The sequence below is a fragment of the Cryobacterium sp. TMT1-66-1 genome (assembly GCF_004403435.1).
In the GTDB taxonomy this organism is placed as follows: domain Bacteria; phylum Actinomycetota; class Actinomycetes; order Actinomycetales; family Microbacteriaceae; genus Cryobacterium; species Cryobacterium flavum.
On record NZ_SOGP01000021.1, the window covers coordinates 1 to 57,278 of the forward strand.

47 protein-coding genes and 1 riboswitch (1 of these 48 running past the window's edge) are annotated in these 57,278 nt (G+C 64.6%); of the genes, 20 read left to right on the forward strand and 27 right to left on the reverse strand.

Features of this window, described 5'->3' with window-relative positions:
• Nucleotides 1-577: 577 nt before the first annotated feature.
• Complete coding sequence (locus E3T29_RS14185) at nucleotides 578-2,017, reverse strand: MFS transporter (protein ID WP_134346268.1); 1,440 nt, start codon at nucleotides 2,015-2,017, stop codon at nucleotides 578-580.
• A gap of 155 nt (nucleotides 2,018-2,172) precedes the next feature.
• On the opposite strand from E3T29_RS14185, the gene E3T29_RS14190 reads away from it, so the two are divergent.
• From E3T29_RS14190 to E3T29_RS14215, 6 genes are all read left to right on the forward strand, one after another.
• Nucleotides 2,173-2,385, forward strand: coding sequence for a heavy-metal-associated domain-containing protein (locus E3T29_RS14190; protein ID WP_134346269.1), 213 nt, complete (start codon nucleotides 2,173-2,175; stop codon nucleotides 2,383-2,385).
• Nucleotides 2,386-2,516: 131 nt separating this feature from the next.
• A complete protein-coding gene (locus E3T29_RS14195; protein WP_241987831.1) occupies nucleotides 2,517-3,311 on the forward strand; it encodes a hypothetical protein in 795 nt (264 codons plus the stop codon).
• A 64-nt stretch (nucleotides 3,312-3,375) separates the two neighbouring features.
• Nucleotides 3,376-5,694: a cation-translocating P-type ATPase gene (locus E3T29_RS14200; protein ID WP_134346271.1), complete on the forward strand. Its 2,319-nt coding sequence runs from the start codon at nucleotides 3,376-3,378 to the stop codon at nucleotides 5,692-5,694.
• A 53-nt stretch (nucleotides 5,695-5,747) separates the two neighbouring features.
• Nucleotides 5,748-5,951, forward strand: coding sequence for a YHS domain-containing protein (locus E3T29_RS14205; RefSeq protein ID WP_134346272.1), 204 nt, complete (start codon nucleotides 5,748-5,750; stop codon nucleotides 5,949-5,951).
• 238 nt (nucleotides 5,952-6,189) lie between these two features.
• Nucleotides 6,190-6,519, forward strand: coding sequence for a metal-sensitive transcriptional regulator (locus E3T29_RS14210; protein WP_134346273.1), 330 nt, complete (start codon nucleotides 6,190-6,192; stop codon nucleotides 6,517-6,519).
• A 122-nt stretch (nucleotides 6,520-6,641) separates the two neighbouring features.
• Nucleotides 6,642-6,965, forward strand: a complete 324-nt coding sequence (locus tag E3T29_RS14215) for a PKD domain-containing protein (RefSeq protein ID WP_134346274.1) — start codon at nucleotides 6,642-6,644, stop codon at nucleotides 6,963-6,965.
• A 9-nt stretch (nucleotides 6,966-6,974) separates the two neighbouring features.
• Here the strand turns inward: E3T29_RS14215 and E3T29_RS14220 are convergent, their stop codons facing one another.
• From E3T29_RS14220 to E3T29_RS14235, 4 genes are all read right to left on the reverse strand, one after another.
• Nucleotides 6,975-8,261: a citrate synthase gene (locus E3T29_RS14220; protein WP_092340800.1), complete on the reverse strand. Its 1,287-nt coding sequence runs from the start codon at nucleotides 8,259-8,261 to the stop codon at nucleotides 6,975-6,977.
• 232 nt (nucleotides 8,262-8,493) lie between these two features.
• Nucleotides 8,494-9,594 (reverse strand): succinyldiaminopimelate transaminase, encoded by a 1,101-nt coding sequence (gene dapC / locus E3T29_RS14225; protein WP_304997037.1) that lies wholly within the window; start codon nucleotides 9,592-9,594, stop codon nucleotides 8,494-8,496.
• A 9-nt stretch (nucleotides 9,595-9,603) separates the two neighbouring features.
• Complete coding sequence (gene fdxA / locus E3T29_RS14230) at nucleotides 9,604-9,915, reverse strand: ferredoxin (protein WP_134346275.1); 312 nt, start codon at nucleotides 9,913-9,915, stop codon at nucleotides 9,604-9,606.
• An 82-nt stretch (nucleotides 9,916-9,997) separates the two neighbouring features.
• On the reverse strand, nucleotides 9,998-11,011 hold the full coding sequence (locus tag E3T29_RS14235; RefSeq protein ID WP_134346276.1) for a PIG-L deacetylase family protein: 1,014 nt from the start codon (nucleotides 11,009-11,011) through the stop codon (nucleotides 9,998-10,000).
• 162 nt (nucleotides 11,012-11,173) lie between these two features.
• Here E3T29_RS14235 and efeU point away from each other — a divergent pair, with 162 nt between their 5' ends.
• The 3 genes from efeU to efeB are packed head-to-tail and all read left to right on the forward strand — an operon-like array spanning nucleotide 11,174 to nucleotide 14,569.
• Nucleotides 11,174-12,043, forward strand: a complete 870-nt coding sequence (gene efeU, locus E3T29_RS14240; RefSeq protein ID WP_134346277.1) for an iron uptake transporter permease EfeU — start codon at nucleotides 11,174-11,176, stop codon at nucleotides 12,041-12,043.
• A gap of 28 nt (nucleotides 12,044-12,071) precedes the next feature.
• Nucleotides 12,072-13,241: an iron uptake system protein EfeO gene (gene efeO, locus E3T29_RS14245; protein WP_134346278.1), complete on the forward strand. Its 1,170-nt coding sequence runs from the start codon at nucleotides 12,072-12,074 to the stop codon at nucleotides 13,239-13,241.
• 20 nt (nucleotides 13,242-13,261) lie between these two features.
• Complete coding sequence (gene efeB, locus E3T29_RS14250) at nucleotides 13,262-14,569, forward strand: iron uptake transporter deferrochelatase/peroxidase subunit (RefSeq protein WP_134346279.1); 1,308 nt, start codon at nucleotides 13,262-13,264, stop codon at nucleotides 14,567-14,569.
• 7 nt (nucleotides 14,570-14,576) lie between these two features.
• Here efeB and E3T29_RS14255 read toward each other — a convergent pair whose 3' ends face one another.
• The 3 genes from E3T29_RS14255 to E3T29_RS14265 all read right to left on the reverse strand — a co-directional run bounded on the left by E3T29_RS14255 (nucleotide 14,577) and on the right by E3T29_RS14265 (nucleotide 18,891).
• Nucleotides 14,577-15,035 (reverse strand): hypothetical protein, encoded by a 459-nt coding sequence (locus tag E3T29_RS14255; protein ID WP_092340746.1) that lies wholly within the window; start codon nucleotides 15,033-15,035, stop codon nucleotides 14,577-14,579.
• A gap of 93 nt (nucleotides 15,036-15,128) precedes the next feature.
• Entirely contained in the window at nucleotides 15,129-17,039 is a 1,911-nt protein-coding gene (gene typA / locus E3T29_RS14260; protein WP_134346280.1) for a translational GTPase TypA, read from the reverse strand.
• 145 nt (nucleotides 17,040-17,184) lie between these two features.
• Entirely contained in the window at nucleotides 17,185-18,891 is a 1,707-nt protein-coding gene (locus E3T29_RS14265; RefSeq protein WP_134346281.1) for an ABC transporter ATP-binding protein, read from the reverse strand.
• A 50-nt stretch (nucleotides 18,892-18,941) separates the two neighbouring features.
• On the opposite strand from E3T29_RS14265, the gene E3T29_RS14270 reads away from it, so the two are divergent.
• Complete coding sequence (locus tag E3T29_RS14270) at nucleotides 18,942-19,550, forward strand: PH domain-containing protein (RefSeq protein WP_134346282.1); 609 nt, start codon at nucleotides 18,942-18,944, stop codon at nucleotides 19,548-19,550.
• Nucleotides 19,551-19,567: 17 nt separating this feature from the next.
• Here the strand turns inward: E3T29_RS14270 and E3T29_RS14275 are convergent, their stop codons facing one another.
• The 4 genes from E3T29_RS14275 to E3T29_RS14290 form a co-directional block, all read right to left on the reverse strand.
• On the reverse strand, nucleotides 19,568-20,632 hold the full coding sequence (locus tag E3T29_RS14275) for an ABC transporter permease (RefSeq protein WP_134346283.1): 1,065 nt from the start codon (nucleotides 20,630-20,632) through the stop codon (nucleotides 19,568-19,570).
• Entirely contained in the window at nucleotides 20,632-22,164 is a 1,533-nt protein-coding gene (locus E3T29_RS14280) for an ABC transporter permease (RefSeq protein ID WP_134346284.1), read from the reverse strand. The genes E3T29_RS14275 and E3T29_RS14280 overlap by 1 nt, the downstream gene beginning before the upstream one ends.
• Before the next feature lie 97 nt (nucleotides 22,165-22,261).
• Nucleotides 22,262-24,064 carry an ABC transporter family substrate-binding protein gene (locus E3T29_RS14285; RefSeq protein WP_134346285.1) on the reverse strand — a complete coding sequence of 601 codons (1,803 nt, stop codon included), beginning with the start codon at nucleotides 24,062-24,064 and terminating at the stop codon, nucleotides 22,262-22,264.
• 348 nt (nucleotides 24,065-24,412) lie between these two features.
• Nucleotides 24,413-26,200: an ABC transporter ATP-binding protein gene (locus E3T29_RS14290; RefSeq protein WP_134346286.1), complete on the reverse strand. Its 1,788-nt coding sequence runs from the start codon at nucleotides 26,198-26,200 to the stop codon at nucleotides 24,413-24,415.
• A 50-nt stretch (nucleotides 26,201-26,250) separates the two neighbouring features.
• Here E3T29_RS14290 and E3T29_RS14295 point away from each other — a divergent pair, with 50 nt between their 5' ends.
• On the forward strand, nucleotides 26,251-26,859 hold the full coding sequence (locus E3T29_RS14295) for a PH domain-containing protein (RefSeq protein ID WP_134346287.1): 609 nt from the start codon (nucleotides 26,251-26,253) through the stop codon (nucleotides 26,857-26,859).
• A 20-nt stretch (nucleotides 26,860-26,879) separates the two neighbouring features.
• Here the strand turns inward: E3T29_RS14295 and E3T29_RS14300 are convergent, their stop codons facing one another.
• The 7 genes from E3T29_RS14300 to E3T29_RS14330 all read right to left on the reverse strand — a co-directional run bounded on the left by E3T29_RS14300 (nucleotide 26,880) and on the right by E3T29_RS14330 (nucleotide 37,103).
• Entirely contained in the window at nucleotides 26,880-27,920 is a 1,041-nt protein-coding gene (locus tag E3T29_RS14300; RefSeq protein WP_134346288.1) for an ABC transporter permease, read from the reverse strand.
• Nucleotides 27,921-29,453, reverse strand: coding sequence for an ABC transporter permease (locus E3T29_RS14305; protein ID WP_134346289.1), 1,533 nt, complete (start codon nucleotides 29,451-29,453; stop codon nucleotides 27,921-27,923).
• Nucleotides 29,454-29,590: 137 nt separating this feature from the next.
• Nucleotides 29,591-31,378, reverse strand: a complete 1,788-nt coding sequence (locus E3T29_RS14310) for an ABC transporter family substrate-binding protein (RefSeq protein WP_134346290.1) — start codon at nucleotides 31,376-31,378, stop codon at nucleotides 29,591-29,593.
• Nucleotides 31,379-31,689: 311 nt separating this feature from the next.
• Nucleotides 31,690-33,438: an ABC transporter ATP-binding protein gene (locus E3T29_RS14315; RefSeq protein WP_092340734.1), complete on the reverse strand. Its 1,749-nt coding sequence runs from the start codon at nucleotides 33,436-33,438 to the stop codon at nucleotides 31,690-31,692.
• Nucleotides 33,435-34,382, reverse strand: coding sequence for an ABC transporter permease (locus E3T29_RS14320; RefSeq protein WP_092340733.1), 948 nt, complete (start codon nucleotides 34,380-34,382; stop codon nucleotides 33,435-33,437). The genes E3T29_RS14315 and E3T29_RS14320 overlap by 4 nt, the downstream gene beginning before the upstream one ends.
• Complete coding sequence (locus E3T29_RS14325) at nucleotides 34,372-35,301, reverse strand: ABC transporter permease (protein WP_092340732.1); 930 nt, start codon at nucleotides 35,299-35,301, stop codon at nucleotides 34,372-34,374. The genes E3T29_RS14320 and E3T29_RS14325 overlap by 11 nt, the downstream gene beginning before the upstream one ends.
• A gap of 143 nt (nucleotides 35,302-35,444) precedes the next feature.
• A complete protein-coding gene (locus tag E3T29_RS14330; protein ID WP_134346291.1) occupies nucleotides 35,445-37,103 on the reverse strand; it encodes an ABC transporter substrate-binding protein in 1,659 nt (552 codons plus the stop codon).
• A 322-nt stretch (nucleotides 37,104-37,425) separates the two neighbouring features.
• Between E3T29_RS14330 and E3T29_RS14335 the strand changes: the two genes are divergently transcribed.
• Entirely contained in the window at nucleotides 37,426-38,217 is a 792-nt protein-coding gene (locus E3T29_RS14335) for a CPBP family intramembrane glutamic endopeptidase (protein WP_134346292.1), read from the forward strand.
• Nucleotides 38,218-38,225: 8 nt separating this feature from the next.
• On the opposite strand, the gene gcvP is transcribed toward E3T29_RS14335, so the two are convergent.
• The 4 genes from gcvP to E3T29_RS14355 form a co-directional block, all read right to left on the reverse strand.
• Nucleotides 38,226-41,126: an aminomethyl-transferring glycine dehydrogenase gene (gene gcvP, locus E3T29_RS14340; protein ID WP_134346293.1), complete on the reverse strand. Its 2,901-nt coding sequence runs from the start codon at nucleotides 41,124-41,126 to the stop codon at nucleotides 38,226-38,228.
• A 6-nt stretch (nucleotides 41,127-41,132) separates the two neighbouring features.
• Nucleotides 41,133-41,504: a glycine cleavage system protein GcvH gene (gene gcvH / locus E3T29_RS14345; protein ID WP_134346294.1), complete on the reverse strand. Its 372-nt coding sequence runs from the start codon at nucleotides 41,502-41,504 to the stop codon at nucleotides 41,133-41,135.
• Nucleotides 41,505-41,558: 54 nt separating this feature from the next.
• Nucleotides 41,559-42,707 carry a glycine cleavage system aminomethyltransferase GcvT gene (gene gcvT / locus E3T29_RS14350; protein WP_134346295.1) on the reverse strand — a complete coding sequence of 383 codons (1,149 nt, stop codon included), beginning with the start codon at nucleotides 42,705-42,707 and terminating at the stop codon, nucleotides 41,559-41,561.
• Nucleotides 42,708-42,877: 170 nt separating this feature from the next.
• A riboswitch (glycine riboswitch) is annotated at nucleotides 42,878-42,973 on the reverse strand.
• A gap of 31 nt (nucleotides 42,974-43,004) precedes the next feature.
• Nucleotides 43,005-43,631, reverse strand: a complete 627-nt coding sequence (locus tag E3T29_RS14355) for a DNA-3-methyladenine glycosylase I (RefSeq protein WP_134346296.1) — start codon at nucleotides 43,629-43,631, stop codon at nucleotides 43,005-43,007.
• A 77-nt stretch (nucleotides 43,632-43,708) separates the two neighbouring features.
• On the opposite strand from E3T29_RS14355, the gene E3T29_RS14360 reads away from it, so the two are divergent.
• Together E3T29_RS14360 and E3T29_RS14365 are read left to right on the forward strand one after the other, a co-directional pair.
• Complete coding sequence (locus tag E3T29_RS14360) at nucleotides 43,709-44,680, forward strand: ABC transporter ATP-binding protein (protein ID WP_370449179.1); 972 nt, start codon at nucleotides 43,709-43,711, stop codon at nucleotides 44,678-44,680.
• On the forward strand, nucleotides 44,677-45,510 hold the full coding sequence (locus tag E3T29_RS14365; RefSeq protein WP_134346297.1) for an ABC transporter permease subunit: 834 nt from the start codon (nucleotides 44,677-44,679) through the stop codon (nucleotides 45,508-45,510). The genes E3T29_RS14360 and E3T29_RS14365 overlap by 4 nt, the downstream gene beginning before the upstream one ends.
• A 72-nt stretch (nucleotides 45,511-45,582) precedes the next feature.
• Here the strand turns inward: E3T29_RS14365 and E3T29_RS14370 are convergent, their stop codons facing one another.
• Nucleotides 45,583-46,185, reverse strand: a complete 603-nt coding sequence (locus E3T29_RS14370; protein ID WP_092340724.1) for an LON peptidase substrate-binding domain-containing protein — start codon at nucleotides 46,183-46,185, stop codon at nucleotides 45,583-45,585.
• A 191-nt stretch (nucleotides 46,186-46,376) separates the two neighbouring features.
• Here E3T29_RS14370 and E3T29_RS14375 point away from each other — a divergent pair, with 191 nt between their 5' ends.
• Nucleotides 46,377-46,739: a LysR family transcriptional regulator gene (locus tag E3T29_RS14375; RefSeq protein WP_134346298.1), complete on the forward strand. Its 363-nt coding sequence runs from the start codon at nucleotides 46,377-46,379 to the stop codon at nucleotides 46,737-46,739.
• A 98-nt stretch (nucleotides 46,740-46,837) separates the two neighbouring features.
• On the opposite strand, the gene E3T29_RS14380 is transcribed toward E3T29_RS14375, so the two are convergent.
• Nucleotides 46,838-47,656 carry a bacteriorhodopsin-like gene (locus E3T29_RS14380; RefSeq protein ID WP_241980444.1) on the reverse strand — a complete coding sequence of 273 codons (819 nt, stop codon included), beginning with the start codon at nucleotides 47,654-47,656 and terminating at the stop codon, nucleotides 46,838-46,840.
• 261 nt (nucleotides 47,657-47,917) lie between these two features.
• Here E3T29_RS14380 and E3T29_RS14385 point away from each other — a divergent pair, with 261 nt between their 5' ends.
• The gene (locus E3T29_RS14385) at nucleotides 47,918-49,099 is read left to right on the forward strand and encodes a lycopene cyclase family protein (protein WP_166792421.1); all 1,182 of its coding nucleotides are present in this window, start codon (nucleotides 47,918-47,920) and stop codon (nucleotides 49,097-49,099) included.
• On the forward strand, nucleotides 49,096-50,037 hold the full coding sequence (locus tag E3T29_RS14390; protein WP_134346301.1) for a Brp/Blh family beta-carotene 15,15'-dioxygenase: 942 nt from the start codon (nucleotides 49,096-49,098) through the stop codon (nucleotides 50,035-50,037). Before E3T29_RS14385 ends, E3T29_RS14390 begins: the two co-directional genes overlap by 4 nt.
• Before the next feature lie 18 nt (nucleotides 50,038-50,055).
• On the opposite strand, the gene E3T29_RS14395 is transcribed toward E3T29_RS14390, so the two are convergent.
• On the reverse strand, nucleotides 50,056-51,720 hold the full coding sequence (locus E3T29_RS14395) for an ABC-F family ATP-binding cassette domain-containing protein (RefSeq protein ID WP_134346302.1): 1,665 nt from the start codon (nucleotides 51,718-51,720) through the stop codon (nucleotides 50,056-50,058).
• Between the two features lie 204 nt (nucleotides 51,721-51,924).
• Here E3T29_RS14395 and E3T29_RS14400 point away from each other — a divergent pair, with 204 nt between their 5' ends.
• Complete coding sequence (locus E3T29_RS14400; protein ID WP_134346303.1) at nucleotides 51,925-53,202, forward strand: MFS transporter; 1,278 nt, start codon at nucleotides 51,925-51,927, stop codon at nucleotides 53,200-53,202.
• Here the strand turns inward: E3T29_RS14400 and E3T29_RS14405 are convergent.
• Entirely contained in the window at nucleotides 53,189-55,045 is a 1,857-nt protein-coding gene (locus tag E3T29_RS14405; RefSeq protein WP_134346304.1) for a sigma-54-dependent Fis family transcriptional regulator, read from the reverse strand. The two genes, E3T29_RS14400 and E3T29_RS14405, sit on opposite strands and share 14 nt — an antisense overlap.
• 168 nt (nucleotides 55,046-55,213) lie before the next feature.
• Between E3T29_RS14405 and E3T29_RS14410 the strand changes: the two genes are divergently transcribed.
• Entirely contained in the window at nucleotides 55,214-57,070 is a 1,857-nt protein-coding gene (locus E3T29_RS14410; protein ID WP_134346305.1) for a hydantoinase/oxoprolinase family protein, read from the forward strand.
• 28 nt (nucleotides 57,071-57,098) lie between these two features.
• Nucleotides 57,099-57,278, forward strand: partial view of an acetone carboxylase subunit gamma gene (locus tag E3T29_RS14415; RefSeq protein WP_134346306.1) — the beginning only. Its footprint extends 276 nt past the window's final position; only the first 180 of its 456 coding nucleotides appear in the window; the start codon lies at nucleotides 57,099-57,101; its stop codon lies beyond the right edge, outside the window.

Consider the following 57,278-nt stretch of genomic DNA (forward strand, 5'->3'; position numbering starts at 1 on the left):
CGCGCGCCGCCAGCACCTCCGCATCGGAGAGACCGGCGAACTCAGCACTGGACCCGCCCAGCGCTACGACAGCGGCCGCTGCCCGGGTGAGCTCCATCGCCATGCTGGTCATGATCTAAGACAACACTCGACCACCGACACGAGGAAATGTCACGCATATAAGCACTAAATCAGTAGACCCCGCTAAAGAATACCCAATAGGGATGTGTGACTCTTGGCGCACTTTGGCGGCGTTCTATGAACGATATTTGACGCAGAGGGATTGGGCTGATTGCCGCGCTGCTCCAGAGCCAGTGTCAGTTTCTTGTATACGAAGGATTGCGAGAGCCGTGCTAGCGGAAGGATTACTTTTCAGGATCTCCATGCCGCCTCTAAGTTCAATCTGCCGAAACCTTCACGGCCTCATCTTTGAACTCAGGAGTGAATTCCCGGCGTGTTTCCCGTGATAAATATTCTCTCTGTTGAGGTTTCCACCATGCGAGGTCAAGGCCACTACCTCTTCACACCACTCAATGCTAAGACAAGCTAACGGTCTATTGGGTGCGGCCACCGACGCCGTGACCGCACCCGACCGCTGTCACTGACGAGTCGCGATGGCTTCTTTTTCGACTACCGGCGCGCGGGTGGGGGCACGGAGCGTAATTGCAGCAAGCAGGGCGCCGGCCAGGGCAATTGAGGCTGCACCGATGAATGCCGAAGAGAATCCAGTGGTCAGCGCCGGAAGGTTCCCACTTTCCGTCGCACCGTTCGCGGATGCAAAGGCTGTCATCGCCGCTAGCCCGAGAGCGGATCCGACCTGGTAGCTGGTGTTGACGAGGCCGGAAGCGAGGCCGCCCTCCTGCGGCGGAGCGCTGGAGATCGCCGTGCCGAGGGTCGGGATGAACGCCAGGGACATCCCGAGTGCGGCCAGAAGCGACGCCGGGAGGACATCCACCCAGAAGTTTCCGTCCACGCGAACGAAGGACAACCACATCAGCGCGCCTGCGAGCACGACGAGACCGCTCACCGTCATCACTTTCGGACCGAATCGCGCAGCGAGTCTCGGTGCAAGCAGGATCATGGTGATCATGGTGAATGCGGTCATTGGTAGGAGCGCGGCACCGCTGGGGAACGCCGAGTAACCCAGGACTTGTTGCAGGTAGAGATTCAAGAAGAACCACATTGGGATCCACGCGGCGGCGAGCAATAACTGGGCGAGGTTGGCCGCGGCTAAATTCGGGATCCGGAAAATCGACAATCGCATTAGCGGCTGCTTCCGGCGAGCCTGAACGAGCACAAACAATCCGAGCAAGGCGACCGCTCCGGCGAGAGTTCCCCACGTTTCTAGACTGGCCCATCCAGACTCAGGTGCTCGGACGATCGCGAAGACACCGAGGGCAAGTCCAGCGGTGACCAATAGGGCGCCGGCGGTGTCGATGGAGCCGCGAATCCGCGGTCCGTCTGCCGGGAGCGCCGTGGCGACGAGGGCGATGACCACGAGGGCGAGCGGGATATTAATGAAGAAGACCCAGGGCCACGACATGTACTCGGTGATGACCCCGCCGAGGAACACGCCTGCCGTTCCCCCTGCCGGTGCGGCCGCACCATAGAGGGCCAGCGCGCCACCGAGCTCCTTCGGGCTCGACCCGAACGTCTTCATCAGCAGCGTGAGTGCCGCGGGTGCGATGAGTGCCGCACCGGCTCCCTGTACGCCGCGTCCAATCAACTCCAACACGACGTTTCCGGCAAGCCCCGCGACGGCGGAGCCGACGAGCAGTACGACCCAGCCCGTGGTGAACATTCGTCGGGCGCCGAAGACATCCCCAAGACGCCCGCCGAGCAAGAGGAGCCCCCCGAATGTGATGACGTAGGCGTTGAAAACCCAGGAGAGATTCTCCGGGCTGAAGCCCAGTTCCTCCTGCATGCGGGGCAACGCCACGCCCACGATTGAGGTATCCATGATCACGACGAACTGCGCGAGTGCGATGAGGAAAAGCGCGAGCCTCTTCTTTCCCCGTCCCGGTATTGATTGAGACATTCCAGTTTCCCTTCGTTTTCGCCGTAGCCGGCGATTCCACAATTCAGATTTATACCCTACGGGGGTATGGTAACAGGAATACCCCCAGTGGGTATATCGTTGTGCATGTTAGTACCCCCTAGGGGTATGTGTTCGATTCAGCAGAGGAGAGTTCTATGACAATGCGCGAATATCAGGTGACCGGGATGACCTGCGGTCATTGCGAGACGACGATCCGGGAAGAGGTCAGCCAGATAGTAGGCATCCAGTCGATCGACGTGAGCGCGAAGACCGGAAAGCTTGTCGTGACCAGCCAGGCCGAGCTAGACGACACAGCCGTCCTCGCAGCGGTCGCGGAAGCCGGCTACGGGGCGGTGCGCGTCCCATGAAGGTTCCCCTAAAGCTCGGACTCTTTGGAGTGGGACTCGCGGCCCTATTTACCGCTTCATTTGCTACCGCAGGCGCAGTGGTTCCCTCCCAAACCACGGCGGCCTGGACGCAGCCAACGGAAGAACATGTCATGGACAGCAACGACACACAGCTGGCCGCATCAGTGAAGGGCCTGTCGATGGAACAGGACGGGTTCCTCCTGGGGGAGATCTCGTCCCCCGGCCTGGCAGATCAGGAGGGAACACTCGCGTTCACGATCTCCAACGCCACAGGAACGCCGGTCACCGACTTCGAGGCCTCCCATGACAAGAAACTCCATCTGATCATCGTGCGCACGGACGGGACCCAGTTCCGCCACGTGCACCCAACCATGGATGCCCATGGCTTATGGTCACTGCCCTGGAAGTGGAACGCCGCCGGCAGCTACCGGGTCTACGCGGACATCGTCCCGACAGCAACGGGACAGAACATCACTCTGACCCGAACGGTCCAGGCGGCCGGAGAATTCACCCCCGCCACGCCGGCTCCACTTTCGGCCGCGGATACGGTCGATGGCTACGACGTGGACCTGGTCGGTACGCTGAGCACCAGCGAACAGGCCATGCTCACTGTCTCGGTTTCCCGTGATGGAGAACCGGTCACAACACTGCAGCCGTACCTGGGTTCTTACGGACACCTTGTCGCCCTGCGCGAAGGGGACCTGGCTTACCTCCACGTCCACCCCGAGGGCGAAGCACCCCGGCCCGGCGCCGTCTCCGGCCCGGACGTGACATTCATGACCGAGGCCCCGACCCCGGGACGCTACCTGCTCTACCTGGACTTCCAGGTCGACGAACAGGTCCACACGGCCCAATTTGTCCTAACCGCCACCGGGCCCGCCCAGTCCGCGGATCCGGGCGAACCTGCCGAACATTCCGGGCACTGACCACCATAGACACCGCGCGCCTGGCCCATCCCGTGATCAGGAAGCGCACCACCGAGGAGGACCCATGTCCGAAACATCGACCCAGCCGCAAACGCTGGGCAACACCATCGAGCTAGAGATCGGGGGGATGACCTGCGCCTCTTGCGCGATGCGAATCGAGAAGAAACTGAACAAGCTCGACGGCGTGATCGCGACCGTCAACTACGCCACCGAAAAGGCGAAGGTCACCGCCCCCGCCGGCCTGGACCCATTGGCGCTGATCGCCGAGGTCGAAAAGACCGGCTATACGGCGGCGCTCCGCACACCGACAACGGCCCACCGGGCGAGCGACGATGCGGAGCAGCCCGACCCTGAGCTGACATCGCTGCGGAACAGGCTGATCGCGTCGATAGTGCTGTCGTTGCCGGTCATCATGATGGCCATGGTTCCGGCGCTGCAGTTCAATTACTGGCAGTGGGCGTCCCTGACGCTGACCGCTCCCGTGATCGTGTGGGCGGCCTGGCCCTTTCACAAGGCAGCGTGGACCAACCTGCGCCACGGCGCGGCCACGATGGACACGCTGGTCTCGGTCGGCACGTCCGCTGCGTTGCTGTGGTCACTCTTCGCACTGTTCTTCGGAACAGCCGGACTGCCGGGCATGACCCATGGGTTCTCGTTCACGATCAACCCCTCCGACGGCGCCGGGAACATCTACCTGGAGGTCGGTGCCGGAGTGACCATGTTCATCCTGGCCGGGCGATACTTCGAGAAGAGGTCCAAGCGCCAGGCGGGGGCTGCCCTGCGCACGCTGCTCGGGCTGGGGGCCAAGGATGTCGCGGTTGTTCGGGACGGGGTCGAAACACGGATCCCCGTCGAGCAGTTGTCGGTGGGCGATGAGTTCGTCATACGACCGGGTGAAAAGATCGCCACGGACGGGGTGATAGTCGCGGGTACCTCGGCGGTGGATGCGAGCATGCTCACCGGCGAGTCGATCCCAGTCGAAGTCGGTGTGGGCGACGCCGTGACCGGCTCAACCGTCAACTTCGGCGGCCGTCTGGTCGTGAGTGCCACCAGGGTTGGCTCGGACACCCAGCTGGCACAGATGGCCAGGCTCGTCGAGGACGCCCAGTCGGGCAAAGCCGAGGTCCAACGCCTCGCTGATAAGGTCTCCGGAATCGTCGTACCGATCGTCATCGCCGTGGCCATCGGGGTGCTCGGCGCTTGGATCGGTGCCGGCTTCCCGCTCAGCGCCGCCTTCACGGCCGCCGTCGCGGTCCTGATTATCGCCTGCCCCTGTGCCCTCGGACTCGCAACCCCAACCGCGCTACTAGTCGGCACCGGACGGGGCGCCCAGCTGGGCATCCTCATCAAAGGCCCGGAAGTACTCGAGTCCACCCACAAGGTCGACACGATCGTCCTCGACAAGACAGGAACGGTCACTACGGGCAAGATGACGCTGATTGACGTGTTCACCATCGACGGAACCACCCGGGAGGACGTTCTGAGGCTGGCTGGCGCATTGGAGGACGCCTCCGAACACCCGATCGCCCAGGCCATCGCCAAAAGCGCAACCCAGCAGATCGGCTCACTTCCGGTACCGGAATCGTTTACGAACGTCGAAGGCAAGGGCGTGCAGGGCACTGTGAATGGCCATGCCGTGCTCGTCGGGCGCGAGAGCCTACTGGCGGACTGGTCCCTTCACCTTCCCACGACGCTCGCCCTCGCAAAGGCCACCGCGGAATCTCAGGGCAAGACCGCGGTCGCTGTCGCCTGGGACGGTCAGGCCCGTGCGGTTTTGGTCGTCGCCGATGCCGTCAAGGCCACCAGCGCCGAGGCGATCGCCCAGTTCAAAGCACTCGGGCTGAACCCCGTGCTCCTGACCGGAGACAATAAGGTGGTCGCCGAGCACGTCGCAGCGGAGGTCGGAATAACCGAGGTCATTGCCGAGGTGATGCCCCAAGACAAGGTCGACGTCATCACCCGCTTGCAGTCCGAAGGGAAAGTCGTGGCGATGGTCGGCGACGGCGTGAACGACGCCGCGGCCCTAGCCCAGGCCGACCTGGGCCTGGCGATGGGAACCGGGTCGGACGTCTCGATTGAAGCCGCGGACATCACACTGGTGCGCGGGGACCTCCGCTCCGCCGCCGATGCCATCCGCCTGTCCCGCAAGACCCTGGGCACCATCAAGACAAACCTGTTCTGGGCCTTCGCCTACAACGTCGCGGCCATTCCGCTGGCCGCGTTCGGACTGCTGAACCCGATGCTCGCCGGCGCCGCTATGGCGCTCTCGAGCGTATTCGTGGTCAGCAACAGCCTTCGCCTCCGGTCCTTCAAGTCCAAGGCGAACACCACGGCGTCCACCTCAGCACTGCACACTCCCGTGCGGCAACTGCAGGGCGTCTGACTGTCCCCGCCCAAAAGGAAACACTCCCCGTTCCATCGAAAGGAAACCCTTCAATGAGTAACAGCTGTTGCAGTGCCACCGCCGACAACAATGCCCTCGCCGAGTGCCCCGTCATGACCGGAAGCCAGGTCGTGAAGGCAAACGCGGAATCCACAGGTCTCTTCCGCGACTACGAGGGTATCCGCTATTGGTTTTGCTGCGCAGGCTGCGGCCCCCTGTTCGACGCCACTCCCGCAAAATACGCCACGGCGACTTGAGTATCTTGGGGTGGTGCCGGCCGGACCCGGCACCACCCCAACCATTCTTGTCAGAGATCCATACCGACCCGAACCCAGGCCACCCAGAGGGTAGAGACTATGAGCGAGTACCCGGAACACGGGGACCACGGATGACCCTGGGCCCCGCGGGTCCGGGCCCGCATACCCATCACCATGACGGTACCGTCGCGAAGAACGAAGAACGAAGAACAAAGAACAAAGAACAAAGGACAACGACATGGAAAAAATCACTCCCACCGGGGCCACCACAGAGCCGTGCCACACCACGCACGGCTACATCGGTGACAAAAGCCAATACCTCGCTCGCCTAAAACGCATCGAAGGCCAGGCCCGTGGCATCCACCGCATGGTCGACGAGGAAACATACTGCATCGACATCCTCACCCAGATCTCGGCCCTCACCAAAGCACTGGAAGGCGTTGCACTCGGACTCCTCGATGACCACCTCAAGCACTGCGTCGTCGACGCCGCCAAGCTCGGCGGCGAGCAGGCAGACATCAAGATCAAGGAAGCCTCCGACGCCATAGCCCGCCTCGTTCGCTCTTGACGGCTGCCAGCTGAATTCACGCAGGAACGCGCAGACCCGTGGACGGGCGCAGCCCCTCGTGCGGAGAGACACCCCAGGACTGATGAGTCAGCCCCAGCACGGGGTGGCCACCCTGTTGGCTGGTGGAACTACTCATCATCGACGGCAGCTCTAAATCGAGTCCCACCAGCCACATATACACATTCAAGGGCGCCTACACGGTCACCCTCACCGTCGATTGCCGAGCCGACTACAGCTTCGGCGACCAAGGCTGGCGACCCATCGAGGGAATCGTCTCCGTGCCGTCAGCTCCGTTCACCGTCGTCGCCAAAGAATCCACGGTGCTCGTCGCCCAAGACTGCAACGCCGAGCCCACGTCCCCGGCTGCTGACGTCGCTGCGCACTTCGAGGAGCCGGTTAGAGATGAGGCACCCCTACCCCTCATCTGTAATGGGTGCCGCGACTAACGAGCCTGTCTACCGGCGCGGGTAGTCGCGGGCCGCGGAGCCCACATAGAGCTGCTGCGGGCGGCCGATCTTGGTGGCCGGATCCTCGTTCATCTCACGCCAGTGAGCGACCCAGCCGGGCAGACGGCCGATCGCGAAGAGCACGGTGAACATACGCGTCGGAAAGCCCATGGCCTTATAGATGACGCCGGTGTAGAAGTCGACGTTGGGGTACAGACGACGTTCCTTGAAGTAGTCGTCGCTCAGCGCGATGTGCTCGAGTTCCTGCGCGATGTCGAGCAGGTCGTCCTTCACTCCGAGAGCGGCGAGCACCTCGTGGGCGCTCTCCTTGACCAGGGTAGCCCGCGGGTCGTAGTTCTTGTAGACCCGGTGGCCGAAGCCCATGAGCTTCACGCCCTGCTCTTTGTTCTTCACACGTTCGACGTACTTTTCGACGCCCTGACCGGATGCTTGGATCTCCCCGAGCATCGACAGCACAGCTTCGTTGGCACCGCCGTGCAGCGGGCCGAACAGAGCGTTGATGCCCGAGGACACCGATGCGAACAGATTGGCCTCGGTCGAACCGACCAGTCGAACCGTGGAGGTGGACGCGTTCTGCTCGTGGTCTTCGTGCAGCATAAGCAGGCGTTCGAGCGCCTTGCTGACGACCGGGTTGATCTCGTACGGCTCGGCCATGTTGCCGAAGTTGAGCTTGAGAAAGTTGTCAACGAAGCTCAGCGAATTGTCGGGGTAGAGAAAAGCCTGGCCGACGCTCTTCTTGTGGGCGTAGGCGGCCATGACCGGCAGCTTCGCGAGCAGGCGGATGGTCGAAATCTCGACCTGCTCCGGGTCCTTCGGGTCGAGCGAGTCCTGATAGAAGGTCGACAGGGCCGATACGCCGGAGGCGAGCACGCTCATCGGGTGCGCCTTGTGCGGCAGGGAGTCGAAGAAGCGGCGCATGTCTTCGTGCAGAAGCGTGTGGTGACGGATGCGATCGTCAAAGTTGGCCAGTTCGCTTGCGCTGGGAAGCTCGCCGTAGATCAACAGCCAGGCCGTCTCGAGAAAGTTCGAGTTCTGGGCGATCTGTTCGATCGGATACCCGCGATAGCGCAGGATGCCCGCGTCGCCGTCGATGTAGGTGATCGCGGAGCGGGTGGCCGCGGTGTTGACGAAACCGTAGTCCAGCGTGGTGAGGCCGGTCTTCTTGGTCAGGGTGGAGATGTCGATGCTCGACACACCGTCCACGCTGGTCAGGATCGGGAATTCTGCGCTCCCGCCGGGGAAAGTGAGGGTGACCTTGTTGGGGTCAGCGCTCATCGGTTCGCCGGATGTTGTCTGCTGCGCGACGTTGGTCACGGAGCCTCCTCGGGTATCACTGCCGGATGAAATGTGGCGACGCGTCACTGAATCGGCCAGTGGTGAAACTGCTGTGGTCGATTCTGTCGCGATTACAGCCTAATCGGCCTGACCGCCTACTGTTGCATCAGCTAAGAGTTCGGGCGGTTCGTTGGTGATAGTCCACAGAGGTCCTCCCCAGATGGGGGCTTTTTCAGGCCAGAAGGCGCGATGCGGCAGCAGCGATGCGCTCATCCGTCGCGGTCAGCGAGAACCGCACGTGTTCCGGGTAAACATCGCCGTAGAACGGCCCCGGGCCGGCCAGAATGCCGAGTGCCGCCAGCCGTTCAATGGATTCCCACGCGGGTCGTCCCTCGGTTGCCCAGAGGTAGAGCCCGGCTTCGCTCCGATCGATGCGAAAGCCGGCCTGTTCGAGGGCGGGGCGCAGCACAGCGCGGCGCGCACGATAGCGCTCCTTCTGCACGGCGACATGCTCGTCGTCACCGAGGGCGGCGATCATGGCCGCCTGCAGCGGCGCCGGGAGCATGAGTCCGGCGTGCTTGCGCACGGTGAGCAGCCGCCCGAGCACGCCGCCACAGCCCGCCGCGAAGGCCGCGCGATATCCGGCCATGTTGGACTGCTTGCTGAGCGAATAGATCGCCACGATGTTGCGGCGGTCTCCCTCGATCACTCGCGGGTCGAGGATGCTCGGGATCGGCTCGGAATCCCAGGGGGCGTCCCAGCCGAGCTCGGCATAACACTCGTCACTCACGATGACGGCATCGAGTTCTCGGGCGCGGGCAACGGCGGCCCGCAGGTCGTCGACGGACAGCACCCGGCCGTCCGGATTGCCGGGGCTGTTCAGCCAGATCAGCTGGGTCGACTCCGGCCACTCGGCGGGATCGTCGGAGGCCAGGGCAGTGGCGCCGGCAATGGCGGCGCCGATCGCATAGGTCGGGTAGGCGGCTCGCGGGTGCACGATCGTGTCGCCCTCGCCGAGGCCGAGCATGAACGGCATGAGCGCAACGAGTTCCTTGGAACCGATCGTGGGCAGCACGTTCTTCGGCTGAAGCCCGGTGACGCCGCGGCGCCGGGCATACCAGGCGATGATCGCCTGCTGCAGAGCGGGCGTACCGACGGTTTGCGGGTAGGCGTGCGCATCCGTTGCCACCCGAAGCGCCTGCTGCACCACGTCGGGCGTGGCGTCGACCGGCGAACCGATCGACAGGTCGACAATTTCGCCCTGGTGCTGCCGGGCCTGAGCGGCAAAAGGGACCATCTGATCCCAGGGGTAATCCGGCAGCGGCTTCAGCACGAAGATCGCTTAGTGCTGAACTTGCGGCGGCAGTGCGGAGATTACCGGGTGGTCCTTGGCGAGCACGCCGACCTTGGCGGCGCCGCCCGGGGAGCCGAGGTCGTCGAAGAATTCGACGTTGGCCTTGTAGTAGTCGGCCCACTGTTCGGGCAGGTCGTCTTCGTAGTAGATGGCCTCGACCGGGCAGACCGGTTCGCAGGCTCCGCAGTCGACGCACTCGTCTGGATGGATATAAAGGGAGCGTTCGCCCTCATAAATGCAGTCCACCGGGCATTCGTCGATGCAGGCACGATCTTTCACATCGACGCACGGAAGANGCACGGAAGAGCGATCACATACGTCACAGGCTGGGGATTCCCTTCGAGAGCGGACTCCTGATTCTACGCCCCTCGGTCGGCGCCCCTTATCGGCGGCGCGGTGGCAGTTTCGGCCAGGCCAGCACGAACGCCGCGATGAGCGCCGGAACGACAGTCCACAGGGTTCCCGGCAGGCCAGCCGGCACGAGCACCGATCCGCCTGAGCCGCGAAGGGACAGCACGAAAATGGTCAGGAGCAGCCCAGCCGCGGCCAGTCCGACCACGAAGCGGTCCCCCACCACGAGGCGCAGCCCGAGCAGCAGCGCGCCGATGCCGACGAACGCGATGGCCAGGCCGATCGGCAGCTCCGCGCCGAACACTGTCAGGGTGGCCTGGTGCGCGATGGTACCCAGCACGCCAAAGAGGATGCCCGCAGCCAAGCCCCCGAGACCGGCCAGCGACCGGTTCGCGATGGTGAGGCGAGCGGGGCGGGGCGGGGGCGGCGGCAGGGCGCGGCGCGGGGCATCCGTTCTGAGGAAGGTTTCCGTGTCGGTGATCAGGTCGGTGCTGCCGTCGGCGAGGGTGCGCGTGCGCTCGGTCACGCCCCAGCGCGCGGAAAAGTGGGCGAGCGCGCGCAGCTTCTGGTCGAGGTGGTCTCCCACGTCGATCGCGATGAGGCGCTGGCCGGGCGCCTGCCGCACCGTGCGGGCAAGGAACACCGGCAGCCCGGCCTCGTGTGCGGCGGTCGTCGCCATTTCGCGCAGTGCATCCGTGACAGTTCCTACGACCACGGCCGTCGCACCGAGCTCGTCAATCGCAGTGTGCAACGCCTCGGTGAGGTCGGGCTCTGGCGGCAGGCGGTGCCAGCTGCGCGCTCCCAGTTCGGCCAGCGCGCCGGAGACAGCGGCATCATCGGTTGCGACCCACGCGGCGGTCGGGGCAGCGGCCAGCGCGGCGGCATCCGTTTCGGCCGGCGCGGCGGCGTAGAGCACGACCACCCGCGCCCCCTCGGCGCGGAGCCGTGCGATCGTGCCGCCGGTCAGGGCGGATTCATCGCCAGGCCGGGCATGCACGAACAGGATTCGCTCGCCGCTGCCGGACATGACCATGGGCGTACGCACCGTTTCTGCTCTGCGGGCTGTTCGTTGCTGGGTAATAGCTGTGCCCGAATCAAATCATAACTAGACACGATCGCGCGGTTCGGACTAGAGTCATCTTCGGTAAGGTTAGCCTTACCAAATTTTTTCGCCCGAAACCATTGCCCGAATTGTTCGAGGGACCCTGTGCTCGCAAACTATCTGATCGGCCTGCGCGAAGGCCTTGAGGCCGCACTGATCGTGACGATTCTTATCGCCTACGTCGTGAAAATCGGTAGACGTGACGTGCTGCCGCGCATCTGGCTCGGTGTGGACCTGGCCGTGCTGCTCGCCCTCGGCATCGGCGCGCTGCTCACCTTCGGCACCTATGGGCTGTCGTTCACCGCCCAGGAGACCATCGGCGGCGTGCTGTCGATCGTTGCGACCGGCCTGGTGACCTGGATGGTGTTCTGGATGCTGCGCACCGCACGCGACCTCAAAGGCCACCTGCAGGGCAACATCGACAAGCACCTCGTCGGTGCCGGCCTAGGGCTCGTACTCGTGGCCTTCCTCGCCGTCGGCCGGGAGGGCATTGAAACGGCCCTGTTCATCTGGGCCGCAGTGCAGGCGACCGGCGCAACGACCATGCCGCTGCTCGGCGCTGCCCTCGGCATCCTGACGGCGATCGGCTTGGGCGTTCTGATCTACGCCGGCATGCTCAAGATCAACCTGTCGAAGTTCTTCACCTACACGGGTGCCATCCTCATCGTTGTGGCCGCTGGCGTGCTCTCCTACGGTGTGCACGACCTGCAGGAGGCCGGTCTCCTGCCCGGGCTGAACGCCCTCGCCTTCAACGTGAGCGCCGCCGTGCCGCCGGACAGCTGGTACGGCACCCTCCTCAAGGGCACCCTGAACTTCTCCCCCGCCACCACCTGGCTGGAGATGTTCGCCTGGCTGGCCTATGCCGTGCCCACCCTGACGGTCTTCATCAGAAAGAGCCGTCACGGCCGCACGAGCGCCCGCCCAGCCCCGGCAGCACCAACCGCGCCGGCGCCCACGCCCGTCGCCGCGCACTGACTTTTCTCGCCCAGTTCAAAGGATCTCCATGCCCCGTGTCTTACGTTCCGCCAGCCTGCTCGGCCTCGGTGTTCTCGGAATCGGCCTCCTGAGCGGCTGTGTCGCCAACAACCCGGCAGCCACCCACACGGCCCTCACCGTGGACAGCAGCGCGACCGACTGCGCGGTGAGCGCGAACGAGGCGCCGGCCGGCAGCATCCGTTTTTCGGTCACCAATTCCGGTGACCAGGTGACCGAGTTCTACCTGCTGGCCGAGGACGGCCTGCGCATCGTCGGTGAGGCCGAGAATATCGGCCCCGGCCTCAGCCGCGACCTGGTGGTACAGCTCGATGCCGGCAGCTACTTCACCGCGTGCAAGCCGGGCATGACCGGCGACGGTGTCGGCAAGGCCGAGTTCACCGCCACCAAAACGGATGCCGCCGCCACCGTCGACGTTGACCTCGCCGCCCAGATCGTCACCGCCAACACCAACTACGGCTCCTACGTGAGCGACCAGATCGACCAGCTCGTCACCGGCACCGACGCGTTCGCCGCAGCCTATTCCGCCGGGGACGATGGCACCGCCCGCAGCCTGTACGCCTCCACCCGGGTGCACTGGGAGCGCGTGGAGACCATCGCAGAATCGTTCGGCGACCTCGACCCCAAGCTCGACCTGCGCGAGGCCGACCTCGAAGAAGGCCAAAACTGGACCGGCTGGCACGCCATCGAGAAGGACCTCTGGCCGCAGGACGCTGAGGCCGGCTTCGTTGCCTACACCGCCGACCAGCGTGCGGCACTCACCGAACAACTCGTCGCTGACACCGCGACCCTGCACGAGAAGATCGAGGGACTCACCTTCACCCTGTCGCAGCAGACCAACGGGGCCATCGGCCTACTCGACGAGGTCGCCACCGGAAAGGTCACCGGCGAGGAAGAAATCTGGTCGCACACCGACCTCTGGGACTTCCAGGCCAACGTTGACGGCGCCAAAGTTCTCTACGACGGGGTGCGTCCCATTTTGCTGAAAACGGATGCCGACCTGGCCGCGTCGCTCGACACCGAGTTCGGCTCGCTGCAGGCACTGCTCGACGCCCAGCGGGTCGGCGACGGCTTCACGCTCTACACCGACCTCACTCCGGCCGAGATTCGCGCCCTCGCCGACCAGGTCAACGCGCTTGGCGAGCCGCTGAACCAGCTCACCGCAGCGCTCGTGTTGTGAGTCGCTCCGCGAAGCGCTCCGTGAAGCGCGATAAGCGCACCGGGTCCACCGATCTGGCCGTGCCAGCCCGCGGCCTGTCCCGGCGCGGTCTGCTCGGCCTCGCCGGGGCCAGCGTGGCCGGCATCGGGCTGGGGGTAGCCGGGGACCGGGTGGCGCTGGCGGCGTCTGCGTCGCCGGGGGCGGCATCCGCTTCGGCGGTCTACCCGTTTTACGGCAGCCATCAGGCCGGCATCGTCACGCCCGCGCAGGATCGCCTGCACTTCGCCGCGTTCGACGTCTCGGCCGGCACGACGCGGGCGGAGCTGATCGAGCTGCTACAGGACTGGACCATCGCCGCCGCCGCCATGACCGCCGGCCAGGATATCGGCGAGTACGGCGCCGTCAGCGGCCCCTACGACGCCCCGCCCGAAGACACCGGCGAGGCCCAGGGACTGCCCACGGCTGGCCTCACCATCACGTTCGGCCTCGGCCCGACCCTGTTTGAAACAGCGGATGGCGTCGATCGCTTCGGCATTGCGGCCCGCCGCCCCGCAGACCTCACGCCGCTGCCGCACTTTCCCGGCGACGACCTCGATGCCGGCCGAAGTGACGGCGACCTGTGCATCCAGGCCTGCTCCAATGACCCGCAGGTGGCCGTGCACGCCATTCGCAACCTGTCCCGCATCGCCTTCGGGCGGGCAGCCCTGCGCTGGTCGCAGCTCGGCTTCGGGCGCACGTCGTCGACCTCGACGGCCCAGGCCACCCCGCGCAACCTGTTCGGATTCAAGGACGGCACCGCCAACATCAAGGCCGAGCAGCCCGACGTGGTCAACGACCAGGTCTGGGTGTCGTCCTCCGACGGGCCGGCCTGGCTGGCCGGCGGCTCCTACCTGGTGGCGCGGCGCATCCGCATGACCATTGAAACCTGGGATCGCTCCATTCTCAGTGAGCAGGAAACGGTGTTCGGCCGCACCAAAGGCGCCGGCGCACCGCTCTCCGGTGGAACCGAGTTCAGCGAGCCCGATTTCACGATCGCCGGTCGGGAAAACCAGCCACTCATCGGCGCCGCTGCCCACATGCGGCTCGCGCATCCCACGCAGAACAAGGGTATGAAGCTGCTACGCCGGGGCTACAACTTCGTCGACGGCAACGATGACCTCGGCCGCCTCGAGGCCGGGCTGTTCTTCATCAGCTTCCAGCGTTCGCCGGCCCAGTTCACGACCGTGCAGCTGAACCTCGCCAAACACGATGCGCTCAACGAGTACATTCGCCACGTCGGGAGTGCGTTGTTCGTGGTTCCGGCCGGAGCCGCCGACGGAGCCTACGTCGGGTCCGCCCTCTTCGCATAACGCGCGATTACTTCAGCGCGTCAGGCAGCGGCGTCACCGTGTACAAAATGCCATCGGCGTTCCCCGCGACTACGACGCCGTAGGTCGCGTTCGTCACGGTCACCACTTCGGAGTCGGCACCCGGAACACCTACAGCCACGCTGAACCCGGCAGCGAGAAGCTGCGCCCGGGCATCCTCGATCGGCGTGGCCGACGTTGCCTTGATCGTGACGACCCAACCACCGACCTCGCCCTCGCCGATGCCGCCGGTGGCGAACAGAACCTCGCCGTCGATGAGCGGCACTTCGGCCGGCCAGTCTTTCGGGAGCGAGCCATCGAGGCTGACGTCGCCCCCGGTCGCATCCTGCACGACCCCGTTCACGGTCTGCTGCACGGTGTCGCCGATCGAACAGGCCGCCAGCGCGGGCAGGGTGGCGGCGATCATGAGCGCAAGCACGAGGCGGCGGCTACGGGAGGAAATAGTCATATCAAGTCCTTCAAGTTCGTCTGAATTCTAATGCGGCCTCCGCACGCAACAATGCCCCCTCGGCGAACCGAGAGGGCATCGTGGTGCGAAGGGTTAGTTCGCGTCCATCTTCTTCACGCGCGAAACCTGACGCGAGCGAGCGGATGCCGTCAGCTCTACCTTGCGAATACGCACGGCGGCCGGGGTGACCTCGACGCACTCGTCTTCACGGGCGAATTCGAGGCACTGCTCGAGCGACAGCTGCTTGGGCGGTGTCATCGACTCGAACGTGTCGGAGCTGGACTGACGCATGTTGGTCAGTTTCTTTTCCTTGGTGATGTTCACGTCCATGTCGTCGGCGCGCGAGTTCTCGCCGATGACCATGCCTTCGTACACCTCGCTGGTCGGCTGCACGAAGAACGACATGCGCTCCTGCAGGTTGATGATCGCGAACGGGGTGACCGCGCCGCTTCGGTCGGCCACGATGGAACCGTTCGTACGGGTGTTGATGGTGCCGGCCCAGGGCTCGTAGCCGTGCAGGATCGCGTTGGCGATACCGGTACCGCGCGTGTCGGTGAGGAACTGCGTGCGGAAGCCGATCAGGCCGCGCGACGGAACGATGAATTCCATGCGAACCCAGCCGGTGCCGTGGTTGGCCATGTTCTCCATGCGACCCTTGCGAGCGGCGAGCAGCTGCGTAATGGCGCCGAGGTATTCCTCGGGCGCGTCAATGGTGAGGTGCTCGAACGGCTCGTGCACCTTGCCGTCAATGCGCTTCACAACTACCTGCGGCTTGCCGACGGTGAGCTCGAAGCCTTCGCGGCGCATCTGCTCGACCAGGATGGCGAGGGCCAGTTCTCCACGACCCTGCACCTCCCAAGCATCCGGGCGTCCGATGTCGACGACCTTAAGCGAGACGTTACCGACCAGCTCACGGTCGAGGCGGTCCTTGACCATGCGGGCGGTGAGCTTGTGGCCCTTGACCTTGCCCATGAGTGGCGAGGTGTTGGTGCCGATGGTCATCGAGATGGCCGGGTCGTCGACCGTGATGGTCGGCAACGGGCGAACGTCGTCGGGGTCGGCGAGGGTCTCACCGATGGTGATGTTCTCGATACCGGCAACGGCAACGATGTCGCCGGGGCCGGCGCTCTCGGTCGGGTAGCGGTCCAGCGCCTTGGTGATCAGCAGCTCGGTGATCTTCACGTTGCTGACGGTGCCGTCCTGCTGCACCCAGGCCACGGTCTGGCCCTTCTTGATGGTGCCCTGGAAGATGCGCAGCAGCGCGAGGCGGCCGAGGAACGGCGAGGCGTCGAGGTTGGTGACGTGCGCCTGGAGCGGGTGCGTGTCATCGTAGGTCGGTGCCGGGATGTGCTTGAGGATGGCGTCGAACAGCGGCTCGAGGTCGTCGTTGTCGGGCAGCGTGCCGTCTTCGGGCTTGTTCCAGCTGGCGGCACCGTTACGGCCGGACGCGTAGACGACGGGCACGTCGAGCACGGCGTCGAGGTCGAGGTCGGGAAAGTCGTCGGCCATGTCGCTCGCGAGGCCGATGAGCAGGTCCTGGCTCTCGGCCACAACCTCGTCGATGCGCGCGTCGGGACGGTCGGTCTTGTTGACCAGCAGGATGACGGGGAGCTTGGCTTCGAGCGCCTTGCGGAGCACGAAACGGGTCTGCGGCAGCGGGCCCTCTGATGCGTCAACGAGGAGAACAACGCCGTCAACCATGGACAGTCCGCGCTCGACCTCGCCACCGAAGTCAGCGTGGCCCGGGGTGTCGATCACGTTGATGGTGATGGGACCGTCGGTGGCGTGGATGCCCTTGTACGAAACCGCCGTGTTCTTGGCGAGAATCGTGATGCCTTTTTCGCGCTCGAGTTCGTTCGAGTCCATCGCGCGCTCTTCAACGTGAGAGTGGTCAGCGAAGGAGTCGGTCTGCTTGAGCATCGCGTCAACCAGCGTCGTCTTACCGTGGTCAACGTGAGCAACGATTGCAACATTTCGGAGGTTATTGCGTGTAGCAATCGCCATAAAAATAGATCCTTACGAAGAATGAGTGCCGCAGAGTCTCGCGCGCGACGAAGAATGGATACCAGGGGTCATAATGTGACCCAAAGTACTATCCTACCGTATCCACGCCACCGGATCGGTGGGAGGGGCGCGCGTCCCGTTCCTCTTACCCCTTGGCGGCCTGACGAGCCTCCCGGCGGATGCGCTGTTCCACCGGGTCCGGCACCGGAACCGCGCTGATCAGTCGCTGCGTGTACGGATCCTTCGGCGCACGCAGGATTTCATCGCTCGTGCCCTGCTCCACCAGCTTGCCGGTGTGCATCACCGCAATCCGGTGGGCGAGCGCGTCGACCACCGCGAGGTCGTGACTGATGAACAGGCAGGCGAAGCCGAGCCGTTCCTGAAGCTCGTGCAACAGATCGAGAAAACGAGCCTGCACCGAGACGTCCAGCGCACTGGTCGGTTCGTCGGCAACCAACAGGTCCGGATGCAGGGCGAGCGCGCGCGCAATGCCGACCCGCTGTTTCTGCCCCCCGGACAACTCGTGCGGAAAGCGGTTGCGGTAGCTCGTCGGGAGTTCCACCTGTTCCAGGAGCGTTTGAACACGCTTGTCGAGGTCGGCGCCACGCGCCTCGCCGGACAGATAGAGGGGTTCCCCGATCGATTCTCCAATCGGCATCCGCGGGTTCAGCGATGACGCCGGGTCCTGAAAGACGATGCCCGCCTTGCGGCGCAGGGGTCGCAGGTCGCGCATTTTCGCGTGCGAGATGTCGATCCCGCAGGAGATGAGCGTGCCGTCGGCGATTGGGAGCAGTCCGACGGCGGCGCGTCCGAGCGTTGTCTTGCCCGAACCAGACTCGCCGACCAGGCCGACGATCTCCCCGGGGAAAATTTGAAAGTCGATGGAATCGGCGGCCCGGAACGCGGGAATACGCCCACGCTTTGGATAGTCGATGGAGACATTCTGAAAATCGAGGACCGGTTTGACCCCGACCGGGTGAGCCACCTGTTCCCGGGCGACCGTTTCTATGCCGCGACCGAGGTGCGGCACCGCGGCGAGCAATTGCTGCGTGTACGGATGCTGGGGACGATTGAAGATGTCGTCGATGGGCCCGGCCTCGACCGTGAGCCCGTTCTTCATGACCATGACCCAGTCGGCCAGATCGGCAACAACGCCCATGTCGTGGGTGATAAGGATGATGGCGCTGTCGAGCCGCGTGTGCAGATTGCGCAGCAGGTCGAGAATTTCGGCCTGCACGGTGACGTCGAGCGCGGTCGTCGGCTCGTCGGCAACTAGTAAGACCGGGTCACACGAAATCGACTGGGCGATCATGGCCCGCTGCCGTTGTCCGCCGGACAGCTGGTGCGGATACTTGTCGAACGACAGTGTGGGGTTGGGCATTTCGACGAGCGTCAGCAGTTCGATGGCGCGAGCTTTGGCCTCGTGCGGAGAGAGGTCGAAGTGCGAGCGCAGGGCTTCTACAATCTGGAAGCCCACCGTGTAGACCGGGTTGAGGGCCGTCATCGGCTCCTGAAAGATGGTTGCGACGTCGTTGCCGCGCACCTTGCGAATTTCCGACTCGGGGATGCCGCAGATCTCTTTACCGAGGAGTTTGATCGACCCGGTCGTGCGTGCGTTTTGCGGCAGGAGTCCGAGCAGCGCCATGGTCCCGGTGCTCTTGCCCGAGCCCGACTCCCCCACGATGGCGAGCACCTCGCCGCGGCGCACCTGGTAGTTCATGTTGATGGCCGCCGGGTAGAGCTCCCCCTCGACCCAGAAATCCACATTGAGGTCGGCGACCTCGAGTACGGCCTCGGTGACGGGCCGAGAAGTAGAGCCGTCGCCGGTCGAAATGGTTGCTTCGTTACTCATGAAAGGGGGGTCCTGTCTGTGTCGAGCGCGTCGTCTGTGAAAATGGACCTATGTCGATCTTCACATTTCGTCCTGTTTTTGGCCGCGTTCTGGCCGGCGTTGTTGCCGTGCTGTGCCTGGCGGGGTGCATCGGCCTGGTGTTGGCGAACGACCTGGAGAATCTGGTACGCACCGTGCCGCTGCTGCTGTTCTTCGCCGCAGCAGCCGGAGCTTTGTTCTGGCAGCCGCACATTGTGATTGAGCAACACGGCATCACGGTCGTCAACGTGTTCCGCACATTTTTCGTGCCGTGGCCGCACGTGCAGCGAATCGACACCCGCTACACCCTGACCCTGTTCACCGCCGAGCGGCGAATTCCGGTCTGGGCGGCGCCGAGCCCCGGCATCCGCGGTGCGATCGCGATCGAGCGCTCCGATGTGAAGAACCTCGGCGATTCCGCCTATGGGGCCGGCCGAAGTGTTCGGCCGGGAGACTCGGTGACGACCGCATCCGGGCAGGTCGCGTTTGTGTTGCGGCAACGATGGGAACAGCTGCGGGACGCCGGACACCTGGATGGAACCGCCATCGATCCGGATGCCCTCCGCGTGACCACCCACCGGGTCACTATCGCGGTACTCGCCGGACTGCTCGCCGCCTCGGTGATCGGCATCGTTCTGTAGAACCCGAAACATGAGCGCTAGACCGTGCTGGAGGCGCGCGCGGCGCGCGCCCGACGGGCATCCGCTTTCAGCAGCGCCTTCGCGGACGGCATCTTCTTCTGACGCGGGTCGAAGGCGTCGCGCAGACCGTCACCGATGAAGTTCACGGTGAGGGCGATGACGATGATGAACACACCCGGCCACCAGAACAGCCAGGGGCGGGTCGCGAACGCGGCCACGTTCTGGGCCACGATCAGGCCGAGCGACGTGTCGGGATTGCGCACGCCGTAGCCCAGAAAGCTCAGCGCGGTTTCAGCGAGGATGGCTCCGGCCATGAGCAGGGTGGCGCTCACGATGATCACACCGACCGCGTTGGGCAGGATGTGCTTGAAGATGATGCGGGCGTCACTCGCCCCGGAGACCCTGGCTGCGTCGATGAACTCGCGTTCGCGCAGGGACAGGAATTCCCCACGCACCAGCCGGGCCAGCCCGGTCCAGGCGAAGAGGCCCAGGGCAAGGCCCAGAATGGCAGCTCCGAGACCGGCAGCTCCGACCGAGCGGCCGATCACCGCACCCACCACGATGAACGGGATGGTGATGATCACGTCGGTGAAGCGCATGAGGAGGGCATCGCCGATTCCGCGGTAGAAGCCGGCCAGGGAGCCGACGAGAACGCCCATTCCGGTTCCCACCAGTCCGACCAGCACCATGATCATGATGGATTGCTGCGTGCCGCGCATGACGAGGGCAAAGATATCCTTGCCGATCTCGTCCTGGCCGAAGGGGTGCGGCCCGATGCCGAAACCGGGACCCGGGATCAGGTTCAGGGTCGGAAATCCGCGGTTGACCAGCGGCGGCGTGGCGTTCCAGTGCCAGGGCCACCAGCCGGCCGTGTTCAGACCCCAGACGTGGAGGCCGACCGAGCTGAACGCGAGCACGATCACAAAGGCGAGAACGAAGATCGAGACAACTGCACCCTTGTGGTGAAAGAAGCGTTTGCGAACGATCTGGCCCTGGCTGAGCCCGACCGTTTCGCGTTGCTCAATCGAGGTCTCGTCGGGCGGGCCTGGCTGCACGTGCAGGGAGGGCGTGGAATCGGTCATTAGGACACCCTGATTCTCGGGTCGAGGGACGCATACAGCAGGTCGGCGAGCAGGTTGAAGATCACGGCGAGGAGACCGGTCACGACGAAGAACGCCATCACCGGGTTCGGATCAACGTGGTCGATACCGTTTTGGAACAGTCGGCCCATGCCGCTCCATCCGAACACGGACTCGGTGATCACCGCTCCGCCGATGAGTGCTCCGATATCAAGTGCGATCACCGTCGCGATCGGAATGAGGGCGTTGCGCAGGGCGTGGCGCACCACGACGGTGCGCTGGGTGAGTCCCTTGGACCTGGCCGTGCGGATATAGTCCTGGTTCATCACCTCGAGCATGCTCGCCCGCGTGTAGCGGGTAAGGCTGGCGAAGGAGATCAGAATGATCGCGATGGTCGGCAACAGCAGGTGGGTGAAGGTGTCGATGCCCTGAATCCAGAAATTTCCGCCGAGGTTCGGCGTGACGGAGCCGATGGTCGCCACCGGCCGGCCGTTGACCCGGCTGGAATTGATGTAGTCGTTCCAATACAGCAGATGGCCGTCGATGGCGATCACCGCACCGATGATTACGGCGACGATGGCCGAGGTGCGCGCGGACTGCCAGCGATCGCGGCCGCCAAGGAAGTAGCCAATGGCACCGCCGGCAACGACCGCGCCGAGAGCGAGGGCGAAGAACAGCGGAAGCGACATGCTCCGGAAAACGAAATAGGTCATCGGGTAGTACAGGGCGATTCCCAGGGCGGCGGTGGTGAGAGCGCCACGCAGGGCGTTCTTGTCTTTGAGGCCGACCGAGACGGCCGTGACGCCGAGGGCTGCGGCGATGGCGGTAACTGAAACACCGACGATGCCCACGCTCGGCGTGGTGAACCAGTCGGACATCTCGAAGTAGGCCAGCAATGCCAGGGTCGAGGCGGTCGCTACCCCGAGGGTGATCCAGCGGCGCCTGGCGGCACCGCCGAGGAGCGACATCCAGAGCAGTCCCGACACGATCGACATGCCGATCATGACCGGTATTCCGATGAGGGGATCGGCCAACCAGTTATTGAACCCGATCGCAATGTACTGCTTGAGCAGCACTGCCACCCAAAAGATGGGCAGGGAGAAGAACAGGAACGACGCAAAGGTGATGGTGTAGTCGTAGCCGCTGTATTGCCGGAGCGCCGTGGTGATACCAACGATCAGACCGACGATGATGGCGATGATCTGGGCGCCGGTGACCAACTGCAGTGTTGATCCCATGGCCTGCTGAAGCAGGACTACGACGGGAAGGCCTTGAACGTTGACGCCGAAATCACAGGCGCCGACAAAACATTGACCAACGCCGCCGAGCCACAAGAAGTAGCGAAAGAAGGGGGGGACGTCGAGGTTGAGCCTCTGGCTCAACGACGCCATCAGTTCGAGCTTGTTGGGTGCGCTGCTCTCGCGGAGTTCCTTGAGCGGGTCGCCGGAGAGGGCGACCAACATGTACATCAAAAAGGTGGCTGCGAGAAGAACGATGACGGCGGCAATGAGGCGCCGGAATACAAATGAAGCCATGAGCGGTGGCTACCTGCCTATAGTCGGGTGGAAGGCGCTGGGACCGAGTGGTCCCAGCGCCTCAAAAGCACGTCAATCCAACGAGAAGTTCTCGTGGTTAGGCGAGCTTCCAATCCCAGATGTTCCAGAAGATAGTCGGCGCCAGAATCGACGGGTCGATGCCCGTGACGCTGTCATTGAATGCCGTCACTCCGGGGAACTGGAAGATGGTCACACCGTAGAAGTTCTCCCACAGGATCTTGTCGATCTCCTGCTGCAGCTCGATCTGCTTCGCCGGGTCGAACTCAACGTTCAGTTTCTTGATCGCAGCATCAACGTCGGGGTTGGAGAAGAAGTTCAGGTTGTTGATGCCACCCGTTTCGAAGGTGGGTCCGGAGCTCGTCACACCGAGGCTGGTCGACTGCCAGCCGAACAGGGAAGCATCGTAGGCACCGGGGGTGCCGAGAATTCCGCCCCACTCGGCGCTGCCGCCGTCGAGCACGTTGAAGCCGGCAAGCGCTGCACTGGCCTGGATCAGCGCGAATTCGTTGACACGACGCGGGTTGGTGGATGCGTAGAGCACCGTCACGTCGAGGTTGGTTGCTCCGGACTGGGCGATGAGTGCCTTGGCACCCTCGACATCGACCTCGGCGTAGTCGGCTGAGCTGTTGCCGGCGACGGAATCGTCGTAGCCTTCGGCACCGGGAACCATCATCTGCGAACCGCGAAGTGCAGCGGCGTCGCCGACGATGGGCTTGATCAGCTTGTCGAGAATCTCCTGACGGGGAACGACCTTCATGAACGCCTCGCGCACCAGCGGGTCGTTGAAGACGCCGCTCTTGCCCTGGTCGAACTGCAGGTCGATGTGCTCGTAGGTCCCTTCTTCACCCTTGAGCACGGTGACCTTGTCGAGCGCGTCGAGCGCGGTGACGAGGTCAGACGTGGACTGGGGAGAGATGACATCGACGTCACCGTTTTCGAGAGCCTGCACGGAGGCGAGCGGGTCCGTGATGAAGCGCACGGTGACCTCTTCGATCGACGGCTTGTTCTCGCCGGTATATTCCGGGTTGGCCTTCAACGTGATGTACTGATCGGCCACGAAAGCGGAGATCGTGTACGGGCCGGTCCCCACGTACAGCTCGGGGTCATCCGGCAGGGAGGTGAAGTTGAAGCCGGAGTTCCAGAAGGAGGAAATCTTGGCGAGTGACGCGCTGTCGTTGTCCTGGATCGCGGTGACGAGAGCGGTCTTGGCTTCCTCATTGTCGTCGAGGCCGAGGGCGTTCTTCGCGACCACGTGCGCCGGAAGCGGAGCGTAGAGGGCGAGTTCCCAGTCGACGTAGGGCGCCGAGTAGACCATGGTCATCGAGCGGTTGTCGTCGCTGATCTCGGGCACGTCGTGCACGAGCCCGAGGCCGGAGTCGGCCTGGGCTCCGGAGTCGAAGTAGACGACGTCGTCCGGGAACGCGTCGGTGAATTCACCGGTTTCCGGGTCGACGAAATCGTTCGAGTTGAAGTCGGGGGTGTCGAGCGCACGCGAGTTGGCCGCCCAGCTCAGGAGAAGGTCGGACGCATCCACTGCGGTGCCGTCTGACCACTTGACGTCGTCAGCGAGGGTGTACTTGACAGTGAGCGGGTCTTCCGACACCAGCTCGTAGCTGCCGTACGACTCGTTCTGCTTCAACTCCGGCGTGTTGTCGTAGTAGTTGAACCAGTCGTTCGTCATGTACGTGATGTTGTTGTTCGCTGTGGCGTTGCCGAACGACGTCAAGCCGTTGTACGAGAAGAACGGCTGGTTCCACGCGACGTCGACACTCGTTCCCTCATCGAGCCCGGACTCGGCCGTGGGGGCCGAGCAGCCGGATAAGACGAGCGTTGCGGCGCCAACCGCGGCAATTACTGCCCCGATACGTCTGAATCTCATTGTTCCTCCTGTGCGATCGTGTGCAAATGGCGACGGCGTAATTTCTTGTCACGCCGCCGCCATGGTGGTGATTCGACCCTAGGTCGGGGGAAGGACGCCCGACGGTAAAGTGGCGAAACGTTACACACTGGTAACGCAATTGCCCAAATAGCATGAGTATTGCTCAATACAGGGGTTAATTAGCTGCATATTGCTCAAAAGTGCAGCCCAAAATTAGACGTGCTCAGCTAAGATGGGCGCACGTTTAGCGCGCAGGTCGTCGACATCGACGAGCGGCACGCGCTATGTTGCAGGCTCTGCAACAAGACGGGAATCTGTCGCAGAATCTGGGATGGCTCGGTAATTCGCCTAGTCGTCGATACCGGCGGCCAACAATTCGCGGCGCAGCTCGCGGCGGGCACGCTGTTCGGTGGGATCCGGGATCGGCACGGCGGCCAGCAGACGCTGGGTATAGGGGTCTTTCGGATAGCGAAGAATCTCATCCCGCGTGCCGGTTTCCACGATGCGACCGTGGTGCATGACCGCGATGCGGTCGGCGAGCACATCGATGACGGCGAGGTCGTGGGTGATGAACAGGCAGGCGAAGTTCATCTGCTTCTGCAGCGACTGAATCAGCTCCAGAACTCGGGCCTGCACCGAGACGTCGAGCGCACTGGTGGGCTCGTCGGCGATGAGCACCTTCGGTTCGAGCGAGAGAGCGCGGGCGATCCCGACGCGCTGTTTCTGCCCGCCGGACAGTTCGTGCGGAAAGCGGCTGCGGTAGGCGCGTGGCAGCTCGACGCTGTCGAGCAACCGTTCCACTTCGGCGCTGAGTCCGGCCCCCTTCAGCCCCTTCGCGAGCTTGAGGGGTTCCCCGATGCTGTCGCCGATGGGCATCCGTGGGTTGAGCGAGGAGGACGGGTCTTGGAAGACGATGCCGACGCTCTTGTGCAGCCGGTGGATCTCCTCCCGGCTGGCCTTGGAGATGTCCTGGCCGGCCACGTGTAATGAGCCCTCGGTGATCGGCAGCAGTGCGATGGCGGCGCGTCCGAGGGTGGTCTTGCCGGAGCCGGACTCCCCCACGAGCCCGAGTACCTCGCCCTGCCGTACGTAGAGGTTGACCTTGTCGACGGCACGGAACGCCGCGACGCGACCGTGTTTGGGGTACTCGATGACCACATCGTCGAATTTGACGACCACTTCGCGGCTGTCGTTGCGGGCGGCTGAAGCCGCTTCATTGGCGAGTCGCTCGTTGACCTCGATACGGGCGGCGAGCACGGCGTCCACCACGATGTCGGTGCCGATGGCGAGCGCCGCGGTCATATCGATCGCTTCGACACCACGCTGGCCGAGGTGCGGAACCGCCTGCAGCAGGGCGATCGTGTAGGGGTGAGTGGGTTCGTTGAAGATCTGGTCGACCGTGCCGCGCTCCACGATGACACCGCGGCGCATGACGGCGATGTCATCGGCGAGGTCGGCGACCACGCCCATATCGTGGGTGATCAAGAGGATGGCGCTGTCGAGTCGGTCGCGCAGGCTCCGCAGCAGGTCGAGGATCTCGGCCTGCACCGTCACGTCGAGGGCGGTGGTTGGTTCGTCGGCGATGAGCAGCTGCGGGTCGCAGGAGATGGATTGCGCGATCATGGCGCGCTGGCGTTGGCCGCCGCTCAGCTGGTGCGGGTAGGAGTTGAAGGCCTTGAGCGGATCGGGCAGCTCGACCATGTCGAGCAGTTCGAGGGCGCGCGTCTTGGCCTGCGAGGGTGACATACCGAAGTGGGCGCGCAGGGTCTCGATGATCTGGAACCCGATCGTGTAGACCGGGTTGAGTGCCGTCATCGGTTCCTGGAAGATCATGGCGATCTGGCCGCCGCGCACCTTGTGCATCTGCGCCGGCTTCAGGCCCATGAGTTCCCGGCCGGTGAGCTTGACGCTGCCGGAAATGCGGCTGTTGTCGGGGAGCAGATCGAGGATGGCCATGGAGCTCGCGCTCTTGCCAGAGCCGGACTCGCCGACGATGGCGAGCACCTTGCCCCGCTCGATCGAATAGTTCAGTTTGAGGGCGGCCGGTACCCAGACGTTATCGACGCCGAAGTGCACGGTGAGGTCGGTGACCTGCAGTACGGGGCCGGAGAATGTGGTCGTCACCTGGTCGGTCATGAAGTCCTGCTTTCGCTGTGGGTGAGTTCAATTTCTGGCAGCATGGCTGCATGCCCGTCGCTGCCGACCCGAATCTCTTCTTTTCGCGGTTCAACCGCATCATCGCCGCCGTGTTCGCGGGCGTTGCCGCCGCCAGCGCGGTGAGCGTGTTTCTGCTCCCGACTTTGTCGAACCGGTGGCTGGTCGTTCCGGCTCTGTTCGTGGTTCTGTTCGTCTGGGAGGTACTGTGGCGCCCCGACCTGCGCGTCAGCGACACGGCCGTGACCATTCGCAATCCGCTGCGCACCATCGTGGTGCCGTGGGCGGCGCTCGTGCACGTCGACACCAAGTTCGCGCTCACGCTCTACACGCCGGGGCGCAAGTTCGCGGTGTATTGCGCTCCGGCCCCCGGCCGCAGCCTGACCAGCTCCGGGCGCCGCAAGAGCACAGACCCGGTGCCCTACGTCAGCGGCTCCCCACGCCCCGGCGACCTGCCGGGGAGTGAGTCCGGCGAGGCGGCGCAACTGGTGCGCGCACGCTGGGACGCCCTGCAGCGAAGCGGTCTGATCGACGGCGGGCTCGCCGCGCAGACGCTCGTTGTGGTCGTGTGGGCCTGGGGTCGGGCTGGCGTGCTGGCGGCGGGCTCCGTGGCATCCGTTGTCGCAATTCTGCTGGCCTAATGCCTGCTGGCCTAGCGGGGTCACGGCTGCGCCTCCAGCTCCGGTTCGGGCCGGGTTTCGCGCATTTTGCTGAGCTTGAACCGGCGGTGACGCGGGTCGAAGGCGTCGCGCAGGCCGTCGCCGACGAAGTTCACCAGCAGCGCGAGCGACACGATGAACGCGCCGGGCCACCAGAACAGCCACGGCCGGGTCTGGAACGCCGACTGATTCGAGCTGATCAGCAGACCCAGCGACACATCGGGAGAGCGAATGCCGTAGCCGAGATAACTCAGCGCCGTCTCGAGCAGAATGGCCGAGGCCATGATGAGCGTCGCCGACACGATGACGACACCCATGGCGTTGGGCAGGATGTGCTTGAAGATGATGCGCATGTCGCTCGCCCCGGCGACCCGGGCGGCCTCGACGAACTCGCGTTCCCGCAGCGACAGGAATTCGCCGCGCACCAGGCGGGCGATGCCCATCCAGGAGAAGAAGCCGAGCATGATCGCCAGTACCGGGGCGCCGAGAGCGCCGAACCAGTGGCCCACGACGGAGCCGATCACGAGGGCGGGAATCACGATGAAGACGTCGGTGACCCGCATGAGAATGGCGTCGACGGTGCCGCGGTAGTAGCCGGCGATGGCCCCGACCACCACGCCCACGACGGTCGCGATGAGGCCGAGAACCACCATGACCAGCGCGGAGTTCTGAATGCCGCGCATGGTCATGGCGAAGTAGTCCTTGCCGATGCGGTCCTGGCCGAACGGATGCTCGCCCAGCGAGATACCGTTGCCGCCGAGAAACTGTGGCACCAGCGAGAGGGTGGGGTTGCCGCCGTTCACCTGCGGGTTGAGCGCCTTGTACCCGTACTGCCACCAGCCGGGGATCGGGCTGATGCCGATGGCGGAGAAGGAAAACAGGATGATGAGCAGGAGGATGATGACGGAGGCGACGGCCACCTTGTTGCCGACGAAGCGACGCCAGATCAGGCGTCCCTGACTTTCAGGGATCGCGCTCGCGACGGCGAGTTCGTCGGCGGGGATCTCGGGCGGGGTCGGCCCCAAGCCAATTGGTGTGGACATCTAGCGGATCCTCACTCTGGGGTCGAGCCCGGCATAGGCCATGTCGGCCAGAAAATTGAAGGTGATCGCCATGGCGGCCACGATCAGGAAATAGCCCATCACCGGGTTGAGGTCACCGCGCTGGAGTCCCGCATTGAACAGGCTGCCCATCCCGGGGATGGCGAAGACCTTCTCGGTGATGATCGCGCCACCGAGCAGGGCGCCGACGTCGAAGGCCACCAGGGTGGTGAGCGGAATGAGCATGTTGCGAAAGGCGTGGCGCACGATCACGGTGCGCTCGGGCAGCCCCTTGGCGCGGGCGGTGCGAATGTAATCGAGGCTGAGCACCTCGAGCATGCCGGCGCGGGAATACCGGGTGTACCCGGCGAAGGAGATCAGCAGCAGCGCGATGGTCGGCAGGGTGAGGTGGGCGAAGGCGTCAAGCCCGCCCAGCCAGACATCGCCGCTCAACCCCGGGGTCTTCGAGCCCACCGTCGCGATCGGGCGTCCGTTGGTGGCGGTGAGCAGATCGCCCCAGGACTGCATGAACCGGTCCAGTAGCACGACGGCGCCCGAGAGCAGGGCCGTGATGAGGCCGACGCGCATGTTCTGGCCGCGGTCGTAGCCGCCGGCGAGGAAACCACTGACCAGGCCCACGGCAGCGGTGGCGAGCGCGAGGATGAACAGCGTGCCGGCGCTTGAGATGTCGAACAGGGGCTGCAGGGTGAAGTACGCCACAATGGCGATCGCGGCGTTGATCCCCGCCGTGATGAGGGCCCGACGGTTGCGCAGCCCGGCCAGCAGAGTGGCCGAGCCGAGGGCGATCGCGGCGACCAGCACAATGATCGGGATCGCTCCGAGCCCGGGGTGCATGAACCACCCGGTCGCACTCATCAGCAGCAGAACACCGCTGGTCGCCAGACCTGACACGAGGAACACCACGAGGCGACGCCGCCCGTCACCGCCGAGGAGCGACTGCCAGATGGCGCCGATGACGAGGCCGATGACCACGAGCGCGACGCTACCGATCACCGGGTCGCGCAGAAAGTCATTGAAGCCGATGGCGACGAATTCTTTTAGGAGCACGGCCACCAGAAAGGCGGGTAGCGAGTACAGAAAGAAGCTGACGAAGGTGACCGTATTGTCAAGGCCGCTGTATTGGCGGAGGGCGGTGATGATGCCGATCGTGACGCCGAGCAGAATGGCCAGCACGAGCGCGAACGTCACGAGCTGCACCGTTGCGGCCAGGGCGTTGGGCAGAATATCGACGACCTGCGCCTTGGAGACGGTCGAGCCGAGGTCGCAGGCGTTGGCGAAGGGAATGGCACACTTGGCCACGCCCCCGAGCCAGAGCACCCAGCGCAGGGGCGGCGGAACGTCAAGGTCGAGGAGCGAGACGCGGGCATTGATGAGTTGCTGCTTATTGGGCGAATTACTGCTCGTGAGGTCCTGAAGCGGATCGGCCGAGTAGCCCACCATGACGTACATCAGAAACGATGCGGCGATCAGGATGAGTATGGAAACGAGAATTCGTCTCAGGATGAAGCTCACCATGCCGGGGCTACCTCACTGTAGGAGTTGGTTCGTACGTCGGGTACGACAAGAAAACGGATGCCGCCCGACCCGCCAGTTGGGCTCCTGGGCGAACCCAGGAGCCCAACTGCGCGATCAAGCCGCGTCTTTCGACCTCGCTACTTACTGACGGACCATTCCCAGAAGTTCCAGAACGGACCGGTCTGGTTACCCATGTACTCCACACCGCTCACGCGCTTGGCGACACCGAACACACCGGGCAGCTGGAAGAGCGGCAGGCCGTAAGCGTCCGCGAACATCTGCTTGTCCATCTTCTTTTCCAGGGCGATCAACTTGTCGGGATCCAGAGTGGTCTGGGTCGCAATCGCGTCGTCATTCGTTCCCGTGTAGTGGTTGTAGTTTCCACCACCGTCGGTCGAGAAGATCTGCGAGATGCCGGCCGAGCCGACACCGGGGCTGATCCAGCCGAATAGTGAAGCGTCATAGTCGCCGCCCGAGAGCAGGCTGCTCCAGTCCGGAGACCCAGCGTCAACGACGGTGATGCCGGCCTTGGCGGCCGATTCCTGGATGGCCTGGAACTCATCGACCCGGTTCGGGTTGTTGGTGTTGTACAAAATACGCACCGAGGGGGTGGCGCCGGCCAGCAGGGCCTTGGCGCCCTCGATGTCCACATCGGCATAGTCCTTCGAGCCGTTGTTGGCGACGGAATCTGCGTACGGTTCGTTGGCGGGAACCCAGATCTGCGAGTTGAGCACCTTGGCGTCGGGGTTGACCGGCGTCACAATGGAATCGAGGATCTGCTGACGCGGGATGGTCTTCAGGAACGCCTGGCGCACCTTGATGTCGGCGAAGACCGGCTGGTCGAAGCGCAGGTCGAGGTGGTCATACGACACCTGGTCTCCGGTCAGTACGTCGGCTCCGGTATTCTCCAGAGCGGTGAGCGTATCAGCGGATGCCTGCGGGTTGATGATGTCGACCTCGCCGTTTTGCAGGGCGGTGACCTGGGCGTTGGCGTCCGGAATGACGCGCAGGATCATCTTGTCGATCTTGGGAATCATGCCACCCACGTAGTACTTGTTGCGCTCCATGGTGAAGGACTGGCCGGGGGTCCAGCCGGTCGGCACCATCGGGCCGCTCGAGACGAGCAGGTCGGGGTCGGTGGGGAACGCGGTCACGTCGTAGCCGGTGTTCACGAAGTCGGCGGCGGCCTTCAGCGTGGGGTCGGCCGCAGCCGGGTTGGCCGGGTCACCCTTGGGCAGGCTCTTCATCAGGGCGGTCAGGTCGGCGGCGGAGCTGAGTCCGGCCTTCTTGGCCACGATGTGGGCCGGCTGGCCGATCGGGTTGACCAGCTCCCAGTCCACGTAGGGGGTGCCGTAGACCAGGGTCATCGACAGGTTGTCATCGCTCACCGTGGGGAAGGCGGTCGTGTCGAGGCCTGCGGTGCTCGCGGCGATCTCGAAGTATTGGGTGCCAGAGACCACGTCGCCGCTGTCGGGGTCGGTGGTTGAGCTGTTGTAATAGCCGGCACCGGTCGCCCAGGCCAGAACCATGTCGTCGGCCGTGACGGGCTCACCGTCCGACCACTTGTTGCCGGGATTCAGCGTATAGGTGACCGTCTGCGGGTCGTCGCTGGTTTTTTCGAAGGTGCCGAACTTGTCTTCGTGCACGATCTTGAAGTCTTTATCGATGTAGGAGAAGGCGGAGCCGTAGTTACCCATGAGGTAACCGACCTGGCCGTTGGTGTCGAGGTTCGACTGGGGGGTCTGGTTATTGAACGACGTGAAGTCGTTGACCACCGCGACCGTCACCGTGCCGCCGGTGGCCGCGGTATCCGTATTCGTGGTGGTGCTGCCGGATGTGGTGCATGCGGTCAGGGCAAGGGCGGCGACGCCAAGAACGGCGACCCCACTGAGACTCTTCCTGAACAGTTTTCCTCTGATGGACAAGATTCCTCCTGGGCGAAGTGATCGTCGACCACGGCGATTTGGCCGCAGGTCGAGCGCGGATAAATATGACCATAGAGAGAAAACCTCGGCTTCGCTCAATAAGTACCCGAACCGTTACCAAATATCACCATTTATTTTCGTTCCGGGGGCGCATTGTGCACAATTACTGCGTTTGTTGCGGCCGCGCGCAATGTTTGCACCGTTTCAGCAGGCCAGACCACTGAATGCGCCACCGACCAGCGCACGTGACGGCGGTTAAACCACACAGGCCCGACCAGTATTACCGGTCGGGCCTGTGTGTTGAACGCAGGTTAGCGACCGAACTCGAAGTCGCCACCAGGAATGGCAGCAAGCAACTCTTGCGTGTACAGCTCGCGGGGGCTGTCGAACACGTCATCGGTCGACGCCGCCTCAACGATGCGCCCCTTCTGCATGACGCAGACGTTGTCGGCAACGAGACGCACCACCGCGAGGTCGTGGGTGATGAACAGGTAGGTCAGCCCCAGCTCGGTCTGCAGTTCGGTGAGCAGGTTCAGGATCTGCCCCTGCACGAGCACGTCAAGCGCGGAGACGGCCTCGTCGAGCACGAGTACATCGGGCTTGAGCGCCAGGGCCCGCGCAATGGCAATGCGCTGGCGTTGGCCGCCGGAGAGCTCGCTCGGGTAGCGAAACTGCGTCGAGGCCGGCAGCGAGACCTGGTCGAGCAGCTCCAGCACGCGCTTCTGGCGTTCCTTTTTGGTGCCGACCTTGTGCGCCAGCAGCGGCTCCGCAATGGTGTTCCCCACGTTGTACTGCGGGTCGAGTGAGCCGTACGGATCCTGGAACACCGGCTGCACCCGGCGGCGAAAGTTCAGCAACTGGCGGCCCTTGAGCCCGGCAACGTCGCGTCCCTCGAATTCAATCCGCCCGCTGGTGAGGCCTTCCAGCTGCAGAATGAGCTTGGCCACGGTGGACTTGCCCGACCCGGACTCCCCCACGATCGCCGTGGTGGTGCCCTTCTTGACCCCGAACGACACGTCGTTCACGGCGAGGAGTTCGTCATATTTCAGCCCCGACTTACGGATGCGGTACATCTTGGTGATGCCCTCGACCGAGATGAGGTCCTTGCCGGTCGCCGCCAGCTCTCGTTCGGTGGCGCGGGCGATCAGCGCCGTATCGGTACCGCCGGCCGAGAAGATTTCGGACGTCGGGGCATCCTGATTCTTCTTGGCCTGAATGCGTCGTGAGGCGAGGCTGGGAGCCGCAGCGACGAGGCGTTGGGTGTACGGGTGCTGCGGGTTGGCCAAAATCTCTTGCGACGGCCCCGATTCGACGACCTTGCCCTTGTACATCACCACGAGCTGTTCGGCCCGCTCGGCGGCGAGACCGAGGTCGTGCGTAATGAACAGCACGCTCGTGCCGTAATCCCGGGTGAGGGTCGCGAGGTGATCGAGAATCTGACGCTGCACGGTGACGTCGAGCGCGCTCGTGGGCTCGTCGGCGATGAGCAGCTTCGGCCGGGCCGAGAGCCCAATGCCGATGAGCACGCGCTGACGCATGCCGCCGGAGAACTGGTGCGGGTACTGCTTGAGCCGGTCGGCGGCATCCGCCAGGCCGGCCTCCTGCAGCACTTCGATGGTGCGCGCCTTCAGTGGCTTGCCACGGAGGCCGCTATTAGCCTTGATGGCCTCGGACACCTGAAACCCAATGTTCCAGACCGGGTTGAGGTTGCTCATCGGGTCCTGCGGAACGTAACCGATTTGACGACCGCGCACGGCCTGCATCTCGGCGGCGTTCAGGGTGGTCAGGTCCCGGCCCTCAAACAAAATCTGTCCGCCGGTCACCTGGCCGGTGCCGGCCAGCAGCTTGATGATGGCCTGCGCGGTCGTGGTCTTGCCCGAGCCGGACTCCCCCACGATCGCGAGAGTCTGGCCGGGGAAGAGCGTAAGGCTCACGCCGCGCACGGCGGGCACGACACCGCGCTGAGTGCGGAACCCGACCTCGAGGTTCTTGATCTCCAGGAGCGGTGCGGAGTCGGTGGACGAAATTTGATTCACGGTTTCGGTCGCTAACTGAGTCATCGGCGTGCCCTCGCCTGGGGGTCGAGCGCGTCGCGCAGCACGTCACCGAGCATGAGAAAAGCCAGCACGGTTAGAGACAGCGCGATCGAGGGGTACAGCAGAACCTGCGGGCTCGTGCGGATGGTCGTCTGTGCTTCGCCGATATCGCGGCCCCACGACATGGTGCCGGGGCCGAGGCCGATGCCCAGGAACGAAAGCGTGGCCTCCGCAACGATGAACGTGCCGAGGGAGACCGTCGCGATGACGATCACGGGGGCGATGGCGTTGGGAACGACATGCCGCAGCAAAATCTTGAACTTCGAGACACCGAGCGCGACCGAGGCCACGACATAGTCCGAGTTTCGCGCGGTCAACACGGCGCCGCGCATGATGCGGGCGACCTGCGGCCAGGCGAAGATCGAGATGACGAGGGCGATCACGACCGGGGTGCGGTCTGGCAATACCGAGAGCAGCACGATGGCGCCGAGCACGGTCGGAACGGCGAAGAAAATGTCGCCGATGCGCGAGACGACGGCGTCGAGGAAACCGCCGTAGTAGCCAGCGAGGGCACCGACGATGAGACCGAACAGGGTAACGATGGCGGCAGCCAGCATGCCGACGGTCACCGAGGCACTCGTGCCGAAAATAATCCGCGCGTAGACATCGCAGCCCTGAAAGGTAAATCCGAGCGGATGCCCGGACTGCGGCACCCCGTTACTGTCCGACAACTGGCACTGCGTCGGCGATACCGAGGCGAACAAGGTGGGGACCAGCGCAACAAGCACAATCAGCAGGATGAGTCCGGACGAAATCCAGAAGCTGGGCCGGCGTCGCATCGCGTCCCAGGCATCCGCCCAAGTACTGCGCGCTTTCGCGGTCTCATCGAGGCGGTCGATGGCCACGAGGGGGGTGTCTTCGAGCGCTGCAACGAAGTGCGGCTGCGCGCCCTGATTCTTACTTGGCATAACGGATCCTTGGGTCCAGAGCTGCGTACAGCAGATCGACGAGCAGGTTGGCGAGTACGAAGATCACGACCATCACGGCGATGAACGACACCACTGTCGGTCCTTCGCCGAGGCGAATGGCCTTAAAGACGGTGCCACCGACCCCGTTGATATTGAAGATGCCCTCTGTGACGATGGCACCGACCATGAGCGAGCCAATGTCCACGCCGAGAAAGGTCACCACGGGAACCAGCGAGTTGCGCAGCACATGCACGGTAACGACGCGGGGTCGGGAGAGGCCCTTGGCCGTAGCGGTGCGCACAAAGTCGGCGTTAAGATTGTCCGACACGCTCGCCCGGGTGAGCCGCACAATATAGGCAAACGAAACGGATGCCAGCACCAGCGCTGGCAAAATCAGTTCGTCGAGCGGTGCCGCCCCACTCACCGTGGTGCGAGCCCAGCCGAGCTGAACACCGAACACGAATTGCAGCACGAAGCCGATCACAAAGGTCGGCACGCTGATCAGCAGCAGGCTCACCACGAGGGCGCTCGCGTCAAACAGCTTGCCCTTGCGGAGACCTGCCACGAGGCCGACCAGGATGCCGAAGAGGGCTTCGAAGGCGAGGGCGAGCATGGCCAGTCGTGCCGTGATCGGAAAGGCAGAAGCCATGACGTCCGAGACGGAGCGACCGGAGTACGTGGTGCCGAGGTCACCCTGAAAGAAGTTACCGATGTAGAGCAGGTACTGCATGATGAACGGCTTGTCGAGGTTGTATTCGGAACGAATCTGTGCGATGACGGCGGGCGACGGGGGCCGCTCGCCATAGAGGGCAGCGATGGGGTCTCCGGGCAGGGAGAACACCATGAAGTAGATCAAGAAAGTGGCGCCGAAGAACACGGGGATCATCTGGAGCAGGCGCTTGCCGGTATACCAGAGCATCAGCTACCCGTCGGCGCAGTTGACACGGTGCTGGTCGGCACGGGAGAAGTCGAGTGCATGAAAAAGTCGCAATCATTAAGTGGAACTCGAGAGGCCCGGGCATGACCCCGGGCCTCTCGTAACGACGTACTAGGAACGAATGGTTAGTTCTTGGTGATCTCGTGGTAGAGCGGCACAGAATCCCAGCCGAACTCAACGTTGCTCACCGTGTCAGACCAAACACCGGAGGTGTTCTGGTACCACAGCGGGATGGTCGGGAGGTCCTGCAGCAGAACTTCCTGTGCTTCGACGTACTTGGCCGTGGCCTCTTCAACACTCGACGCCGCGGCGCCGTCGGTGAGGAGCGTGTCGAATGCCTCGCTGCTGTAGCCCTCGTAGTTCGAGCCGGCACCGGTCTTGTACAGCGGCGCGAGGAAGTTGTACAGCGACGGGTAGTCGGCCTGCCAGCCGGCGCGGGTGCCGCCGGTCAACGCCTGGGTGTCGCGGTCATCGATTGCGGCCGCGAAGGTCGGGTAGGGCTTGCCAACCGCGTCGATGCCGAGCGTGTTCTTGACGCTGTTCACGACTGCGTCGACCCAGGCCTGGTGCGGCCCGTCGGAATTGTAGGCGATGTCGAAGGTGCCGGTGTAGGGAGAGATCGCGTCGGCCTCAGCCCAGAGTGCGACGGCCTCTTCCGGGTTGTACTCGAGTACTTCGGAACCCTTGAGGGAGTCGGAGTAGCCGGCGATGACCGGGGAGGTGAAGTCGGTGGCCGGGGTGCGGGTGCCCTGGAAGACAACATCGGTGATCTCGGCGCGGTCAATTGCCATAGAGAGGGCTGCACGACGCAGCTTGCCCTCCTCGCCGGACCAGTGCTCGAGGTAGTACGGCATGTTGAACGCCTGGAAAACCGCGGCCGGCTCGTTCACGAACGTGTCCGGAAAATCGGATTCGTAGCTCGCCAGTGCGGATTCGGGGATCTGGTCGAGCACGTCGAGGTCGCCGCCCTGCACGGCAGCGTAGCCGGCGTCGAAAGAGGCGAAGAAGAAGATGGTCAAACCGTCATTCTTCGGGGTGCGCACGCCCGCGTAATTCGGGTTGGTGACGAGGTCGATCTGCACGTCGTGCTGCCAGGCATCCGCGCTGGCGAGCATGTACGGGCCGTTACCGATCGGGTTCTGACCGAAGGCGTCCATATCCTCGAAGGCCACGGAGGGCAGCGGCGAGTAGGCGGAGTAGCCGAGGCGCAGCGGCCAGTCGGCCTCGGTGCCAGCGAGTTCCACGGTGAACGTGGTGTCGTCAACGACCTTCAAGCCGGACATGCCGTCGGTTAGCGGATCGCCAACCTGCAGCGGGGCTCCATCTTCGCCGACCGCGCCGGAGGGGTCGTCCATGGAGTTTTGCACGTCGGAGAAACCGACGATGTTGTCGAAGAAGTAAGAGGACCCCTGTGCGTTATCGAAGAGGGCACCATAGTTCCAGGCGTCGACGAACGACTGCGCGGTGACCGGCTCGTCGTTGGTGAAAGTCCAGTCATCGTTGAGCGTGACGGTCCAGTTGGTGGCGTCGTCGGACTCGATCGACTTGGCGACCTCATTTTGAATTTCACCGCTGGCCGAGTAGGAGATCAGGCCGGCAAAGATCGACGTGATGATCTTTCCGCCGCCGACCTCGGTGGTGTTGGTGGGGATCAGCGACATCTGCGGCTCGGTGCCGTTCGTGGTGATGATCGCGCCGCCTTCAGCGGAGGTCTCTGCGCCGCCCGCGCAGCCCGAGAGCATGAGAGCTCCGGTCGAGGCGAGAGCGATGGCGACAATGCCCATTCTCCTGATTTTCAATTTTTGCTCCAATGCACAAAAGGGCGCCTGACACAGCTCTTGACCGTGTCACGCGCCAGTAGAGTCAACCCAATTTTGGCCGCAAAAGACCCGACTCAACGTTGGGGGGTTGTTACGACCCTAGTTTGTTACTTACCCAGATTGGGCAATGCGGCGAAAAATGTTACAGACGCGCAATCTATCTGACAACTATTGAGCGTCACACACTGTCATTTTGCACATATGTTGCGAGGCGGGTTTCGAACGGATGCTTCCCCCGCGATCGCGACGCGAGCGTCTGCGGATGCCGAGGTGGCAGGATAGGGCCATGCCGCCAGCATCCGCCCCGCACCGTTACCGGCTCGGTAATTCACCGTTGTATTGGGAGATTGGCATCGTGCTCGCCCTTTCGCTCGGGGCCTCGGCCGTGTACTCGATCGTGTCGATCGTGGCCCGCCTGACCGATACGACCCCCCTCGCCGACCAGTCGGCAACGCTCAACGGGTCGCAGTCGCCACGAGAGTGGCTCGACTTCACCTACCAATTTCTCGGCATTGCGTTCGGCCTCGCCGCTGTAGCGCTGGTGCTGTTTCTGCTGTGGCGGCCCGGCCAGAGCCCGTTCACCCGCCTCGGCTTCGACTTCACCCGACCGGGCAAGGATCTGCTCGGCGGCTTCGGGCTTCTCCTCGTCATCGGCATTCCGGGGCTCGCGCTCTACCTGGCCGGCCGAGCATTCGGCTTTACAGTGGCCGTGGTGCCCTCGCCGCTCGATACCTTTTGGTGGACCATTCCGATTCTCGTCTTCGCCGCCCTCAAGGCAGCGCTGCTCGAGGAACTCATCGTGGTGGGCTACCTGTTCACGCGGCTGCGCGAACTCGGCTGGTCGACCTGGACCATCATTGTGAGCTCGGCCGTGCTGCGCGGCAGCTACCACCTCTACCAGGGTGTCGGACCATTCTTTGGCAACGTGGCAATGGGCGTCGTGTTCGGCTGGTGCTACACCCGCTGGGGGCGCACCATGCCGCTTGTGGTGACGCACTGGCTGCTCGACATTCTCTCTTTTGTCGGCTATCCGCTCGCGCTGGCCTGGTGGCCGGGGCTGCTCGCCCCGGCCAGCTGAGATACCCCCTACTCGAAGGCCTCGGGCGGCGGGCAGGCGCAGACCAGGTTGCGGTCCCCGTAGGCGTTGTCGATGCGGCGCACCGGCGGCCAGTACTTGTTCCGCACCAGGGACGCGAGCGGGTAGACAGCGGTGGCCCGGTCATACGGATGCTCCCACTCCCCCTCGATCACGGACTGAGCGGTGTGCGGGGCGTTGTGCAGCGGATTGTCGTCGGCGGGCCAGCGGCCGGCGGCGACGGCATCCGCTTCGGCCTTGATCGCGATCATGGCGTCGATGAAGCGGTCAATCTCGCCGAGGTCTTCACTCTCGGTGGGTTCGACCATGAGCGTGCCGGCCACCGGAAAGCTCATGGTCGGCGAGTGGAAGCCGTAGTCGACGAGGCGCTTGGCCACGTCGTCGACGCTCACGCCGGTGGCCGCGGTGAGCGGCCGCAGGTCGAGAATGCACTCGTGCGCGACCAGGCCGTTTTCGCCCGAGTAGAGCAGCGGGTAGCTGTTCTCCAGGCGCTTGGCGACGTAGTTGGCGGCCAGCACGGCGGCGGCGGTGGCCTGTTTGAGGCCGTCGATTCCCATCATGCGCACGTAGGCCCAGGAGATGGGCAGAATGCTCGGGCTGCCATAGGGCGCCGCCGAGACCGGCCCACCGCCGTGCACGACGGTGGCGGTGGCTCCAGCAGCACCGAGCAGGTAGTGCTCGTCGCTCTGGGCGAGCGGATGTCCCGGCAGGAACGCCGCGAGGTGCGCCTTGGCCGCGACCGGGCCGACACCGGGACCGCCGCCGCCGTGCGGAATGCAGAACGTCTTGTGCAGGTTCAGGTGCGAGACGTCGCCGCCGAAATCGCCGTAGCGGGCGAAACCAAGCAGCGCATTGAGGTTGGCGCCGTCGACGTAGACCTGGCCGCCGGCGTCGTGCACTGCCTTGCAGATCGTCGCGACCTCGTGCTCGTAGACCCCGTGGGTCGACGGATAGGTGATCATGAGGGCAGCCAGGTTCTCAGCGTGCTCGGCGATCTTGGCGTGCAGGTCGGCCAGGTCCACGTTGCCGAGGTCGTCGCAGGCCACGACCACAACGCGCATGCCGGCCAGTGCAGCGGATGCCGCGTTGGTGCCGTGTGCGCTCGACGGGATCAGGCAGACCGTGCGACCGGTTTCACCGTTCGACTGGTGGAACCCGCGAATGGCGAGCAGTCCGGCCAGTTCGCCCTGGCTGCCGGCGTTCGGCTGCAGCGATACAGAGTCGTAGCCGGTGACATCGGTCAGCCAGGTTTCGAGTTGGCGCACCAGGTGCAGGTAACCCTCGACATCCGCTGTGGGCGCGAAGGGGTGGATTCCAGCGAATTCGGGCCAGCTGACGGCCTCCATCTCGCTCGCCGCGTTGAGCTTCATGGTGCAGGATCCGAGCGGGATCATGCCGCGGTCGAGCGCGTAGTCGTAGTCGGCGAGGCGCTTGAGGTAGCGCATCATGCTGGTCTCGGAACGGTGCGTGTTGAACACCGCGTGGGTGAGGAACTCGCTCTCGCGATCGAGGTCAGCTGGCAGCCCGTGCTGCACGTCGTCGAAGTCCACGTGGCCGAACGCGTCGCGGCCACCGAACGCGCCCACGACGAAGGAGAGATCGGCCAGCGTGGTCGTTTCGTCGACGGAGATACTGATGGTGTTCGCATCGACCTGGTGCAGGTTGTAGCCGCTCGCGGCTGCCTTCGCAACGACCTCGGCGGCGCCCGCCGGCACGTTGACCTGGATGGTGTCGAAGAAGGCGTCGGTGAGCACGTCGACGTCGATCGCCCGCAGAGCGGCAACGAGAGCGCCGGCCCGCTCGTGAACCCGGGTGGCGATCGCTTTCAGGCCCTGGGGCCCGTGGTAGACCGCGTACATGCCGGCCATGACGGCGAGCAACACCTGGGCGGTGCAGATGTTGGAGGTGGCCTTGTCGCGGCGAATGTGCTGCTCGCGCACCTGCAGGGCGAGGCGGTAGGCCGGGTGTCCGGTGGCGTCGACGCTCACACCGACCAGGCGGCCAGGCAGTTGGCGTTCGAGGCCCTTGCGCACGGCCATGTAGCCGGCGTGCGGTCCACCGAAACCCATCGGCACGCCGAAGCGCTGGCTGGTGCCGACGGCGACATCGGCACCGAGGTCGCCGGGCGATTTGAGCAGGGTGAGGGCGAGCAGGTCGGCGGCCACGACGGCGAGCGCCTTGTGCTCGTGGGCGAGGCCGATGACGCCTTCCGGATTCCAGATGCGACCGGAGGCCGCCGGGTACTGCACGAAGACACCGAAGTAGTCGCCGAGGTCCTCGGCGGTGGTCCGCTCTGTCAGTGCGACCTGAGCGAGTTCGATACCGAGGGCGGCGGCGCGATTGACGAGCAGCGCGTGGGTCTGGGGAAAGGCATCCGTGTCGACGATAAATCGACGCGACCCGGATTTGGAGGCGCGCAGAGCGAGGAGCATGCCCTCGACGACCGCGGTGGACTCGTCGAGCATCGACGCATTGGCCGTGGTCAGCCCGGTGAGATCGGCGATCATGGTCTGAAAGTTGATGAGCGCTTCGAGCCGGCCCTGCGAGATCTCGGGCTGGTAGGGCGTGTAGGCGGTGTACCAGCTGGGGTTCTCGAACACGTTGCGCTTGATCACGGCGGGCGTGGACGTGTCGTAATAGCCCTGGCCGATCATGGAGCGCTTGACCGTGTTGCGGCCGGCGAGGGCGCGCAGTTCGGCAACGGCCTCGTTCTCGGTCGCGGCGGGCGGCAGGGCGCTGTCTGCGTCCTGGCGGAACAGGTCGGCGTGGATCGACGCCGGCATGGCGGCGGAGACGAGGTCGTCGACCGAGGCGTAGCCGAGCGTGGCGAGCATGTGGGACTGGGCGTCAACATTCGTTCCGATGTGACGCTGCGCGAAAGCGTGGCTCATCTGCGATTACTCCCCGATCAGGGCTGAATACTCGGCAAAGGTGAGCAGGGTGGGAAGGGTCTCGAACTCCACCCTGATCAGCCAGCCCTCGCCGAACGGGTCGCTGTTGACGAGCTCGGGGCTCTCCACCACGGCGTCGTTGGTGGCCGTGACGGTGCCGTTCACCGGTGCGAACAGTTCCCCGACCGACTTGGTCGACTCGATCTCGCCGACGACCGTGCCGCCGGCGACGGTGCTGCCCACCTCGGGCAGTTCGACGAAGACGACGTCGCCGAGCTTCTCAGCGGCGTACGCGGTGATGCCGACGGTCGCGACGTTTCCCTCGACCAGAACCCACTCGTGCTCGGCGGTGTACTGCAATTTCGATGTGTCTGTCATGGTGTTGCCTTTCGCAAGTTGCACGGATTTCAGAATTGGTTCAACAGGGAAGAGTTATTTGACGCGCTTATAGAAGGGAAGCGAGGTGACGGTTGCTGGGAGGCGGGTACCGCGCACGTCGACGTACACCTCGGTGCCGAGGCGGGCCAGGTCGGGGGTGACGTAGGCCATGGCGATCGGGTAGCCAAGTGTCGGCGAGAGCGCGCCGCTCGTGATGACGCCGTCGCTGTGCGCTGCATCGAGGCTGCGGAAGATCTCGTAGTCGGCGCGACCGGCGCGCTTGCCGGCGGCGATCAGGCCCACCAAAACGGATGCCCCACCCTCCGGCCCCGTCTCGCTCGCGGCCCGGCCGACGAAATCGTTCTCCTTGTTCAGGTTGACGACGCGGCCGAGGCCGGCCTGGGCCGGGAAGGTCGTGAGCGTCAGCTCGTGACCGTACAGCGGCATGCCGGCCTCCAGCCGGAGGGTGTCGCGGCTGGCGAGCCCGGCCGGAACGAGTCCCTGGTCGGCGCCCGCTACGACCAGTGCGTCCCACAGTTCGCGGGCGTGCTCGGCCGCGAGGTAGAGCTCGAAGCCGTCTTCACCGGTGTATCCGGTGCGGGCGACCAGCAGGGGGTGGCCGCGGAAGAAGGCATCCGTGATGCGGTAATACTTCATGAAGTGCAGGTCGGTGCCCAGGTCAGTGACGCCCTCGGTCGCGTCCAGGATGGCGAGGGCGTTCGGGCCCTGCACGGCGATGAGCGCGTAGTCATCGCTCTGGTCGACCACGGCGACGTCGAAGTCTGTGGCTCGCTCCGCGAGCGCCTCGAAGGCGGCGAACCGGTTGCCGGCGTTGGCTACGACCAAAAACTTGGTGTCGCCCAGACGGTAGACGACCAGGTCGTCGATGATCCCGCCATTCTCGGCCAGGAGCAGACTGTATTTGGCCTGCCAGAGTTCGATCATCGAAAGCTTGCCCGCCATCGCGTAGTCGAGGTAGGCGGCGGCATCCGGTCCTTCGACCAGAATCTCGGCCATGTGCGACAGGTCGAACAGGCCGGCCGCGGTGCGCACAGCGTGGTGCTCGGCAAGGTCGCTCGAGTAGCGCACCGGCATCTGCCAGCCCGCGAAGTCGGTGAAGCTGGCGCCGGCATCGACGTGCGCCTGGTGCAGGGGCGAGAACCGCTCGATCGGTGCGGGGGTGCTGGAATCGGCCGAGGTCATGAGTTCTCCGTGTGACAGGGCCGAGAGCCGGCCGCGGCGGTGTTCGCGACTCGATTGAGCCGCGTGGGAACTCCCCCTCTGTCGCTCGTGCCTGAGAGCTTCACCAGCGCGGACGCTGACTTTCACCGTGGGCGAGACCGGTAAGCGCCCGGTCTTCTTTTCAGAGTGGCCAGTTCGATGCGGTACGAGTACCTGAGAGATTGTCGGGGAGGATTGCTCCTTCGGTGTTCGTACGCGCTCGCGCCGAACTCTCCCGCATCGACCATTTGGCCCGATATTCAGTTGGTAGCGCCCAGCCTAGCCCCACACCCCGCTGCTGCCGCGACGGTGACTATCGAGCAGGTGGGTATCGATCATGCCGATCGCCTCCATCAGCGCGAACATCGTGGTGGGTCCGACGAAGACGAAGCCCACCTTCTTCAGGGCCTTCGACAGGGCAGCGGATGCCGCGGAGCGAGTCGGTACGTCGGCCTGCGTTGCCGGCTCGGGGGTTTCGTCGGGTTGGAACGACCAGACGAAGTCGACCAGACCGCCCTGCTCACGGAGGGCGATGGTGGCCTGGGCGTTGGTGATGGTGGCGCGAATCTTCAGGCGGTTGCGCACGATCTTCTCGTCGTTCAGCAGCCGGGCCACGTCGTCGTCGTCGAAGGCGGCGATGCGATCGGGGTCGAAGTCGGCGAAGGCCGCGCGAAACCCGGGGCGCTTGCGCAGAATGATGGCCCAGGACAGCCCAGACTGGAACGCCTCAAGGCTGATGCGCTCGAACAGGGCGTGTTCGCTGCGTACCGGAACGCCCCACTCCGTGTCGTAGTAGTCGCGCAGCATCGGGTCGACCGCGGCCCAGGCCGGGCGTCTGAGGCCGTCGGGGCCGATGATCGCGCCGGAAGCGGACGGTGGGGCATCCGCTGGTGAAGTTTCTATCATCTAAACCATTAGACACTGCCCGCCTCACGGTCGAGGACTAAATTCGCAGCGAGAGCCAAGGAGTCTTCGTGAGCCACATTGCACTCGGTCGGTCCACGCACGTTCGCGATGGAGTCACCCCACCGGGCGCCGCAATCGACGTGGTCGACCTCGTCAAGCACTTCGGCCACAATCGGGCGCTAAACGGGGTGACCTTTCAGGTGCCGCGCGGCACGGTGTTCGGGGTGATCGGGCCCAACGGGGCCGGCAAGACCACGATCATGCGGGCGCTCCTCGACATTATTCGGCCGACGTCGGGGCAGGCGACCGTGCTCGGTACCCGCTCGCGCAATGCGGGGCCGGAACTGCGGCGCCGCATCGGGTATCTGCCGGGCGAGCTGATTCTGGAGGGGCGCACGAGCGGGCGCCGCCTGCTGGCGCACTACGCCGATATCTCGGGGCCGGTTGCCGCCGGTCACGTGCAGGAGCTGGCCGAACGGCTTCGGCTTGACCTGGACCGCCCGGTACGAAAGTTGTCGAAGGGCAACAAGCAGAAGCTCGGCATCGTGCAGGCGTTCATGCACCAGCCCGAGCTGCTCGTGCTCGACGAACCCACGAGCGGCCTCGACCCGCTGATGCAGCAGGAATTCCTTCGGCTGGTGCGCGCAGCCCGTGACCGCGGCCAGACCGTCTTTCTCTCCTCGCACGTGATCAGTGAAATTCAGCAGGCGGCCGACGAGGTCGCCATTCTGCGGGGCGGAAGCATCGTCACGATCAACAGTGTGGAGGAGTTGCGAGCCACGGCCATCCGCCACCTGCGCCTGGTCGCAGGCGGCATTCGCCCCACCGATTTGGCTGCCGTACTCGGCGGTTTGGACGGCGTCACCACGCTCGATTGCACCCTCACGCCAACCGGGGACGCCGAAGCCGTCGCCACCCTGAGCGGTGAGATCGCGCCGTTCGTGCAGGCGATCTCCACCCTGCACCTGCGGGACCTCGTACTCGAGGCACCCGATCTGGAGGAATCCGTGTTGAAGCTCTACTCAGCGCCTGCTGCGGTGGCGAAATGAGCATCGTGCAGGACCGCCCGCTGAACGTGCGCCGGGCGCCGCTGCCGCTGTTCGGCAAGGTGTTCACCGATTCGTGGCGTGGCCTGCTGGGCTGGGGTGCGGGCTTGGCTGCGGCCGCTTTTCTGTACCTTCCGCTCTACCCGAGCATGAGCGGTGCCTCCGGCATGCAGGCCCTCATCGACCAGCTGCCGCCGGAACTGGTGAAAACGCTCAACTATGACCAGATCGGCACCGGCGCCGGTTATACCCAGGCGACCCTGTTTGGGCTGATCGGGTTTCTGCTCCTGAGCATTGCGGCGACCAGCTGGGGCGCGGGCGCTCTCGGCGGCGACGAGGAATCCGGGCGGCTCGAGCTCACCCTCGCGCACGGGGTCACCCGGGTACAGGTAGCCGTGGCCCGGTTCTGCGCCATCGCGGTAAAGATCCTCGCGCTCTCCGCGCTGCTGTTCCTGGTCGTGCTGCTGCTCAACGATTCGTCGAAACTGCAGATTGAAGTGGGAAACCTGCTCGGCATGTGCCTATTGTTCGGCGGGGTGAATCTGCTGACGGCATCCGCCGCGCTGCTCGGCGGAGCGCTGACCGGGCGACGCATCGGCGGCATCGCTGCCGGTGCCGCTGTGGCCGTGCTCGGCTACGTATTCAACGCCCTCGGCAGCCAGAGCGCGAGCCTGGAATGGCTGCACAACCTGAGCCCGTACTACTGGGCGTTCGGCACCAGCCCGCTCAGTACGGGCGCGAGCGTCACGACGATTGTCGTGTTCTACGCGATCTCGCTCGTGCTGGCCGCTTCCGCCGCGCTCGCGCTGCGCCAGCGCGACATCGGCGTCTAGGTTCGCCGCCGAGGTGTGAGTTCGGGGCAAATTCCTCGACTTTTCGGCGCGAAACTCACACCTCAGTGGCGGTCACCAGGCCAGGGACTCGGCCGCAGCCTCGGTCAGCTCGATGATGTTGTCGAGCAGGCTGGCCATGCTGTCAGAGCGCAGCAGAGCGATCTGGTCGAGCGGTCCCACCGGGGCGATCGCGGCGAGCTGCCAGGCGGCCGCGGTCGGATCGTGCGAGAGCTCCACCTCGGGCGACCACTCCTGGTCGGCGAATTCGCTCGCCAGCGAAAGGGTTCGGCGCACGAGTTGCTCCGCCTGTTCCCGCCGCGGCAACAAAGCATCGTCCCATTCCAGGTCGGGCAGCTCACGCACGGTCGCAAGCGGATGCGGGTTCTCCGGCATCCACTCGGTCACCTCGATTCGGCGCTCGCCCTGCACGACCAAGCCGAGGTACCCCTCCGGCGCCTCCAGCTGGGTGACGCGGGCTACGGTACCGATACTGAAGCGACGTTCGCCGCCACCAACCTCCTGGCCGCGCTCGATCAGCACGATGCCGAACTCAGCCGGCGGGGAATCGAGCACGCGCGCGAGCATGACGAGGTAGCGTTCCTCGAACACCCGCAGTTGCAACGGCATATAAGGGAACAGCACGGATCCCAGGGGGAACATCGGCAGGGTCGTCATGCTCCCAGCGAACCACGTTGACGGCGCCGCGCCTAGCCCCCGGCCCGTGTTCGCGGTTACGAATCGCCGGATGCTGGTATCCGTGATTCCACCGGGTGCGGACATCCGTGGGGCAGCGGTGGGTTCGGCCGGTTTCGGCGCGTAGCCTAGAAGGGCTGCGCGCAACCCGCGCAACCGACGAGAGGCTTCACGTGGACATCACCCTGCTGGCACATTTCGTGGCGGCCGCTGAGGCGCCCGATTTCGCCCGCGCCGCGCAGACACTCGGTGTCTCCCGCGACACCCTCAGCGCCTCGGTGAAGCGGGTCGAGGCCGAACTCGGCTATGCCCTGTTCGACCGTGCCGCCGAGAGCACGACCCTCACCGAGATCGGGGTCGCCTTTCTGGACGACGCGCGGCTCGAGCTGGCGCAAGCTGCCGGTCGAGGCACGCAGGCTGGCGGCGGTTCAGGTGGTTCAGGTGGCGGCGGCAAAGCCAAGGCCAACAAGGGCAAGGGCCGCGCCCCCGCGGTGAAGGGACAGCCGAAGCTCGGCAAGAAGCGCCAGTCGCGCTGATCAGAGACGATCGTTTGGCGATGCACGTGGCGCCCAAAAGGGGCCTGCAGGACCGATTACCGGTCTGGCAGGCCCCGTTCATATCGAAGGGTTCGCGGCTATTTCCGCCGATTCTGAACGATAGGCTGCTTGAGGCTCGTCGCCTCCTCCAGAGTCAGTTCGACCTCGGCAAAGGCTTGGTCATCTGAGAAGGACTTCATCCGCGCGATCCGGAAGATGATCAGGCCGTAGAGGCACTTGGCCAGGATATCTGCTACGGAGTAGCCGATCTGGAGGCCGACCCATGCGTCGGACCCGTCGATACCAAGTCCAGGCAGCAGGTAGGCAATCGGGTAGACGCCCCACGTTGCCAGCAAGAGCAGTCGCAGCAGGCTGATGGTCTTACGCACCGTGGCGGGTTGGCGGTCGAGCGACTTGGTCAGTTCGACGAAGAGCACGTAGAGGATATACGCGAAGGGAAGCGAAGAGAGCAGACCGAAGATGCCGCGGGTGAGGTTGTCCGACGCCATTTCGCCGGGGTAGCCGAGAGCGATCATAAGGGCAGCAGCAGGAATGAGTCGCGTGAGCAGGCTGCTCTGCACCTTGCGGGCCAGGGCCAGAACGGCCACGAGTTCAAGAAGAAGCAAGGGAACCGTCAGCAGCCAGTCGACGTAGCGGTATCCCTCGTTGAATGACGCTCCGGCGACCTGAACATAATCACCGCGGCCGCCGACGGCCTCGGTCACGAATGCTTCGGTGAAGGAATTGAAGATGCGGAAGTAGTGATATGCCGCGATACCACAAACGATCGCCGCGACAGTCAGTGCCTGACGGTATCGCGGCAATACGCGCGGCAGGCTGATGACCAGAAAGATGGAGGTGAAAAGCTGCGAGGCAATCACGAGGGAGAAGATGTTGTAGATGGTGTCGTACTGCACTTGGGTTAGTGAATCAGGTATCAAAATGGCCTCTGATGCTCGAGAATCGCTGATTGTAAGGGAGATAAAGCACCTAATTAGGTAACCTAGCTAGGTATATTAGGAAACCTACTCCAAATCCTCGTCCATAGGTAGTAGCTATTCATCCGTAGATTTCTTCAGCTGTCGCAGCCGACTCGATCGTGCAACAGTTTCACCCCACCTCAGCATGTGGTTAAGAGAAATAGAGCACAAATGAACTCTGTCGAAGACGCTGACGTTGTGGTGCTCGGTGCGGGACTGGCGGGGCTCAGCTTGGCGGCCCGGCTGGCGCGCGCGCCATCCGGCCCGCGCGTGGTCGTCGTCGAACCGCGCACCGCGTACCAGGATGACCGCAGCTGGTGCTTTTGGCAGCCAGAACAACATGAACTCTCGCACCTGGTTTCACATCGCTGGACGACGTGGAGCTTTTCTGATGCCGCAGGTAGCGCGGTTCGGCACCAGGTTCCGGAATTGTTCTACCAGTACATTCGTGGCATCGACTTCTATGCCAGCGCGCAGGCCGACATCGCTCAGTCGCCGCGTGTAGACCTGCGTCTCGGCGTGCGCGCCGAAATGGTAAGTGCGGTGCCGGACGGTGTGCGGGTCGAAACCAGCGCCGGCACGCTGCTGGCCCGTCAGGTGATCGATACGCGACCACGGCCCGCTGCGGCGATGCTTTATCAGAGTTTTGTGGGCGTTGAATTCGAGTGTGGCGGGCAGCATCCGTTCGACCCGACCGAGGTGACGTTGATGGGGTCGCTTGCCACCGACGAGCAAGGCCTGAGCTTCGTGTACGCGCTGCCATTGGGTCCGAACCGGGCCATCGTGGAGTGGACCCGCTTCGGCACAGCGCCGATCAAACGGGAACTTCTGGCCGGTGAGTTGGACCACGTTTTATCGGGCTTGGGTCTAAATGACGTTCGTCGGGTGCGCACCGAGGGTGGGGTGCTGGCCATGGGACTGGGCCGCCAGACCGTGCCGGAGATACCCGGGGTGGTGCTTGCCGGCAATGCGGGCGGCGCTTTGCGAGCCGCCTCAGGCTATGGATTCTTGCGTATTCAACGGTGGGCGCAAATGTGCACGGATCGTCTCCTGGCGGGGCAGGAAGCGGTGGGGCATCCCGAAGAACCATGGCTACGACGCACCTTCGACCGCATCTTTCTCCAGGCCGTTCGCGCGCACCCGGAACGCACTGCAGAGTATTTTCTCGCTCTGGCCCGCGGTGTGCCGCCGGCCACCCTGGTGCGTTTCCTCAGCGACGGCGCCCGGGCCAGTGACTATGCCAAAATCATATTAAGCCTACCCTGGAGCCCGTTCATCGCCCAGGTTGCCGCACCCACAGTCTTCACCTCTGCATCGGCTGCACAGGCCATACCGGTCGCCACGCCCACTGCGACCACGGGCTCGGGCGAGACGCAATGATGGAGCAGGTCGCCGCGCCCCGAGTCGGTACCGCCCGCGCAACGGCCCGGCTCCGCCACGTCCCCATCGAAACGATGGTGTTCTCCGGTCTGGCACTGACCACGCTGGCCCTGCTCGCGTTCGGCCTGCCGATGCCCTCACCTATGCTTCAGGTCGTACTTCTCGGCGTGCTCGTCGCCGTGCTGGGTCTGCCGCACGGTGCCCTCGATCCACTGATCGCGCGTCGCGCCGGCATCTGGCGAACCCCGCTGGGTTTTGCCGCGTTCAACACGGTATACATCGTGATTGTGGTCGGTGTCGTGCTGCTCTGGCTGGTCGCCCCGGTGCTGAGCTTGGTTGCGTTCCTGATCGTGTCGGCGCTGCATTTCGGGTCTGATTGGAACGCTGACCGTGGCGTGTGGCTACGCTTTCTCGCCGGATTCGGGCTGCTGAGCGTACCGGCCTTCTCACATCCGGATCAGGTGGGCGCTGCCTACGTGGTACTTGCCGGTGCTGGCGGCGCGATGGTGTCGGGCATGCAGGCAGGGCTGGCACCGCTCGCTCTGGCCGGGCTGCTGGTGGCGGCCGTCGCCGCAGTGCGGCATCGGCCGCATGAGAGCGTGGAAATCGTGCTGGCATCGGTGCTCGCATTGGCCTGCGAACCGCTGGTGTTCTTTTTGGTGTATTTCTGTGCTCTGCACAGCTTTCGGCATTTGAGGGCGGGGTTTGCCGAGGAACGTGGCGGCGGGCGACTACCCACCCTGATCGTGGCCGTGTACACCGTGGTGCCAATCCTCGCGGTCGGTGCTTTGCTGTTCGTCATCGGCACCAGCGGCGATATACCGGAACAGATTCTGCAGGTGCTGTTCATCGGCCTGGCCGGCCTCACAGTACCGCACATGATCGTGGTTACCCACGAAAAACGGCACCAAAAGAAGTTGATGGCCCTGCCCCGGTGAGCTGTCAGGACGTGACCGTCAGACTTCGAGAACCCGGCCCGCGTCGACATTCCAGTGCCGGTCGGTGCGCACGTTGGCCAGCATGCGCCGGTCGTGGGTGACCAGCAGCAGCGTGCCTTCATAGCGCTCGAGCGCCTGTTCCAGTTGCTCAATCGCCGCGACGTCGAGGTGGTTGGTCGGTTCGTCGAGCACGAGCAGGTTCACACCACGCGCCTGCAGCAGCGCCAGTCCGGCCCGCGTGCGCTCCCCCGGCGACAGGTCGTCGACCGGGCGGTTCACATGGTCGGCTTTCAGGCCGAACTTGGCCAGCAGGGTGCGCACCTCCGCGGGCGAGAGCTCGGGCACAAGAACTTCAAAGCTCGCGGCGAGGGGCCGTGCCCCGACCAGAAGCGCCCGGGCCTGGTCAATTTCGCCGATCGCAACGCTGGCACCGAGGAGGGCGCTGCCGGTATCCGCTTGTTGACGGCCGAGCAGGGCGCGCAGCAGGGTGGATTTGCCGGCGCCGTTGGGACCAGTGATGCCGATGCGTTCGCCGCCGTTGACCTGCAAGGAGACGGGGCCGAGCACGAAGTCGCCCTGCCGAAACTCGGCGTTGTTCAGGGTAGCCACGACCGCGCTTGAGCGCGGGGCTGAACCGATGGTGAACTCGAGCTGCCACTCCTTGCGGGGTTCCTCGACCTCGTCGAGGCGCGCGATGCGACTTTCCATCTGGCGCACCTTCTGCGCCTGCTTCTCGCTCGACTCGACGGAGGCTTTGCGCCGGATTTTGTCGTTGTCCGGCGCCTTCTTGATGGCGTTGCGCACGCCCTGGCTCGACCACTCGCGCTGGGTTCTGGCTCGTCCGACGAGGTCGGCCTTCTTGGCGGCGAACTCGTCGTAGTTCTCCCGGTTGTGCCGCCTGGCCGTTTCGCGTTCCTCGAGGTAGGAGTCGTAGCCGCCGCCGAACACCCTGTTCGCGCCCTGCGCGAGGTCGAGTTCGAGCACCCGTGTGACGCAGCGGGCGAGAAATTCGCGGTCGTGGCTGACCAGCACGACACCGCCGCGAAGGCCAGTGACGAAGGCTTCGAGGCGTTCGAGTCCGTCAAGATCGAGGTCGTTGGTGGGCTCGTCGAGCAGCACGATATCGAAACGGGAGAGCAGAAGGGCCGCGAGCCCGACGCGCGCGGCCTGTCCGCCAGAAAGCGCGGTCATCGGGCTGCCTGCGCTGAGGTTCTCGCCGAGGGCGAGACCGAGATCGGCGAGCATGATGGGCAGCCGCTCGTCGAGGTCGGCGGCGCCGCTGGCCAGCCAGCGCCCGAGCGCGGTCGAATAGGTGTCGGCCGGGTCGATTCCGTCAGCGCGCGGCTGCCCGTCTCCGAGAGCGGATGCCGCGGTATCCAGCTCAAGCGTCGCTTCGGCGCAGCCGGTGCGCCGGGCGATGTAGCCGGCGATCGTTTCGCCGAACACACGTTCGTGTTCCTGCGGGAGCGCGCCGACGAAGGCATCCGCTGGGCTGAGCGTGATGGTGCCGGCCTGCGGCTCGCCGAGCCCCGCCAGCAGGTTCAGCAGCGTGGACTTGCCGGCCCCGTTAGCACCGACCACGCCGATGACGTCGCCGGGGGCGACGGTGAGGTCGAGCGATTCAAAGAGGGTGCGGTGCGCGTAGCCGCCGGCCAGGCCCTTGGCCACGAGTGTTCCGGTCATTGCTCCATAGTCTCATTGACCGCAGGTTCCCATTGCCGAATGCGCGAGGCTAGCGGCAGGTGCGCTGCTCACCGGCCGGAATCGCTTATACCCTAGGAGGTATACTGCGATGATGCAAACCGGGCTACGCGGGCTGCTCGATAGAGTGAACCTCAGGTGCACGGCAACGCGGGCCTTCCGATGCCGTACCAGGGGGAGCAGACGATGACACAGGACACGACGCCCGCCGAATCGACGGCACCGCTACCGGTTCCAGTGGGGCACACCGCCCTGCAGAAGCGCGTCGTGCGGGTACTCATCACGGGCCAGATTCTCGGCGGAATCGGCATGGGCGCGACCCTGTCGCTCGGCGCGCTCCTCGCCGCCCAGCTGTCGGGATCGAGCGCCTGGTCGGGCATGGCCGCCACCATGAGCACGCTGGGGGCGGCGATCGTAGCCGTACCGCTGGCCCGTCTGGCGCAAGCGCGCGGGCGCCGTGTGTCGCTCGCAACGGGTTCGCTCATTGCGGGAACCGGCGCGATACTCGCCATCCTCTCGGTGTCCATCGACATCTTTCCGCTGCTCCTGCTGGCTCTGATGCTGCTCGGCGCCGGCTCAGCCACCAACCTGCAGGCCCGCTTCGCCGCCACCGACCTGGCCACCTCGCGCTTTCGAGCTCGGGATCTCTCCGTCGTGGTCTGGTCAACGACGATCGGTGCCGTGCTCGGCCCCAACCTGTTCGGACCGGGCGAAGCGCTCGGCGCCGCCCTCGGTCTTCCGGCCATGACGGGCGCGTTCGCGTTTTCCCTCGCGGCCACGGTCGCCGCCGCCTTTGTCTACGCTCTCGGCCTGCGACCCGACCCCCTGCTGACGGCGCTCGCAGCGCGCACGACGAGTGCGGGAATCCGCCGGGCCAGTGGCGGCCTGGCTATTCTGCGGAGCAACGCGGCGGCCCGCTATGCGGTGCTGGTCATTGCCCTCAGTCACGCCACGATGGTGGCCCTGATGTCGATGGCGCCGGTGCACCTGCGTGACCACGGCGCCACCCTTACGATCGTGGGGCTGACCATCAGCCTGCACGTGGCCGGAATGTATGCCCTCTCCCCCGTATTCGGCGCGCTCTCCGACCGGCTCGGTCGCCTGCCGGTCATTCTCGCCGGACAAACCCTGCTGCTCGTGGCCCTCACTGTGGCCTGGCTCAGCGACGGATCGCAGAGCACCATGACCGTAAGCCTCATCTTTCTGGGACTGGGCTGGTCGGCATCCGTTGTGGCGGGTTCGGCGCTCGTGTCGGAGGCCGTCGACATTGAGGATCGCTCCTCGCTGCAGGGATTCTCCGACCTGTCCATGAACGCGGCCGGCGCGCTCGGCGGCGCGCTCGCCGGGCCAATCTTGGCGCTGGCCGGGTATTCCACTCTCGGCCTCTGCGCGATGGCGCTCGTCACCGTCGTGGTGGTCTGGTCGATCAAGCGGATGCGGCCAGCCGCGACTACGAGTCGGTGACCCTGATGCCGAAGCTTTTGAGCTTGCGGTAGAGGGACGACCGGGCGATTCCCAGTGACTCGGCGGCGCGCATCCGGTTGCCGTCGGCTTTGTGCAGAGCGCCGACGATCAGGTCGCGCTCCCCCGCTTCGAGCGCCGACAACAGCCGGGGTGCGCCGCCGTGGCAGTAGGCGGGCAGGTCTTCGGCCTGGATGGCACCTACCGGGCGTGTTCGCAGGGCGGTGTCGAGCGCCTCTTCGAGCTGACGAATGTTGCCCGGCCAGGGATAGCGGGAGATCACCCGCATCGCGCCCGCGCTCACGGTGGCGGGGCGAAGTCCGGCCCGCCGCGCGAGCACCCGGGTGACAATGTCGGGCAGGTCTTCGATGCGATGCCGAAGCGGCGCGACCGTGACGGAAGTCTCAAAATGGTGCAGCAGGGTCGTGTAGGGGCGGGCAGCAGCCAGATCTGCCTGCAGGTCTGGCTGGGACACCGTAGCGGCGATGCCGCCCGAGGCGGCCGTCGCCTCCCGAATGACCAGAAATGCGTCCAGTTCCGCAGCGACCGACTCGCTCAAGCGGTCGAAATTGCGAAAGATGTACAGCGTCGGCCGGGCGTCGCCAGTGGCCAGGTCGGTGTCCATGATCGAGTGCAGGCCGCGCTCGTTGAGCTCGTCAGCGCGGAACACGACTTTACGGCCCAGCGGAACGATCTGGCCGTAGAGTTCGGCGAGCAGCGATACCTTGCCGCCGCCAGCTTCACCCAGAACAAGCAGCGCGGCGCCAGCGGTGATCGCAGTAACTATGCTGCTCGAGGCGCGTTTGCCGAGCAAGGAAGCTACATCGCGGAGGATCGCCGATGACGCGGCAACGCCGCCAGGCGCCGGTTCGGTCACCCGCTGCTCACGCAGCTGCGGCAGCGTGAGCCTGGATGCGGGTACCGGCGCCGGCTCGGACAGGATGTCGACGACGACGACGACGCCGGCAACGTCAGGTCCCACCACGACGCGCTTGCCCCGAATCTGCACGACCTTGCCCGATGAGAGTTCGATCTGGTCGACCGGCTGCCCCGGGGCGATCATCAAGTACCGGGCATGCTCGTGAATGGTCCACTGTTCGTCGGGAGAGAATAGGCTCTGCGCTACGGCGTTGCCCATCACCACGGTTCCACCGATCGCCATGACGGCTCCGCGGGTGCGGGCATCGACTCGCACATATGCCTCGAACAGTGCCTGCTGCCGTTGGCTGCGGTCGACGAGCAGGTTGCGCTCGATCTCACGCGCGGCGGACCGTACCAGGGAATGCATGAGCGGACTGGAATCTTCGCTCAGACAGCTGATGTCAAGCACCCCCTCGACGCGGCCGGTGAGCGGGTCCCGAATGGGGCTGCCGGCGCACGCGAACGGCTGCAGGTGCTCCAGAAAATGTTCAGGTCCCACTATGTACAGCGACTGACCCGACTCGAGCACGGTGCCGATGCCGTTCGTGCCCACGCTGGCCTCGGCATAGTTGAAACCCGGCGCAAGCGACACCTCGTCGAGCAGGGTTCCGATGGTCTTGTCGGTTTCGGAACGACTCAGAATTCTCGCTTTGTAGTCTGTCAGCACGATCGACAGCGGCATCTCTGCCATCTCGTCACTCAGTCGCGCAATGACCGGGGCCGAGCAGCGCATGAGCCGACCGGTGAGATCGAGGTCGCTGTGAAACACCGCGTGCGACGAGGCAGCATCAACGCCGGCCGAGACGGATCGCTGCCAGGAAGCTGCCACCGGGCCGGGAACCGATTGGGTTTCGGCATGGCCGAAGCGCAGAAAATTGGCGCGAGCAGCGGCAATCTTGATTCGCCGATCGGCGACTCTATGCATATCTACTCCCTTGTGGACTCTGCAAGCATGCCCTCTGCGACCCCCCGAGCGCTAGCGGTGCGGTGTCCCAATGTGGGACACGCCACGTTGTGACTGCGGGGTCATTCTTGCTGGAGTGACTCCCCAGGGAGCATCGGTCACTCACAACTGCATCGCAAAGGAGCGCTCATGGAACGATTGATCAACATCGACAACGGTGGAACCCTCACCGACATTGTCGTCGCCAGCGGCACGGATTTCACGTTCACCAAGACCCTCACCACCCCGGTCGACCTGTCGCAGTGTCTGTTCGACGCGATGACCAAGGCATCCGCTCAGCTGTTCGGCGACGCAAACCTGGCCGAACTGCTGCACTCGACCCAGCACATCCGCTATTCGTCGACACAGGGCACGAATGCGCTCGTGCAGCGCAAGGGCCCGATGATCGGGCTGATCACCGACGATCCTTCCCTGCCGGGCGCGCTCGGCACGTCGGTTGACACGGCGGAGCTGTTTCTGGATCTGATCGGCGCCCGCGTCGGTATTATCGCCGCCGAAGGCGCTCCGGAGGACCTCGCCCAGCAATTCGTCGCCGAGATCAACCGGCTGACCACTGCCGGCGCTGAGCGGCTCGTCGTCGCCGGCTTGAGCGCCGAGCGCGAGCACCTGTTCAAGCGCACCATGCTCAAGAATTTTCCCCGCCACCTGCTCGGTTCGGTGCCGATTCTGTTCTCGCGTGAGTTTGCTTCGGACACCTCCCGCCAGCGCCAGGTCTGGTCGGGCATTCTCAACTCCTTCTTGCACCCGACGGTCGAGCGTTTTCTGTACAGCGCCGAACACCGGCTGCGCGCCTACAAGGTGAAGAACCCGCTGCTGATCTACCGCAACGACGGTGCCTCCTCCCGCGTGGCCAAGTCGGTCGCCCTCAAGACCTATTCCTCCGGACCACGCGGCGGACTCGAGGGCACGCGCGCCCTCGCCGAGGCCTACGGACTCGACAACGTGCTCATGATCGACGTCGGCGGTACCACAACGGATGTCGGCGCCGTCGCCAATTCCACTATCGCCGTCGACCGGCGCGGATCGATCCAGGGCGTCGACATCTCCTATGAGATGAGCGATGTGCGTTCAACCGGCGTCGGCGGCAGCTCGATCATCGCCGTGCACGACGGCGAGATCACCGTCGGACCGGAGAGTGTCGGCGCCGCGCCCGGACCGGCCTGCTTCGGTTTCGGCGGAACGTCGGCCACGATCACCGATGTCAACCTGTTGCTCGGCGTGCTCGACCCGGCCACCTACCTGAATGGTGAGATGGCCCTCGACGCCGCACGATCGCGGGCGGTCATCGCGAAGACCGTTGCCGATCCGCTCGGAATCAGTCTCGAGGAAGCGCTGATTCGCATGGAGGCCAGCTACTCCAGCCATCTGGCCCGGTCCTTCGCCGACTTGGTCAGCCCAACCGGCGAGACGACCGTCGCCGCGTTCGGCGGTGGCGGACCGATGAACGCCTGCAGCGCCGCACGCATTGCCGGGGCGCACCGGGTGCTTGTGCCGAGGCTCGCCGCGGTGTTCTCCGCCTACGGCATCAGCTTTTCCGACATCGCGCAGTCCTACGAAACCAGCGTGACGGGTTTCTCCGCTGCCGAGGTCGCTGCGGTGCGCATGTCAATGCAAGCGGATGCCGGAAAGGACATGTTCCAGGAGGGGCACGATTTGAGTGAGTGCGAACTCGACTGGTCGACGATCGTCGAAGATGAAGAAGAGATCCTGACGCTCAAGGCCACCTTCCGGCTGCCGCACCCGACGATCGCCAGCGGGGTGCCCGCTGCGGCGAGCGCCGCCGTCGCCGCCGGAACCCGGCAGGTGCGCTCGACTTCCACTCAGATCGACAGCGTTGCCGTCTACCAACTCGACGACCAGAAGCCCGGTGCCACGGCGGCCGGACCGGCCATTGTCGAGGGACCGTTCTTCACCGCACGCGTGCCGCTCGGCTGGACCCTCACGGTCTCCACCGCCGGCGACCTGCAGCTCACCGACACGTTCTAATTTGTTTCCCAAGGAAGGTACAAAAAAAATGCGCGTTCCCATGACCGAATACCTGCTCATCGACCTCGACACCGAACGATGGATCTGCCGCATCTGCGCCCACGACTTCGGTGACGCCCGCGGCAACTACAAGGAAGGCACCCTGGTCTACGACCGGGACCCCCGGGAAATTCATCCCCCGGTGATTGACCCGGAAAAGTACGAGTTC

What these genes read in the sequence shown, in the direction of transcription:
- E3T29_RS14185 (WP_134346268.1), bottom strand. Translation starts at nt 2,017, where the DNA reads ATGTCTCAATCAATACCGGGACGGGGAAAGAAGAGGCTCGCGCTTTTC.
- E3T29_RS14190 (WP_134346269.1), top strand. Translation starts at nt 2,173, where the DNA reads ATGACAATGCGCGAATATCAGGTGACCGGGATGACCTGCGGTCATTGC.
- E3T29_RS14195 (WP_241987831.1), top strand. Translation starts at nt 2,517, where the DNA reads ATGGACAGCAACGACACACAGCTGGCCGCATCAGTGAAGGGCCTGTCG.
- E3T29_RS14200 (WP_134346271.1), top strand. Translation starts at nt 3,376, where the DNA reads ATGTCCGAAACATCGACCCAGCCGCAAACGCTGGGCAACACCATCGAG.
- E3T29_RS14205 (WP_134346272.1), top strand. Translation starts at nt 5,748, where the DNA reads ATGAGTAACAGCTGTTGCAGTGCCACCGCCGACAACAATGCCCTCGCC.
- E3T29_RS14210 (WP_134346273.1), top strand. Translation starts at nt 6,190, where the DNA reads ATGGAAAAAATCACTCCCACCGGGGCCACCACAGAGCCGTGCCACACC.
- E3T29_RS14220 (WP_092340800.1), bottom strand. Translation starts at nt 8,261, where the DNA reads ATGAGCGCTGACCCCAACAAGGTCACCCTCACTTTCCCCGGCGGGAGC.
- efeO (WP_134346278.1), top strand. Translation starts at nt 12,072, where the DNA reads ATGCCCCGTGTCTTACGTTCCGCCAGCCTGCTCGGCCTCGGTGTTCTC.
- E3T29_RS14255 (WP_092340746.1), bottom strand. Translation starts at nt 15,035, where the DNA reads ATGACTATTTCCTCCCGTAGCCGCCGCCTCGTGCTTGCGCTCATGATC.
- typA (WP_134346280.1), bottom strand. Translation starts at nt 17,039, where the DNA reads ATGGCGATTGCTACACGCAATAACCTCCGAAATGTTGCAATCGTTGCT.
- E3T29_RS14265 (WP_134346281.1), bottom strand. Translation starts at nt 18,891, where the DNA reads ATGAGTAACGAAGCAACCATTTCGACCGGCGACGGCTCTACTTCTCGG.
- E3T29_RS14270 (WP_134346282.1), top strand. Translation starts at nt 18,942, where the DNA reads ATGTCGATCTTCACATTTCGTCCTGTTTTTGGCCGCGTTCTGGCCGGC.
- E3T29_RS14275 (WP_134346283.1), bottom strand. Translation starts at nt 20,632, where the DNA reads ATGACCGATTCCACGCCCTCCCTGCACGTGCAGCCAGGCCCGCCCGAC.
- E3T29_RS14280 (WP_134346284.1), bottom strand. Translation starts at nt 22,164, where the DNA reads ATGGCTTCATTTGTATTCCGGCGCCTCATTGCCGCCGTCATCGTTCTT.
- E3T29_RS14285 (WP_134346285.1), bottom strand. Translation starts at nt 24,064, where the DNA reads ATGAGATTCAGACGTATCGGGGCAGTAATTGCCGCGGTTGGCGCCGCA.
- E3T29_RS14290 (WP_134346286.1), bottom strand. Translation starts at nt 26,200, where the DNA reads ATGACCGACCAGGTGACGACCACATTCTCCGGCCCCGTACTGCAGGTC.
- E3T29_RS14295 (WP_134346287.1), top strand. Translation starts at nt 26,251, where the DNA reads ATGCCCGTCGCTGCCGACCCGAATCTCTTCTTTTCGCGGTTCAACCGC.
- E3T29_RS14300 (WP_134346288.1), bottom strand. Translation starts at nt 27,920, where the DNA reads ATGTCCACACCAATTGGCTTGGGGCCGACCCCGCCCGAGATCCCCGCC.
- E3T29_RS14305 (WP_134346289.1), bottom strand. Translation starts at nt 29,453, where the DNA reads ATGGTGAGCTTCATCCTGAGACGAATTCTCGTTTCCATACTCATCCTG.
- E3T29_RS14315 (WP_092340734.1), bottom strand. Translation starts at nt 33,438, where the DNA reads ATGACTCAGTTAGCGACCGAAACCGTGAATCAAATTTCGTCCACCGAC.
- E3T29_RS14320 (WP_092340733.1), bottom strand. Translation starts at nt 34,382, where the DNA reads ATGCCAAGTAAGAATCAGGGCGCGCAGCCGCACTTCGTTGCAGCGCTC.
- E3T29_RS14325 (WP_092340732.1), bottom strand. Translation starts at nt 35,301, where the DNA reads ATGCTCTGGTATACCGGCAAGCGCCTGCTCCAGATGATCCCCGTGTTC.
- E3T29_RS14330 (WP_134346291.1), bottom strand. Translation starts at nt 37,103, where the DNA reads ATGGGCATTGTCGCCATCGCTCTCGCCTCGACCGGAGCTCTCATGCTC.
- E3T29_RS14335 (WP_134346292.1), top strand. Translation starts at nt 37,426, where the DNA reads ATGCCGCCAGCATCCGCCCCGCACCGTTACCGGCTCGGTAATTCACCG.
- gcvP (WP_134346293.1), bottom strand. Translation starts at nt 41,126, where the DNA reads ATGAGCCACGCTTTCGCGCAGCGTCACATCGGAACGAATGTTGACGCC.
- gcvH (WP_134346294.1), bottom strand. Translation starts at nt 41,504, where the DNA reads ATGACAGACACATCGAAATTGCAGTACACCGCCGAGCACGAGTGGGTT.
- gcvT (WP_134346295.1), bottom strand. Translation starts at nt 42,707, where the DNA reads ATGACCTCGGCCGATTCCAGCACCCCCGCACCGATCGAGCGGTTCTCG.
- E3T29_RS14355 (WP_134346296.1), bottom strand. Translation starts at nt 43,631, where the DNA reads ATGATAGAAACTTCACCAGCGGATGCCCCACCGTCCGCTTCCGGCGCG.
- E3T29_RS14365 (WP_134346297.1), top strand. Translation starts at nt 44,677, where the DNA reads ATGAGCATCGTGCAGGACCGCCCGCTGAACGTGCGCCGGGCGCCGCTG.
- E3T29_RS14370 (WP_092340724.1), bottom strand. Translation starts at nt 46,185, where the DNA reads ATGACGACCCTGCCGATGTTCCCCCTGGGATCCGTGCTGTTCCCTTAT.
- E3T29_RS14390 (WP_134346301.1), top strand. Translation starts at nt 49,096, where the DNA reads ATGATGGAGCAGGTCGCCGCGCCCCGAGTCGGTACCGCCCGCGCAACG.
- E3T29_RS14395 (WP_134346302.1), bottom strand. Translation starts at nt 51,720, where the DNA reads ATGACCGGAACACTCGTGGCCAAGGGCCTGGCCGGCGGCTACGCGCAC.
- E3T29_RS14400 (WP_134346303.1), top strand. Translation starts at nt 51,925, where the DNA reads ATGACACAGGACACGACGCCCGCCGAATCGACGGCACCGCTACCGGTT.
- E3T29_RS14405 (WP_134346304.1), bottom strand. Translation starts at nt 55,045, where the DNA reads ATGCATAGAGTCGCCGATCGGCGAATCAAGATTGCCGCTGCTCGCGCC.
- E3T29_RS14410 (WP_134346305.1), top strand. Translation starts at nt 55,214, where the DNA reads ATGGAACGATTGATCAACATCGACAACGGTGGAACCCTCACCGACATT.